General features: G+C 60.9%; 51 protein-coding genes, 1 tRNA gene and 1 pseudogene (1 of these 53 cut by a window edge). 35 read left to right on the forward strand and 18 right to left on the reverse strand.

The annotated features are described in order from the left end of the window. The 4 genes from JQK88_RS07625 to JQK88_RS07640 form a co-directional block, all read left to right on the forward strand. Positions 1–838 (forward strand): AAA family ATPase (locus JQK88_RS07625; protein WP_512699808.1); only part of this gene is annotated, 838 nt, incomplete at its 5' end. A 107-nt stretch (positions 839–945) separates the two neighbouring features. After that, complete coding sequence (locus JQK88_RS07630; RefSeq protein ID WP_192256389.1) at positions 946–1,929, forward strand: NAD-dependent epimerase/dehydratase family protein; 984 nt, start codon at positions 946–948, stop codon at positions 1,927–1,929. Positions 1,930–2,069: 140 nt separating this feature from the next. Continuing rightward, positions 2,070–2,615, forward strand: a complete 546-nt coding sequence (locus JQK88_RS07635) for a hypothetical protein (protein ID WP_203277970.1) — start codon at positions 2,070–2,072, stop codon at positions 2,613–2,615. A 595-nt stretch (positions 2,616–3,210) separates the two neighbouring features. Continuing rightward, complete coding sequence (locus JQK88_RS07640) at positions 3,211–3,444, forward strand: hypothetical protein (protein ID WP_203277971.1); 234 nt, start codon at positions 3,211–3,213, stop codon at positions 3,442–3,444. A 316-nt stretch (positions 3,445–3,760) separates the two neighbouring features. Here the strand turns inward: JQK88_RS07640 and JQK88_RS37130 are convergent, their stop codons facing one another. The 3 genes from JQK88_RS37130 to JQK88_RS07655 all read right to left on the reverse strand — a co-directional run bounded on the left by JQK88_RS37130 (position 3,761) and on the right by JQK88_RS07655 (position 4,721). After that, complete coding sequence (locus JQK88_RS37130) at positions 3,761–4,150, reverse strand: hypothetical protein (RefSeq protein WP_210388259.1); 390 nt, start codon at positions 4,148–4,150, stop codon at positions 3,761–3,763. 42 nt (positions 4,151–4,192) lie between these two features. Next, positions 4,193–4,267: transfer RNA gene (locus JQK88_RS07650), tRNA-Gln, on the reverse strand. A gap of 109 nt (positions 4,268–4,376) precedes the next feature. Next, on the reverse strand, positions 4,377–4,721 hold the full coding sequence (locus JQK88_RS07655; RefSeq protein ID WP_203277972.1) for a VOC family protein: 345 nt from the start codon (positions 4,719–4,721) through the stop codon (positions 4,377–4,379). A 215-nt stretch (positions 4,722–4,936) separates the two neighbouring features. Between JQK88_RS07655 and ppdK the strand changes: the two genes are divergently transcribed. From ppdK to JQK88_RS07670, 3 genes are all read left to right on the forward strand, one after another. Then, on the forward strand, positions 4,937–7,642 hold the full coding sequence (gene ppdK / locus JQK88_RS07660) for a pyruvate, phosphate dikinase (protein ID WP_203277973.1): 2,706 nt from the start codon (positions 4,937–4,939) through the stop codon (positions 7,640–7,642). A 175-nt stretch (positions 7,643–7,817) separates the two neighbouring features. Next, complete coding sequence (locus tag JQK88_RS07665; RefSeq protein WP_192256399.1) at positions 7,818–8,918, forward strand: glycosyltransferase family 9 protein; 1,101 nt, start codon at positions 7,818–7,820, stop codon at positions 8,916–8,918. Between the two features lie 90 nt (positions 8,919–9,008). Next, the gene (locus JQK88_RS07670) at positions 9,009–9,779 is read left to right on the forward strand and encodes a polysaccharide deacetylase family protein (RefSeq protein ID WP_203277974.1); all 771 of its coding nucleotides are present in this window, start codon (positions 9,009–9,011) and stop codon (positions 9,777–9,779) included. Positions 9,780–9,863: 84 nt separating this feature from the next. Here JQK88_RS07670 and JQK88_RS37380 read toward each other — a convergent pair. The 3 genes and pseudogenes from JQK88_RS37380 to JQK88_RS07685 all read right to left on the reverse strand — a co-directional run. After that, positions 9,864–10,277: pseudogene (locus tag JQK88_RS37380) on the reverse strand (transposase); the annotation flags it as partial. Then, on the reverse strand, positions 10,256–10,645 hold the full coding sequence (locus JQK88_RS07680; RefSeq protein ID WP_203277975.1) for a transposase: 390 nt from the start codon (positions 10,643–10,645) through the stop codon (positions 10,256–10,258). The pseudogene JQK88_RS37380 and the gene JQK88_RS07680, both read right to left, overlap by 22 nt. 94 nt (positions 10,646–10,739) lie before the next feature. After that, complete coding sequence (locus JQK88_RS07685; RefSeq protein ID WP_203277976.1) at positions 10,740–11,621, reverse strand: LysR family transcriptional regulator; 882 nt, start codon at positions 11,619–11,621, stop codon at positions 10,740–10,742. A gap of 113 nt (positions 11,622–11,734) precedes the next feature. Here JQK88_RS07685 and JQK88_RS07690 point away from each other — a divergent pair, with 113 nt between their 5' ends. After that, entirely contained in the window at positions 11,735–12,274 is a 540-nt protein-coding gene (locus tag JQK88_RS07690; protein ID WP_203277977.1) for a VOC family protein, read from the forward strand. 361 nt (positions 12,275–12,635) lie between these two features. Here the strand turns inward: JQK88_RS07690 and JQK88_RS07695 are convergent, their stop codons facing one another. Together JQK88_RS07695 and JQK88_RS07700 are read right to left on the reverse strand one after the other, a co-directional pair. Next, entirely contained in the window at positions 12,636–13,025 is a 390-nt protein-coding gene (locus tag JQK88_RS07695; RefSeq protein ID WP_203277978.1) for a DUF427 domain-containing protein, read from the reverse strand. A 143-nt stretch (positions 13,026–13,168) separates the two neighbouring features. Further along, positions 13,169–13,600, reverse strand: a complete 432-nt coding sequence (locus JQK88_RS07700; protein ID WP_246501738.1) for a hypothetical protein — start codon at positions 13,598–13,600, stop codon at positions 13,169–13,171. A gap of 208 nt (positions 13,601–13,808) precedes the next feature. On the opposite strand from JQK88_RS07700, the gene JQK88_RS07705 reads away from it, so the two are divergent. Both JQK88_RS07705 and JQK88_RS07710 read left to right on the forward strand, forming a co-directional pair. Continuing rightward, positions 13,809–15,437 carry a fatty-acid--CoA ligase gene (locus tag JQK88_RS07705; RefSeq protein ID WP_203277979.1) on the forward strand — a complete coding sequence of 543 codons (1,629 nt, stop codon included), beginning with the start codon at positions 13,809–13,811 and terminating at the stop codon, positions 15,435–15,437. Between the two features lie 107 nt (positions 15,438–15,544). Beyond that, positions 15,545–16,327 carry a DUF1499 domain-containing protein gene (locus JQK88_RS07710; RefSeq protein ID WP_192256407.1) on the forward strand — a complete coding sequence of 261 codons (783 nt, stop codon included), beginning with the start codon at positions 15,545–15,547 and terminating at the stop codon, positions 16,325–16,327. 71 nt (positions 16,328–16,398) lie between these two features. Here the strand turns inward: JQK88_RS07710 and JQK88_RS07715 are convergent, their stop codons facing one another. Continuing rightward, entirely contained in the window at positions 16,399–17,397 is a 999-nt protein-coding gene (locus tag JQK88_RS07715) for a LacI family DNA-binding transcriptional regulator (RefSeq protein WP_192256408.1), read from the reverse strand. 211 nt (positions 17,398–17,608) lie between these two features. Here JQK88_RS07715 and JQK88_RS07720 point away from each other — a divergent pair, with 211 nt between their 5' ends. Genes JQK88_RS07720 through JQK88_RS07740 form a run of 5 tightly spaced genes read left to right on the forward strand, consistent with a single transcriptional unit; the run spans position 17,609 to position 22,320 of the window. Continuing rightward, positions 17,609–18,652 carry an ABC transporter substrate-binding protein gene (locus tag JQK88_RS07720; RefSeq protein WP_192256409.1) on the forward strand — a complete coding sequence of 348 codons (1,044 nt, stop codon included), beginning with the start codon at positions 17,609–17,611 and terminating at the stop codon, positions 18,650–18,652. A gap of 27 nt (positions 18,653–18,679) precedes the next feature. After that, positions 18,680–19,717, forward strand: a complete 1,038-nt coding sequence (locus JQK88_RS07725; protein ID WP_203278176.1) for an ABC transporter ATP-binding protein — start codon at positions 18,680–18,682, stop codon at positions 19,715–19,717. After that, the gene (locus JQK88_RS36005) at positions 19,714–20,601 is read left to right on the forward strand and encodes an ABC transporter permease (protein ID WP_203277980.1); all 888 of its coding nucleotides are present in this window, start codon (positions 19,714–19,716) and stop codon (positions 20,599–20,601) included. Before JQK88_RS07725 ends, JQK88_RS36005 begins: the two co-directional genes overlap by 4 nt. Beyond that, positions 20,594–21,385 (forward strand): ABC transporter permease, encoded by a 792-nt coding sequence (locus JQK88_RS07735; protein ID WP_192256411.1) that lies wholly within the window; start codon positions 20,594–20,596, stop codon positions 21,383–21,385. The genes JQK88_RS36005 and JQK88_RS07735 overlap by 8 nt, the downstream gene beginning before the upstream one ends. After that, a complete protein-coding gene (locus JQK88_RS07740; RefSeq protein ID WP_376740384.1) occupies positions 21,328–22,320 on the forward strand; it encodes a phosphorylase family protein in 993 nt (330 codons plus the stop codon). Before JQK88_RS07735 ends, JQK88_RS07740 begins: the two co-directional genes overlap by 58 nt. Here the strand turns inward: JQK88_RS07740 and JQK88_RS07745 are convergent. Further along, positions 22,317–23,225 (reverse strand): MBL fold metallo-hydrolase, encoded by a 909-nt coding sequence (locus tag JQK88_RS07745; protein WP_203277982.1) that lies wholly within the window; start codon positions 23,223–23,225, stop codon positions 22,317–22,319. The genes JQK88_RS07740 and JQK88_RS07745 overlap by 4 nt on opposite strands. Positions 23,226–23,341: 116 nt before the next feature. On the opposite strand from JQK88_RS07745, the gene JQK88_RS07750 reads away from it, so the two are divergent. The 7 genes from JQK88_RS07750 (at position 23,342) to JQK88_RS07780 (ending at position 33,014) form a co-directional block, all read left to right on the forward strand. Further along, entirely contained in the window at positions 23,342–23,935 is a 594-nt protein-coding gene (locus JQK88_RS07750; RefSeq protein WP_112564008.1) for a biotin transporter BioY, read from the forward strand. Between the two features lie 294 nt (positions 23,936–24,229). Continuing rightward, positions 24,230–25,111 carry a glucose-1-phosphate thymidylyltransferase RfbA gene (rfbA, locus tag JQK88_RS07755; RefSeq protein WP_203277983.1) on the forward strand — a complete coding sequence of 294 codons (882 nt, stop codon included), beginning with the start codon at positions 24,230–24,232 and terminating at the stop codon, positions 25,109–25,111. Position 25,112: 1 nt separating this feature from the next. Then, positions 25,113–25,664, forward strand: coding sequence for a dTDP-4-dehydrorhamnose 3,5-epimerase (gene rfbC / locus JQK88_RS07760; RefSeq protein ID WP_203277984.1), 552 nt, complete (start codon positions 25,113–25,115; stop codon positions 25,662–25,664). A gap of 25 nt (positions 25,665–25,689) precedes the next feature. After that, positions 25,690–26,784, forward strand: a complete 1,095-nt coding sequence (rfbB, locus tag JQK88_RS07765) for a dTDP-glucose 4,6-dehydratase (RefSeq protein WP_203277985.1) — start codon at positions 25,690–25,692, stop codon at positions 26,782–26,784. Next, positions 26,781–27,689: a dTDP-4-dehydrorhamnose reductase gene (gene rfbD / locus JQK88_RS07770; RefSeq protein ID WP_203277986.1), complete on the forward strand. Its 909-nt coding sequence runs from the start codon at positions 26,781–26,783 to the stop codon at positions 27,687–27,689. The genes rfbB and rfbD overlap by 4 nt, the downstream gene beginning before the upstream one ends. Further along, entirely contained in the window at positions 27,686–31,987 is a 4,302-nt protein-coding gene (locus tag JQK88_RS07775; protein ID WP_203277987.1) for a glycosyltransferase, read from the forward strand. Before rfbD ends, JQK88_RS07775 begins: the two co-directional genes overlap by 4 nt. Before the next feature lie 103 nt (positions 31,988–32,090). Next, positions 32,091–33,014 (forward strand): NAD-dependent epimerase/dehydratase family protein, encoded by a 924-nt coding sequence (locus tag JQK88_RS07780; RefSeq protein ID WP_203277988.1) that lies wholly within the window; start codon positions 32,091–32,093, stop codon positions 33,012–33,014. A 120-nt stretch (positions 33,015–33,134) separates the two neighbouring features. Here JQK88_RS07780 and JQK88_RS07785 read toward each other — a convergent pair whose 3' ends face one another. Next, a complete protein-coding gene (locus JQK88_RS07785) occupies positions 33,135–33,935 on the reverse strand; it encodes a methyltransferase domain-containing protein (RefSeq protein WP_203277989.1) in 801 nt (266 codons plus the stop codon). Between the two features lie 540 nt (positions 33,936–34,475). Between JQK88_RS07785 and JQK88_RS07790 the strand changes: the two genes are divergently transcribed. The 3 genes from JQK88_RS07790 to JQK88_RS07800 are packed head-to-tail and all read left to right on the forward strand — an operon-like array spanning position 34,476 to position 36,923. Beyond that, the gene (locus JQK88_RS07790) at positions 34,476–34,628 is read left to right on the forward strand and encodes a hypothetical protein (RefSeq protein WP_203277990.1); all 153 of its coding nucleotides are present in this window, start codon (positions 34,476–34,478) and stop codon (positions 34,626–34,628) included. Continuing rightward, positions 34,625–35,413: an ABC transporter permease gene (locus JQK88_RS07795; RefSeq protein ID WP_203277991.1), complete on the forward strand. Its 789-nt coding sequence runs from the start codon at positions 34,625–34,627 to the stop codon at positions 35,411–35,413. The genes JQK88_RS07790 and JQK88_RS07795 overlap by 4 nt, the downstream gene beginning before the upstream one ends. Then, entirely contained in the window at positions 35,403–36,923 is a 1,521-nt protein-coding gene (locus tag JQK88_RS07800) for an ABC transporter ATP-binding protein (protein WP_203277992.1), read from the forward strand. The genes JQK88_RS07795 and JQK88_RS07800 overlap by 11 nt, the downstream gene beginning before the upstream one ends. On the opposite strand, the gene JQK88_RS07805 is transcribed toward JQK88_RS07800, so the two are convergent. Next, a complete protein-coding gene (locus tag JQK88_RS07805) occupies positions 36,820–38,580 on the reverse strand; it encodes a capsular polysaccharide synthesis protein (protein ID WP_203277993.1) in 1,761 nt (586 codons plus the stop codon). The two genes, JQK88_RS07800 and JQK88_RS07805, sit on opposite strands and share 104 nt — an antisense overlap. Before the next feature lie 478 nt (positions 38,581–39,058). Here JQK88_RS07805 and JQK88_RS07810 point away from each other — a divergent pair, with 478 nt between their 5' ends. From JQK88_RS07810 to JQK88_RS07820, 3 genes are all read left to right on the forward strand, one after another. Beyond that, positions 39,059–41,047 carry a nucleoside-diphosphate sugar epimerase/dehydratase gene (locus JQK88_RS07810; RefSeq protein WP_203277994.1) on the forward strand — a complete coding sequence of 663 codons (1,989 nt, stop codon included), beginning with the start codon at positions 39,059–39,061 and terminating at the stop codon, positions 41,045–41,047. Positions 41,048–41,207: 160 nt separating this feature from the next. Beyond that, a complete protein-coding gene (locus JQK88_RS07815) occupies positions 41,208–42,140 on the forward strand; it encodes a glycosyltransferase family 2 protein (protein ID WP_203277995.1) in 933 nt (310 codons plus the stop codon). Positions 42,141–42,157: 17 nt separating this feature from the next. Then, positions 42,158–42,700: a sugar transferase gene (locus tag JQK88_RS07820; RefSeq protein WP_203277996.1), complete on the forward strand. Its 543-nt coding sequence runs from the start codon at positions 42,158–42,160 to the stop codon at positions 42,698–42,700. On the opposite strand, the gene JQK88_RS07825 is transcribed toward JQK88_RS07820, so the two are convergent. Both JQK88_RS07825 and JQK88_RS07830 read right to left on the reverse strand, forming a co-directional pair. Further along, positions 42,688–43,641, reverse strand: a complete 954-nt coding sequence (locus tag JQK88_RS07825; RefSeq protein WP_203277997.1) for an NAD-dependent epimerase/dehydratase family protein — start codon at positions 43,639–43,641, stop codon at positions 42,688–42,690. The two genes, JQK88_RS07820 and JQK88_RS07825, sit on opposite strands and share 13 nt — an antisense overlap. Continuing rightward, positions 43,638–44,915: an O-antigen ligase family protein gene (locus JQK88_RS07830; protein ID WP_203277998.1), complete on the reverse strand. Its 1,278-nt coding sequence runs from the start codon at positions 44,913–44,915 to the stop codon at positions 43,638–43,640. Before JQK88_RS07830 ends, JQK88_RS07825 begins: the two co-directional genes overlap by 4 nt. Positions 44,916–45,390: 475 nt before the next feature. On the opposite strand from JQK88_RS07830, the gene cysD reads away from it, so the two are divergent. From cysD to cysQ, 3 genes are read left to right on the forward strand one after another with little or no spacing between them, the layout of a single operon-like run. Further along, positions 45,391–46,296 (forward strand): sulfate adenylyltransferase subunit CysD, encoded by a 906-nt coding sequence (cysD, locus tag JQK88_RS07835; protein ID WP_192256445.1) that lies wholly within the window; start codon positions 45,391–45,393, stop codon positions 46,294–46,296. 2 nt (positions 46,297–46,298) lie between these two features. Continuing rightward, positions 46,299–48,236, forward strand: a complete 1,938-nt coding sequence (cysN, locus tag JQK88_RS07840) for a sulfate adenylyltransferase subunit CysN (RefSeq protein ID WP_203277999.1) — start codon at positions 46,299–46,301, stop codon at positions 48,234–48,236. 10 nt (positions 48,237–48,246) lie between these two features. Next, positions 48,247–49,038 (forward strand): 3'(2'),5'-bisphosphate nucleotidase CysQ, encoded by a 792-nt coding sequence (gene cysQ, locus JQK88_RS07845; protein WP_203278177.1) that lies wholly within the window; start codon positions 48,247–48,249, stop codon positions 49,036–49,038. A gap of 158 nt (positions 49,039–49,196) precedes the next feature. Here the strand turns inward: cysQ and JQK88_RS07850 are convergent, their stop codons facing one another. The 4 genes from JQK88_RS07850 to JQK88_RS07865 all read right to left on the reverse strand — a co-directional run bounded on the left by JQK88_RS07850 (position 49,197) and on the right by JQK88_RS07865 (position 53,228). After that, positions 49,197–50,339: a DegT/DnrJ/EryC1/StrS family aminotransferase gene (locus tag JQK88_RS07850; protein WP_203278000.1), complete on the reverse strand. Its 1,143-nt coding sequence runs from the start codon at positions 50,337–50,339 to the stop codon at positions 49,197–49,199. A 295-nt stretch (positions 50,340–50,634) separates the two neighbouring features. Then, positions 50,635–51,558, reverse strand: a complete 924-nt coding sequence (locus JQK88_RS07855) for a carbohydrate kinase family protein (protein ID WP_203278001.1) — start codon at positions 51,556–51,558, stop codon at positions 50,635–50,637. After that, positions 51,555–52,001, reverse strand: coding sequence for an RbsD/FucU family protein (locus JQK88_RS07860; protein ID WP_192256452.1), 447 nt, complete (start codon positions 51,999–52,001; stop codon positions 51,555–51,557). Before JQK88_RS07860 ends, JQK88_RS07855 begins: the two co-directional genes overlap by 4 nt. Beyond that, positions 52,002–53,228, reverse strand: a complete 1,227-nt coding sequence (locus JQK88_RS07865) for an ROK family transcriptional regulator (protein WP_203278002.1) — start codon at positions 53,226–53,228, stop codon at positions 52,002–52,004. It abuts the gene before it with no gap. A 265-nt stretch (positions 53,229–53,493) separates the two neighbouring features. On the opposite strand from JQK88_RS07865, the gene JQK88_RS07870 reads away from it, so the two are divergent. The 4 genes from JQK88_RS07870 to JQK88_RS07885 form a co-directional block, all read left to right on the forward strand. Next, positions 53,494–54,471, forward strand: coding sequence for a sugar ABC transporter substrate-binding protein (locus tag JQK88_RS07870; protein WP_246501755.1), 978 nt, complete (start codon positions 53,494–53,496; stop codon positions 54,469–54,471). Between the two features lie 96 nt (positions 54,472–54,567). Continuing rightward, positions 54,568–55,650 carry an ABC transporter permease gene (locus JQK88_RS07875; protein WP_192256457.1) on the forward strand — a complete coding sequence of 361 codons (1,083 nt, stop codon included), beginning with the start codon at positions 54,568–54,570 and terminating at the stop codon, positions 55,648–55,650. Continuing rightward, positions 55,647–56,435 carry an ATP-binding cassette domain-containing protein gene (locus JQK88_RS07880; protein WP_192256459.1) on the forward strand — a complete coding sequence of 263 codons (789 nt, stop codon included), beginning with the start codon at positions 55,647–55,649 and terminating at the stop codon, positions 56,433–56,435. The genes JQK88_RS07875 and JQK88_RS07880 overlap by 4 nt, the downstream gene beginning before the upstream one ends. Before the next feature lie 141 nt (positions 56,436–56,576). Then, positions 56,577–57,508: the 5' end (the start) of a glycogen/starch/alpha-glucan phosphorylase gene (locus tag JQK88_RS07885; RefSeq protein WP_192256461.1), read on the forward strand. The gene runs 1,531 nt beyond the window's last position; 932 of the gene's 2,463 nt are visible here — the first part of the coding sequence; the start codon lies at positions 56,577–56,579; its stop codon lies beyond the right edge, outside the window.

Consider the following 57,508-nt stretch of genomic DNA (forward strand, 5'->3'; position numbering starts at 1 on the left):
GGCCGACGCCCGCGAAACTCGCGTCCGCGCCGAGGAGCGGCTGACCGCTGCCGACGTACGCCGGCTCGAGGTCGAGGCGCGCATCCAGGAAACGCTGAACACGCCGCCGCATCTGGTCATCCGCCACACCGGTCTGGAAGCCGATAGCCCGATGCCAGAAATGGCCGAGATCGAGCGCCAACTCGACCGGCTGAAGGTCGAGCGCGAGCGGCTTGGCGCTGTCAATCTGCGCGCCGAGGAAGAGCAAAAGGAACTCTCGGACCGGCTGGAGACCATCGTTTCCGAGCGCGAGGACATCATCGAGGCGATCCGCAAGCTGAGGCAAGCGATCCAGAGCCTGAACCGCGAGGGCCGCGAGCGGCTGCTCGCCGCCTTCGACGTCGTCAACGGTCATTTCCAGCGGCTGTTCTCGCATCTGTTCGGCGGCGGTACGGCGGAACTGCAGCTGATCGAATCCGACGATCCGCTCGAAGCCGGGCTCGAAATCCTGGCACGTCCGCCCGGCAAGAAGCCGCAAACGATGACGCTGCTCTCCGGCGGCGAGCAGGCGCTGACAGCGATGTCGCTGATCTTTGCCGTCTTCCTGACCAATCCGGCGCCGATCTGCGTGCTCGACGAAGTCGACGCGCCGCTCGACGATCACAATGTCGAGCGTTTCTGCAATCTCATGGATGAAATGGCGGCGACCACCGAGACGCGCTTCGTCATCATCACCCACAATCCGATCACCATGGCGCGCATGAACCGCCTGTTCGGCGTGACCATGGCCGAGCAGGGCGTCAGCCAACTGGTGTCGGTCGATCTGCAGGCCGCCGAGGCGATGCGCGAAGCGAGCTGACGCGTCGGCTTGGCCAGTGGCCTCAACCCCGGCTTTCGACTATAGCACCAATGGAATGCAGCCAATCGCCCTGATGGCTGGCTTGGTCATGTGTCTGGAGAACGTTGTTGCCTGTACTCGTCACCGGAGCCGCGGGATTCATCGGAAGCCATGTCTGCCATCATCTGCTGAACCGCGGCGAAGCCGTCGTCGGCGTCGACAATATGAACGACTATTACGACCTGGCGCTGAAGGAAGGCCGGCTCGCCCGCCTCAAGCCACACAACGGCTTTTCCTTTCACCAGCTCGACATCGCCGAACCCGGCGCTCTCGCCGATGCGCTGGCCGGACAAGGCATCGTCAAGGTCGTGCATCTGGCAGCACAGGCGGGCGTGCGCCATTCGCTGGATAATCCCAGGCTCTATGTCCGTTCCAACGTGGTCGGCCATCTCGAAGTGCTCGAATTCTGCCGCGCAACGGTCGGCTTCGAGCATCTGGTCTATGCCTCGTCGAGTTCGGTCTATGGCGGCAACCGCAAGGTGCCGTTTGCCGAGACCGACCAGGTCGACAGGCCGGTCTCGCTCTACGCGGCCACCAAGAAGGCCGACGAGCTGATGAGCCACACCTATGCCCATCTCTTCGGCCTGCCGCAGACCGGCCTGCGCTTCTTCACCGTCTACGGTCCGTGGGGCCGGCCCGACATGGCCTATTGGCTGTTCACCCAGGCGATGCTCGAGGGCAAGCCGATCCGCGTCTTCAACGATGGCGAGATGTGGCGCGATTTCACCTATATCGACGATGTCGTGCGCGCCATCGTCGCCGTGCTCGACAAGCCGCCGGCGGAAGTGCCGCCATGCCGGATCTACAATGTCGGCAACAACCGGCCCGAGCGGCTGGACGATTTCATCGCCACGCTGGAGCGGCTGCTCGGCGTAACCGCGATGCGCAACAACGAGCCGATGCAGACCAGCGACGTCGAGCAGACCTATGCCGACATGACGTTGCTGGAACGCGATTTCGGCTTTCGGCCGAGCGTCTCGATAGAGGACGGGCTGAAGAAATTCGTCGACTGGTACCGGTCGGAATGGATGGCAAAGTCGACAAAGAGCTGATTGCCGGGAATGACAGGTCGCGGGAACATCAAGTTGCCCGCCGCCCGTTCGATGGGATTTTCGCGGCTGAAGGGATGGAAATTTAAGCGCAAGCTGCGAGACTGACGCGACGTCAAAGGCGACAGCGCGGGAGGCTTGCGGTGGACCTGAACTACGATTTTGAGATGCAGTCGATCTTTCCGAAGGCCGTCTGGCTTGTCCCGGAATGCAAGGGGTTACTGGAAGGGCAGAAGATCGCCCACAATATGAAAGGCAACTACGTCACGGCCTTTGTCGATGCGGCAACCGCCGTTGCGCTTTGGCGCGAGAGCCCGGAACTGAGATCGACGATCATAAAGGCGGGCTGGAGCACGCTGCCTTACGAAGGCGAAGCGGATGCAGGCAAGGCTCAATTTCTGATCCCCAAATTGATGGAAATCCATACCAAAGCCGCCAGTGGCGCCTATGGTGCGGAAGCCGTCCGCAACGCCGTGCATCACCTTCATCTCTTTACCAGGAAGCTGACCATAGGCGAGATTCTCGATGCGAACGGCAAGCCGACATGCTCGGATCTGACCCGGCAGAGAATGAGCAACGCCCGGCCGGCGTCGAAATTCGACGCCAACAAGGCGGTGATGGCAATGGTCTCCGACCCCAAAAATCGTCCCGCGCGCGAGACGACGATGCACGCCAGCCAAACCGACTGAAGCGGGTCCCGGCCTGTTCGGCCGCGCAGCACGCATCTTTGGCCGCAAGACGAACTGATTGTCTTGTCGGATCAACGCGCAACTTCGGTCGCTTGAAAACGATGGGACGCGTGGCGTCCTCAACTCAACTCATTCTCCCAAAAAAGTTGCGCGAACGAGTTCGTGTTGGTCGCCAATTCGGCAGGCGCCCGTTTATCGGAGGCCAAAGAAGCTCAGTATCGCAATCACGATGACCACTGCTCCGACGACCCAAATTATGTTGTTCACAATATCTCTCCCGAAAATTTGTTGCTGAGAGTGAACTCGTCAGAGCCTACTAATGTTCCCGCATTTTTCTGCGTCGAAACGAATGGCCGCCATCCGTATCGTCTGCCGTCAGACTAAGGTCCGAACTGGGTATGACTGAAGTCCTGGCGTCAAAGCCATAGGTCGAAGGTGAGCAACCTATGCCCTCCCAATACATTGCAACCAGGCTGCCGAGTATGAGTCCCTTCATCGGCGGTCAATCGGGTGCCCGCCATTCTCCAGAGACTAGCGGGCACCCGATTGTCGTGGGACCGCCAATCGGCGTGACGTTTCAATAACGAGGCTAATAGTGACCTTTGTCCAGAGATCCGTGCGTGAACGCGCAACCACCCGACCCGCAAACGACAACGACAGTCCTACGGAAGTTTCTTCGGTCCTTGACCTCATACCGGTGGCTGACGACGACAAGGTCGCTGACCTTGTCAGGCGAACAGAGCGCCTGGCAATCGCCGTGCTTATCGCGATGGCGATTTTGCTGATCTTGGCACCGGTGGCTTACTTTGCACTTTCTTACGGAATCTGAGGCGGCCTGCTTGGTCGTCTTCTCGGAAATCGTGAAAGGCCGAGGGTCTTCCTCGCAAGACAGATGCTTCACATCACAAATCAGGTGATCGAACGCGAGGGCATTCGAGGGGACGTGCACAACGCTGCCTTGTGGAAGTTGCGCAACTCCTTGTGGTCAGCTTTGAAGAAGCGTCCTGCCAACAAGACCTGGTGTCGAAATTCCCTTTGGACATGCCGTATTGCGCGGGAGCGTCGATCACTGATCGCGCCGCGAGAACCGACGACGCCACTCGGAACCAAAGGGATGGGAGGTGGTTATCCCCGCGAAGGGATGATTAGTAGATGGATATATTGCAATGAAAACAATGCTCGTGAGCGCTTTGGCGCTGTTCATCGCGATGCCGGCGATAGCTTCGGCAGCCGAAGCTGACGTAATCATCGCGACCCACCATCGACATCACCACAAGACCGTCAAGATCATCAATGACCAGGGTCAACGCCTTCATCACCGTAAACACGGCACGGTTGCCTTTTACGACCACGGCCGCAGACATCATCGTCCGGATACTGTTGTCGTGACCGGCTCGATCGAGCGTCGCCACCATCGGCATCATCATCCCGTCATCATCCAGGACGACAGCGACTACTGATCCTCTTCGCACGGCCCGGCTCTGTGGATGGAGTCGGGTCGCGTAGGGAGCCAGATAGCCGCTGACGACAGCCATTCATGGCATCTGTAAATCATTGATTTCAAAAGGCATGTGAATTGGCTGGGGCGCCAGGATTCGAACCTGGGGATGTCGGTACCAAAAACCGATGCCTTACCACTTGGCGACGCCCCAGCAGGCGGGCTTTGCCCGCTGCGCGCGGCCTTATAGGACGAGCGGCACGAAAGCTCAATGCCGAGTTGGCCCTGTGCAAAACTGATCCACCGCCTGGCACGGGCGCCCGCTATTCGCCCCAGACCGCCAGCTCATTGCCAGCCGGATCGTTGAAGTGGAACCGCCTGCCGCCCGGAAACGAGAAGATCGGCTTGACGATCGTGCCGCCGGCATTCTCCACAGCGTCGAGGGTTGCTTCCAGGTCTTGCGAATAAAGCACCGGCAGCGGTTTGGCCGGCGCCTCCGCGCCCTCGGCCTGGAAACCGCCGTCGAGCCCTTCGCCAAAGGCTGAATAGGTCGGCCCGTAATCGGTGAACGACCATGAGAAGGCCGCGCTGTAGAACGCCTTGACGCTGTCCAGCGTTCCGCCGGTCGCAGGCAATTCCAGATAGTCGAGTTTTCCGTTGAGTTTCATCACGCTACTCCCAACTTGTTCATGATATGTTCTATATCGCGGGCAGCTGGTCGGCAAGTCTTTTTGACGCAGCTTTTGCTTAATCGATTGTAGTGGCCAGGCTTGGCTGACCACGCCTTGCCTTTCGCACTGCAGCATAATAACGCTCGGGTCGGACGCGGGGGAACCGGGCTTTGGCTCCGGTGTTGTTTCTTCCAAGGACTTGGAGGGCGAGCATGACCAAATGGGTCTACACCTTCGGCGATGGCGCCGCGGAGGGACGTGCGGGTGACCGCAATCTTCTCGGCGGCAAGGGCGCCAATCTGGCCGAGATGTGCAGCCTTGGCCTGCCGGTACCGCCGGGTTTCACCCTCACCACCGAGGTCTGCAACGCCTATTACGCCAACGGCAACACCTATCCGCTCCAGCTGAAAGCCGATGTCACAAAAGCGCTGGACCATATAGGCACGCTGACCGGGCGCCGTTTCGGCGATCCGTCGAAATTGCTGCTGGTCTCGGTCCGCTCCGGCGCTCGGGCGTCGATGCCGGGCATGATGGACACCGTGCTCAATCTCGGCCTAAACGACGAGACGGTCGAGGCGCTGGCCACCGATTCCGGCGATGCACGCTTTGCCTATGACAGCTACCGCCGCTTCATCCAGATGTATTCCGATGTCGTCATGGGTCTCGACCACGAAGTGTTCGAGGAAATCCTCGAGGACCAGAAGGCGAGCCTCGGCCATGAGCTCGACACCGAACTGACCGCTGAGGAATGGCAGGGCGTCATTGCGCTCTACAAGGCCAAGGTCGAGGAAGAGCTGGACAAGCCGTTCCCGCAGGATCCGCACGAGCAGCTCTGGGGCGCCATCGGCGCCGTGTTTTCGAGCTGGATGAACAACCGCGCCATCACCTACCGGCGCCTGCATGACATCCCTGAAAGCTGGGGCACGGCGGTCAATGTCCAGGCCATGGTGTTCGGCAACATGGGCGACACGTCAGCCACCGGCGTCGCCTTCACCCGCAATCCCTCGACCGGTGAAAAGATGCTCTATGGCGAGTTCCTGGTGAACGCGCAGGGCGAGGATGTCGTTGCCGGCATCCGCACGCCGCAGAACATCACCGAGGCGGCGCGCATTGCCGCCGGCTCCGACAAGCCGTCGCTGCAGAAGCTGATGCCGGACGCGTTCCGCTCTTTCGTCGACATCTCCGACCGCCTCGAACAGCACTACCGCGACATGCAGGATCTCGAATTCACCATCGAACGTGGCAAATTGTGGATGCTGCAGACGCGCTCCGGCAAGCGCACCGCCAAGGCGGCGCTCAAGATCGCTGTCGAAATGGCGCGCGACAGGCTGATCACCACCGAAGAGGCGGTCGCCCGCATCGATCCGGCCTCGCTCGACCAGCTGTTGCATCCGACCATCGATCCGAAGGCGCCGCGCGATGTCATCGGCGTCGGCCTGCCGGCTTCTCCGGGCGCGGCGACCGGCGAGATCGTTTTCTCGTCCGCCGATGCAGAAGAACTGAACACGCAAGGGCGCAAGGCGATCCTGGTGCGCATCGAAACCAGCCCCGAAGACATTCACGGCATGCATGCTTCGGAAGGCATCCTGACCACGCGCGGCGGCATGACCAGCCACGCCGCCGTGGTGGCGCGCGGCATGGGCAAGCCTTGCGTGTCGGGCGCCGGCTCGTTGCGCGTCGACTACAAGGCCGGCACGCTGATGTCGATGGGCCAGACCTTCCGCAAGGGCGACATTATCACCATCGACGGCAGCAACGGCCAGGTGCTGAAGGGCGCCGTGTCGATGCTGCAGCCGGAACTCTCCGGCGATTTCGCCGCCATCATGGAATGGGCCGATGCGACGCGCCGCATGAAGGTGCGCACCAACGCCGAGACGCCGCTCGATGCGCGCATGGCGCGCTCCTTCGGCGCCGAAGGCATTGGTCTGTGCCGCACCGAGCACATGTTCTTCGACGGCGAGCGCATCGTCGCCATGCGCGAGATGATCCTGGCCGATACCGAGAAGGACCGCCGCACCGCCTTGGCCAAACTTTTGCCGATGCAGCGCTCGGATTTCCTCGAACTGTTCGAGATCATGGCCGGCCTGCCGGTGACGATCCGATTGCTCGATCCGCCGCTGCATGAATTCCTGCCAAAGACTGAAGCCGAAGTGGCCGAAGTCGCCGCTGCCATGAATGTCTCGCCGGACAAGCTCAGGCAGCGCACCGAGGCCTTGCATGAGTTCAACCCGATGCTCGGCCATCGCGGCTGCCGTCTCGCTGTCTCCTATCCCGAGATCGCCGAGATGCAGGCGCGCGCCATTTTCGAGGCCGCCGTCGAGGCCGGCAGGAGAGCCGGCGCGCTGGTCGTTCCCGAGATCATGGTGCCGCTGGTCGGCCTGGCGAAGGAGCTCGATTACGTCAAGGCGCGCATCGACGCCGTCGCCAAAAGCGTGATGGAAGAGACCGGCGTCAAGATCGACTATCTGACCGGCACGATGATCGAGCTTCCGCGCGCGGCGATCCGCGCCCATGTCATTGCTGAGTCGGCCGAGTTCTTCTCCTTCGGCACCAACGATCTCACCCAGACCACCTTCGGCATCTCGCGCGACGATGCGGCCTCCTTCCTCGAGACCTACCGCCGGAAGGGCATCATCGAGCAGGATCCATTCGTCTCGCTCGACATCGAGGGTGTCGGCGAACTGGTGCGCATGGCGGCCGAAAAGGGCAGGGCGACGCGGCCTGACATCAAGCTCGGCATTTGCGGCGAGCATGGCGGCGATCCGGCCTCGATCCGCTTTTGCGAAGAGGTCGGCCTCGACTATGTCTCGTGCTCGCCCTACCGCGTGCCGATTGCGAGATTGGCCGCCGCGCAGGCCGCGGTGCAGATTGCCAAGATGGTCGCGCCGCGCCCCAAAAAGAGCGCTGCGGCATCCTGATTTCGACATAGTTCTTTCCGCGTCGCGCAAATGGCCACCCCAGGGGTGGCCATTTGGCGCTAAGCTTACGATTTTGTAAGCAAATTCACGCTGATGTGCGCGGCTCAGCACGCAATCCCGACATCGTTTCTGCCCAATTTCACGGTCCCCCAACCCGCCCGGTGCCGAGAAACAGATGTTGCAGATTTCGCCCAAACCCTTCCGCTCGATCCTGATCCTCCAGACCAAGTTCATCGGCGATATTGTTCTCTCCTCCACGCTCGCCAGGAACCTGCAGCTCGAATATCCCGGCGTCAGGATCGTTTTTCTCTGTGAGGCCCGCCTCGCCAGCTTCGTGACCGCGCACGGCATCGCCTCGGAGGTCGTGACCTTCCGCCGCGCGGCCATGCGCGGCACCCCGCTGGAGCGGGGGCGCGAACTCTATTCGATGATCAGCAAGCTGCGCCAATTTCGCTTCGACCTGACCATCGATCTCACCGATTCAAAGACCTCGCGCATCATCGTCAGGTTCCTCAATGCCAGGACCCGCATCGGCTACAATCCCTCGGAAAGGCCGCTGCGTTGGCACGAGCGTCAGCCGGCCAACCTGTTTGCCAGGCCGTTCGGCTTTGGCGAGCAGCACTATCTCTACCGCTATCTCTCGCCGCTCGAGCCGCTTGGCGTGGCTCTGCGCGTGCGTGCGCCGTCGATCCGGCCATTGCCGCTGGAGACGGCGAGGGCCCAGGCATTGCTGGATAGACATCGCCTGCGCCCGAACGGTTTCATCGCCGTGCATGCCGGCGCGAGCTTTCACGGCCGGCGCTGGCAGCATGAACGCTTCGCCGCTGTGATCGACACGATTGCGCGCGAAACCGGACTGGACTTTGTGCTGGTCGGCGGTCCGGACGAGCGCAAGCCGGCCGAGCAGATCCTCGCCAGTGGCGCGCCGATCGTCAACCTCGTCGGCGCTCTGTCGCTGGAAACGCTGCTGGCGGTGTTGCAGCAGGCGCGACTGTTTGTCGGCAATGAGAGCGGCCCCATGCACATGGCAGCCGCCGCCGGAACACCGGTTGTCGGCCTGTATGGCCTGACCAGCCCGGCCGTTTGGGGGCCGGTCGGCGTGCCCAGCCTCGCTTTGCAGCCGTCCATGCCGTGCAATTGCGTCGCGGGCAGCCTGTGCAATCCGCTCGATCCCAGCAAGGCGTGCTGCGTCTGGCGCCTGGAGGTCGAACCGGTCGTCGCCGCGGTGCGCCAAGTCCTGTCGCGGACGCAAGTGGAGCTGGAACACGCCGTCTGATGGTGCGCGGCGGTCACATTGTCGGGATATCGGCTTTCTGCATGGCCGATATCCCGATTTCCGCCTTGTTGCAGGTCTTGGGATGCGGCTATGACAGCGCCGATTCTGAAACAAAACAGGCATCCCTTGCAAAAGCTGCTTTGCGCCATCGCTCTATCGGTCTGGGCCGCGTCGGCGGCCCACGCGGCGCCGCTTGTCGAGCCGACGCTGCGCCTCAAGGCGGACGCGAGCGGCAATGTGGGCCGCGTCGCGCTCACGCTCGACGCCTGCGGCGGGCAGACCGATACGAGGATACTTTCGGCCCTGGTGGAGAACCGGATTCCGGCGACGATCTTCGTCACCGGCATCTGGCTGAAGCGCAATGCCGCCGCCGTCGAGATCATGCGCGCGCATCCCGAGCTGTTCGAACTGGAAAACCATGGCGGCCGCCACATCCCGGCCGTCGACACGCCGCAAAAAATCTACGGCATCCGCAGCGCCGGCAGCCCTGAAGCGGTGCGGGCCGAAGTCGAGTCGGGCGCGGCCGCTCTCGCGCGAACCGGCGAGCCGGCGCCGAAATGGTTTCGCGGCGCGACCGCCGAATACAGCCCGTCGGCCATCGCCATGATCCGCAAGCTCGGCTTCAAGATCGCCGGCTTTTCGATAAACGGCGATGGCGGCTCGTTGCTCGGCGCTAAGGAAACCGCCCGCCGCATCGGCGCCGCCAGGGATGGCGATGTCATCATCGCCCACATCAACCAGCCGACCCACGCGGCCGGCGAGGGCGTGGTGCAAGGTCTGCTGGCGTTGAAGGCCAAGGGCCTCACCTTCGTCCGCCTCGACGAAGCCGATGGCGTCGGCAATGACGGCACGACGGATTAGGTTGCGGTGCTGGCTGTGTTCATCGCAGTCTGACAGCGCATCTCCGACATTCGAGATTAGCCGAGGCCGCGCAACTTCGTCCTCCTAGGTCATGTGGACGGATTTGAGCAAGATGAAGCCTGCGGCGAGAGCGACAAAGGATGCGAAGTTTCGCTTCGTCTTCGCGCAGCGTAGCGCCACGCGTTTGAAGCGCTTGAGCTTTCCGACTGCTTGCTCGATTCGTGCGCGGCCTTTGTAGAGGGCCTTGGCGAAGAAGCCGAGCCTTTGCCTCTCGTTGGCTTTGTGAGGGATGACGGGAATGATGCCGCGTTCCCGCGCCGCTAGCCGATTAGCCTTGCTGGCATATCCCTTGTCACCGAGGGCAGCACGAGGAACGACATCAGAACCAAGCCCAAGCAGGATGGGAAAGTGGGGTGCGTCGCCATTCTCACCACCAGTTACATTGAATGCGATGGGATGGCCGTCGAAATCGGTTTTCAGATGGATTTTGGTCGAGAAGCCGCCGCGTGAGCGACCGAGTGCCTGATTTTCCTGCCCCCTTTTACCCCTGCCGCCGAGATATGGGCGCGAACCACGGTGCTATCGACCATCTGCACCAGATGCGCTGACGACGAGAGCGAAGCGGGGAGATCGAAGAAGGTCTCGAAAACGCCAGCCTTGCTCAGCCGGTCGAAGCGTTTCCAAACGCTGTTCCATTTGGCGAACCGCTCCGGCAGCGCCCGCCAGGTGATGTTGTGCACTGAGAAATAGTGCAGCGCCTCCAGGAAAAGCCGGTCGTCTCGGCCTTTCGCCCCGCGCCGCGGCAGCGAAGCGCGGAAGACCTCCATCGCGTTCGCCCAATCCGTATCCGTCATCTTCGTGGACATTGCCGACCTCCAGAATCAGTCGGCAATCCATGAATCACACTGGATCCTTGGTGGAACCCTCAAAGATATACCGGTGTCATTTTGCCCACGCAGCCTAGGGATGAAGCCCCAGGCGCTTGACGGTAGAAACGGCGAAACCCATGAACTCCCTGACCCGTGCGGGCACGAATTTCTGTGCCGGGTAAGCAAAGTAGAGGCCGGTGAACGGCGAGCGCAGATCGGGGAGCACCCGCACCAGATCGAGCTGATGGGCGAGATAGCCGGGAAGGAAGCTGATCCCCAGCCCCATCGCCACGAGGGCCCTGACCGTCAGCAGATCGTCGCAGGCGAGTCCACCCGATAGGTCGATGCCGATCTTCCGGTCGCCCATCAGCATCGGCAGCGGTCGCGCCCATGGCTTGCTAATGGCGATGAGATCATGATGTTCGAGTTCGTCCAGCGAGGCGGGCGTGCCCCGGCGGTTGAGGTAGGACTGGCAGGCAAATAGTCCCGACGGACCTGTCACGAACGCTCGCGAGATCAAGCTTGAATCGTGCAGGGGGCCGACGCGCACGGCGAGGTCGATGCCCTCGGCGACGAGATCGGCAACGCGGTCGGTGACGACGAGATCAACGGCAACCGCCGGATAAGCCTCACGGAACGCGGCAATGACAGGCGGTAGAAGCGTCTGCGCGATGTCCACCGACGCCGTCAACCGAAGCTGTCCACCGATCCCCGCCGACTCTGCGCGAAGCTCCGCTTCGACGGTCTCGATTTCACGCAGCGCGGCGCGACATCGCTCGAAATAGGCCTGGCCCTCGCGCGTAGCGCGCAGCTTTCTGGTCGTACGCTGGATCAACGTGAACCCGAGCCGTCGCTCCAGGGCCGCGACCTTGGCGCTCACCGTCGTTGCAGGCATGCCAAGACGCCGCGCCGCGCCGGCAAAGCTCCCCGCCTCGAGGACGTTGATGAAGACGCTGATCTCATCGATGCGCATTCCCGGGATTATGCAGAAAACGGGATTATCATTCCAGTCATCTCGCATTTTCCGCGCAATGAGTTTGCGCGATACTTTCGCTTGCGGAAATCGCATGCAAAGGAGCTGACGCCATGAATAGCCATCCGATCAATGCTAATGACGCCGCCAGTGTCGTCGACGACTATAGCATCGACCCGCGCGTTCGGGTCGGTCACGTCCATCTCAAGGTCGCCGACATCGGGCGATCGCTGGCCTTCTATTGCGGCGTCCTCGGTTTCGGCGTCAACATTTCGCTGGGTGAGGAGGCCGTCTTTCTCGCGGCGGGCGGTTATCACCATCATCTGGCGCTCAACACTTGGGAAAGCCGTGGCGCTGCCGCGCCCCCTTTGGGCACAACGGGCCTACACCATGTCGCCTTTCTCTATCCAACACGAGCTGCGCTGGCGGCTGCGTTGCACCGCCTGCGAGCGGCGGGGGTGGCGCTCACGGGCGCGAGCGACCATGGTGGCTCGGAGGCGATATATGTGCGCGATCCTGACGGCAACGGGGTAGAACTCTATTGGGACCGCCCGGAAACGGAATGGCCGCGCAACCCGGACGGCAAGCTGAGGCTGGTCAGCAAGCCGCTCGACGTGGACAATCTGGCCCGCGAGGGGGCGTCCGACAGCTGAGCCTGCCGCCGCCATGGCGGGCTCGCGTTCGGAAGACTCGCGGCGACAGCGGAAGCTTCGTATACTTTGGCCGTTACCCCCGGCTTCATCTTGCGCAAATCCGTCCACACGGCCTAGGGCGAAGCTCCGTCGCGAAGACCCTGGGATCCATTCCGTGACCTTGATCGAGGATGCAGCGGCGTAGAATTCTGCACCGTTTTCAACGCCTTAACGTCACGGCATGGATCCTAGGGTCTGCGCTGCGTCGCTTCGCTCCTTGCTTCGCCATAGGATGACGACGCGACGGGCGTTTCGGCTAACCTTCAGCGATGCGGCTGGTCAACAGAGTCCAGTTCCGCCCATGCCGGGCCGCGTCCGGCCCTCAACCGGGCGTGGCTTCGATCGTCACCCTGTTCGGGTAGAAGGCGCCGTGATCGCGAATCTTGACCATTTCGTCGAAAGGTCGCTCATAGGCCCACATCGCGTCCTTGCCGGTTTCGCCGGCCGGCAGCACGCTCCAGTAGCTGGCGTCGCCCTTGTAGGGACAATGCGTCGACAGGGCGGTTTTGCCGAGCTGGGTGAAATCGATGTCTTCGAACGGGATGTAGAAATGCTGGGGGTAGGGTGGTTCGGACAGAAGCTTCGCCCGCGTCGATGAGGCAATCACCGTATTGCCGGCACGCACGACCACGGTGCCGCGATAGGGTTCGACGGTGATGACCTTGCCGGGATTGCTCTGGAAGCCGGGGGCGGGGTTGGCGATCTGGTCCATGCGGGGGTTCTCCTTGTCCGATTGGGAGCACGGGGGATTGCTTCCCACGTTCTTAAGTGTGTTCGGAGAACCAGTTGCGCAAGGCCATCGTGACTGGCCAGGCGTGCCCGGTCGGTCGTTGAACGATCACGTATGCGAGAACGTCAGGCCGCGGTCTTGAACACGTCCATGAGGCCGGCATAGGCAGCGGCAATGCCGGCCACCGGATTGGTGCTTCTTGACGTGGTCTCGACCTTCAGCGCGCCGCCGCCGGTCGGCAAAGTGAGCAGCAGGAACTGGCGATTGCCGCCATCGCCGATCGATGCGGCAGCGACATGCTGGCCTTCGCCTTCGTTCTGGACGCACATTTTGAACAGCAGCGTGCCGCCGACCGCCTCAAGGGCGCCGCCGACCACCTCGACAAATTCGTCTTCGGAAACCTTTTTGGCCTCCGGCACCAGATCGGCCAGACTTGCAGCCAGCGTATCTTCAAGCTCTTTGTCGTCGAGCTGAATGTCGTCCAACTGCACGTCGTCCAACTGCACGTCTTCGGCCTGGCTCTCGTCCAACGGCCTGTCGTCGAGCTGCGCGTCCATGCGAACCTCTTTCAGTCGCCTATCGCACCCCTTGCCCCGTTAACGAACGTTAACACCGACGATGGCCGGATTGTGGCGGTTTCCCCAGGGATTCGATCACTGCTTGCTTCAGCCGTTAACGGTTGGAGACTTGATGACTGGACAATCTGTCCGTTCGTCTCACAATGGAACAAAAACGGAAGAACGAGGAACCAATGGGAGGAACCAGATGCTCGGACTGATGCAGGAATGGCCGCTGCTCTGCCACAAGCTGATCGACAACGCCGAGCGGCAACACGGGACGCGAGAGATCGTGTCGCGCTCGATCGAAGGTCCGGTCGTTCGCACTACCTATACCGAGATCCATCGCCGCGCGCTGAAGGTTGCCCAAAGGCTCGAACGCGACGGCTTTGTGCTCGGCGACCGCATCGCGACCCTGGCCTGGAACACGGCGCGCCACATCGAGGCCTGGTACGGCATCATGGGCATTGGCGCCATCTATCACACACTGAACCCGCGGCTGTTTCCCGAGCAAATCGTCTGGATCATGAACAATGCCGAGGACAGAGCCATCTTCATCGACCTGACCTTCGTGCCGCTGCTTGAAAAGATCGCCGGCGCCGTCAAGTCGCTGAAAAAGGTGATCGTGCTGACCGACAAGGCGCATCTGCCTGAGACGACGCTGCCGAATGTGGTCGCCTATGAGGACTGGCTGAACGAGGCCGATGGCGACTTCGCCTGGAAGACGTTCCCTGAAAACACCGCCGCCGGCATGTGTTACACCTCCGGCACGACGGGCGATCCCAAGGGCGTGCTTTACAGCCACCGTTCGAACGTGTTGCACGCCATGATCGCCGCCATGCCCGATGCCATGGGCATCTCCGCGCGGGACACGATTCTCCCCGTCGTGCCGATGTTCCATGCCAATGCCTGGGGCCTTGGCCAGAGCGCGCCGATGATCGGCGCCAAGCTGGTCATGCCCGGCTGCAAGATGGACGGCGCCTCGATCTGCGAGCTGCTCGACACCGAGAAGGTGACTTTCAGCGCCGCCGTGCCGACCGTGTGGATGATGCTGCTGCAGCATCTGGAGGAGACCGGCAAGAAGCTTCCCCATCTCAAGAAGGTCGTCATCGGCGGCTCGTCCTGTCCGCGCGCCATCACCAGGAAATTCCAGGACAATTACGGCGTCGAGGTCATCCATGCCTGGGGCATGACCGAAATGTCGCCGCTCGGTACGCTGTGCACCATGAAGCCGCAATATCAGCAGCTCGAGGGCGAGGCCCGGCTCGATGTCCAGTGCAAGCAAGGCTACCCGCCCTTCGGCGTCGAGATGAAGGTGACGGACGATGACGACAAGGAACTGCCCTGGGACGGCAAGACCTTCGGCCGGCTGAAGGTGCGCGGCCCGGCCATCGCCAGCGCCTATTATGGCGGCGTCGGCGCCGAGCAGTTCGACAAGGACGGCTGGTTCGACACCGGCGACGTCGCCCATATCGATCCGGGCGGCTATATGCAGATCACCGATCGCGCCAAGGACGTGATCAAGTCGGGCGGCGAGTGGATATCGACCATCGACCTGGAAAACCTCGCCGTCGGCCATCCCGATGTCGCCGAGGCAGCCGCTATCGGCGTCCATCATTCGAAATGGGGCGAACGGCCCTTGCTGGTCGTGGTCGCCAAGCCGGGCAAGGAGCCGAGCAAGGCCGACATCCTGGCTTTCATGACCGGCAAGGTGGCGAAGTGGTGGATGCCCGACGACGTCGCCTTTGTCGGCGAAATCCCGCACACCGCCACCGGCAAGATACAGAAGATCACCTTGCGCAAGCAGTTCAGCGACTACCGCCTGCCGACGGATTGATCGAGACCGTGCGATTCCTTGACCTTCAAAAACGTTAGAGCAGGGATGTTCAATTTGCGGCTGCTTTGCTCTAAGCGTCTGTGCGGGTTGGGGCGGTGCTGAAGACAATGCAAATCGACGAGCGGCAGACATCGAAGGCGGCCGGCTGGTCGCGGCGCACGGGCGCTTTTGCCCTGGTGCTGTTGCTGACCGTGCTGGCCGGCCATCATTTCGAACTGGTCGAAACGCCGGCCTTCCTGTGGGTGCTGGCGATCGTCGCCCTGCTTGCCGCGTTCGCTTTGCTGTTTGCCGGCCTCGCTTTGTCCAGGTTGTGGCATTTCGGCGGCCGTGGCGGGCGCGACCTCTCGGTCGGCGCCTTGCTGGCGCTGCTGGTGCTGACGCCCTACGGCATCGCTGCCTATTGGGCGGCAACCACGCCGCCGCTCAGGGACATCTCGACCGATCTCGACAACCCGCCGGTGCTGGATACCAGCGACCGCACCAAGGATATGAACCTGCTCGCGCCGCCAACGCCGGGCGAGGCGCGCCTGCAGACCGACGCCTATCCGCTGGTCACCGGGCGCAGCTACGATCTGCCATTCGAAACCGTCGTCGACGCCGTCGAAACCGTGCTCGACCGCCGCGACTGGCAGCTTACCGCACCTTATCCGGTGACAGACGGTCAGGACGAGGTAACGATATCGGCCGTGGCCCGGAGCTTCGTGGTCGGCCTGCCCGCCGACGTCGCGATCCGGGTGAGCAATGACGGCGACACCATCGTCGTCGACATGCGCTCGGCCTCCCGCTACGGCCGCTACGACCTCGGCGACAATGCCGCGCGTATTGTCGGATTCCTCGCCGAGCTCGACCAGGAGGTTGCGGGGCAGGTGGGGGCGGCACCGGCTGAGTGACATCCAGAGCACCTGACGGCCAATCGGAATCGCTTGGCGCCGCAAAAATGCGGATTGAGACCGCGGGCAGACTACTCGGCCGGGTCGAATTTGCCTTGCAACAAGACTGTCACGACCGGCCCAAGCGGATTGGCGATCCGGCTTTCCAGGACTTCGATGAGTTTGTGCCCGACGTCTGCCATGTCTACGGAATGAACGCCGATCTTCGCCGGCAGGAAGCGCGCCAGACGCGTGTTGTCCCGGGTGACGATGTGGACGTCGCGGCCGGGCTCAAGACCCCGCCTGCCGAGAGCGTGCAACGCTCCCAGAAGGCCCAGTTCGTTGGCGCATGCCAGGCCCGTCGGCGGATCTGATGACGCCAGCAGGCGATCGAACCAGGCTACGCTCGATTCCATCGTGAACGTGCCGTGACCGATCAGCGATTGGTCGATCGGAATACCGGCCTCGGCCATCGCCCTGCCATAGCCGGCAAGACGCATGGCGCTCGCCTGATCCTTCGCCACGAGGAGTTGCAGGGCAATACGCCGGCAGCCCTTGTCCATGAGCCGTTGCGTCGCATCATAGGCAATCTGCTCATTGTCGATATCGACATAGGGATACGCGACGTCCAGGTCGGTTCTTCCAAACGCCACGAACGGGATGCGTTGATCCAGCAGCAGCTTGACGCGCGGATCACCCGAGACCATGCGCGTGATGATCAGGCCGTCCGCGCTGCGCGCGTCGAGCAGGCGCTGTACGCTTTCGACGGGATCGTCATCGGGCGTGGTCGAATAGATGGACAGACTGTAGCCTGCTTGCCGCGCCGCCAGCGTCATGCCTTCGATCAAGGGAAGCTTCGCCAGATCGGACAGGTAGTCGCGTGTCTCCATCGGCAGCACTGCCGTCAGCATCAGGGTTCGTCCGGTTTTGAGCGCGCGACCGTGATGATTGGGAACATACCCGACCCGCTTCGCCACTTCCTTGACGCGGGCTATGGTCGACGGCTGCACTTCCGGCCCATCCTTCAGAGCGCGGGACACCGTGGTCACCGAAAGGGAAAGTTCTGCCGCGATCTGTTTCAAATTGGCCATATCGCCCGACTTCATTTGCCAAAGCGCCGGCTGATCCTGCTGGGCATCGCAACGTTACCGGATTCGACCTGAGGGTCAAATCCAGGCCTCCAGCCTGAACGGACCTGCTGGCGTCAGCTTGACTATAGGGCGATTTTCGGCAATCGTAACGTTACGATTATAAAAAAGCCTATCTTGTCGGCATTTTGATAAATCCGGAGGAGGAGAAATCATGTCCCGGTTACTACGCATTTCCCTGGCAGCGATCGCAGTCTCGGCGGCCTTGCCCGTCTATGCCCAAACAGTCACCATCACCACGGCGGGCGGCGACTATGGCAACGCCATAAAGGAGGCCATGTGGGCTCCCGCTGCAAAAGAGCTCGGCTATGATGTCCGCGAGGAGACGCAAAGCGACGGCTTGGCTGCCCTCAAGATGCAGGTAACCTCGGGTGCGGTTACGACCGACATCATCCACCTCGGCTCACCGGAAGGCGCGCAGGCGGCCGCACAGTCGCTGCTGGAGCCGCTCGACTACAAGATCATCGATCCCAACTCCGTGCCGGCCGGCGCAAAGTCCGACTACTGCTATCCGTTCGACTCCTATGGCACCGTCATGTCGTGGAACACCAAGACCTATGGCGACAATCCACCAAAGACCTGGGCGGAGTTCTGGGACGTCGCCAAATTCCCGGGCCGTCGCGCGCTGCGCGCCAATGCGCAGGACTTGATCGAGATCGCGCTGCTCTCGGACGGCCTGGCACCGGCGGACGTCTATCCTGTGCTCAGCACGCCGGAGGGTTTGGAGCGCGCCATCAAGCGGCTTGACGCGATCAAACCAAATGTCTCGGTGTGGTGGACCTCCGGAGCGCAGTCGGCGCAATTGCTGAAAGACGGCGAGGCGGATCTGGTCGTCACCTGGAATGGGCGAGCCCAGACGGTGAAGACGGATGGCGGCGCGATCGACTATACGTTCAAGGGTTCCGTCATCGGCACGGACTGCCTTGCGGTGCCGAAGGGGGCGCCGAACAAGGAAGCTGCCATGAAGCTCATCGCGGCGATGACGCAGCCCGCACGGGTGGCGAAGCTGACCGACTTCATCGCCTATGGTCCGGTCAATCCTGCCGGCTATGAGGGTGATCTTATTCCCAAAGATCGCCTCAAGACCCTGGCGACGGCGCCTGAAAATGCCGGCACTTCGGTGTTTTCGAATGCCGACTGGTGGGTCAAGAACGGCGAGGCTGCCCAAAAAGCCTTCGATGAGATGATGGCCCGCTGAGTCTCAGCTCTCAGGCTGAAGCACATGATGAAGTCGCTCCCGATCACCATCGACAGCGTGCGCAAGACCTATGGATCTTACGTCGCGCTGGACGATGTCTCGCTCGACATTCAGGCTGGCGAATTCCTCACGCTGCTCGGGCCCTCCGGGTCGGGCAAGACCACGCTGCTCATGGCTCTGGCCGGTTTTGTCCGGCCCGATTCCGGTAAACTCCTGTTGGATGATCGCGACATTACCCGCCTGGCCCCCAACAAGCGGGACATCGGCATCGTGTTCCAGAACTACGCCCTGTTTCCCCACATGAACGTTCTGGCAAATGTCGAATATCCGTTGGTGCTGCGCAAGACGCCGAGAGCGCAGGCGCGTCAGCGGGCGCTTGACACCTTGGCCCGCGTGAAGCTGGAGGGTTTGGCGGAGCGCAACATTGCGGCATTGTCCGGCGGCCAGCGCCAGCGCGTAGCGCTGGCACGGGCAATCGTCTTCGAGCCACGCGTGATGCTGATGGACGAGCCGTTGTCGGCGCTCGACAAGAACCTGCGCGAGACCATGCAGTACGAGATCCGGCGTCTGCACGACGATCTGGGGATCACCACGATCTATGTGACGCATGACCAGCGCGAAGCACTGATCATGTCAGACCGGGTTGCAGTGATGAATTCCGGCCGCATTCAGCAGATCGACACGCCACAGCGGATCTATGATCGTCCGTCAACCCGCTTCGTCGCGGAGTTCATGGGTGAGGCCAACATTGTGGCTCCGGGCGCGGTGCGCAGAATAGACGGCACCGATGCGTCAAGCGGAGCTTTGATGATCCGCGCGGAAAGCTTCCATCTTGATGCGAAGCTCGTTGGGCGGGACGGGGTGGCGCTTGAGGGAACGCTGCGCGCCAAGGCGTTTCGCGGCGAGAACTGGCTTTTGACGCTGGCGATTGACGGCGGGCAAGAGATTCTTGTCTGCATTCCGGCGGCGCTGGCCAGTGGCTGCGCCGAGCTTGCCACCGGTCAGCGGGTGACCGCCTATGCACCGGCGGCGAAAGTTCACGCGATACCGGGATCGAGAGCGTGACCGTCATCGCCGATCCTGCGCTCGCGGCAGACGCTCGACGCGAGCGGCGGTTCTTCCTCTCGCTTTCGCTGCCGGCGCTTTTCATCGTTGGACTGGCGGCGATACTGCCCATCCTCTGGATCATTCGGCAATCCTTCCTGACCACGGGGGGCGAATACACCGTCGGCAATTACGAGAAGGTGCTGTCGAGCGGACTGACATGGTCGGCGCTCGTCACAACCCTTGAGCTATCCCTGGGCACGCTGGCGATCTGCATTCTTCTCGGCACCCCCCTGGCGCTCGCCCTGGCCAGCGCCAGACCGAAGGTGGCCAATTTGCTGATGGCCTTCGTCATGCTGCCGTTGTGGACCTCCATTCTGGTGCGGACCTATGGTTGGCTCGTGCTCTTGCGGCGCGATGGCCTGATCAACGCGGCATTGACCGGTTCAGGCCTGACAGCGGAGCCATTGCCGCTGGCCTACAACTTCACGGGAACGCTCATCGGCATGGTTCACTACATGCTGCCGCTCTTCCTGCTGCCCGTTTATGCAGCGATGCGCGATATCGACGCAAACCTCATTCGCGCGTCGGCGAGCATGGGCGCTACCCTCGGGCAAGCGATCCGCATGGTCATTCTGCCGCTTTCTGCCGGCGGCATCTTCTCGGGTTCGATGATGGTCTTCATCTACACCATAGGTTTCTTCATAACACCGGCGGTGCTTGGCGGCGGCAAGGTAAATCCGCTCTCCATCCGGATCGAGCGCACGCTATCGACCTTTCAGGATTGGGGGTCGGCGAGCGTCTTGGGTATTCTGTTGCTCGTTCTCATGGCGCTGATCGGCATGATGTTCCTGGCGGCGCGGCGACTGATGGCGCGCAACAATGTCGACGCGACCGATGCTTGAAGCCTATCCGGACAATAGGCTGGCCCGTATCCTTCTGTGGAGCTTCTGCGCGCTCGTAATGATTTTCCTGATGCTGCCGACGCTCGTCGTCGTCCCGCTCTCCTTTTCGGCATCCAATCTTCTCGAGTTCCCGCCGCACGCATACTCGTTGCGCTGGTACGAGACGTTCTTCGGCTCGGCGACATGGATGGCCGCGCTCAGGACGAGCCTGATCCTGGGGACATTGACGGCGACGGTCGCGGTGCCGCTGGGGCTGCTGGCCTGCATCTCGATGAACAGGCTCGGCGGAAAGGCCGCCCTGACCATTCAGGGCGTTCTGCTCACCCCGTCCATTGTGCCGGGCATCCTGCTGGCGATCGGTCTGTTCTTTGTTCTGGCGGCGCAACGTCTGGTCGGAACGCTGTTCGGCGTGCTGGTTGGACACGTGGTGCTGGCTATCCCGGTCGCGTGCATTGTGTTGCTGCCGGCACTGATCCGCTTTGACTGGAACCAGGTTCAGGCGGCGCGCAGCCTGGGCGCAAACTGGGCAAAAGCCATTGGCGGCATAATTGTCCCGCAACTCCGGATCAGTCTGTTGTCGGCCACGCTGATGGCCTTCCTGACCTCGCTCGACGAGTCAGTCATTTCGATCTTCGTCGCCAGCGGTCAAAACAGCACGCTGCCGAAGCTCATGTTCCTGTCGCTGCGCGATCAGATCGATCCAACGATTGCGGCGATCTCGACATTGTGGACCGTCATCGTCGTGGTCGCCGTCCTGATCGTGACCCTTCGCCAAAAATCCTGACCGAGACTGGAAACATGCCTACCAATCAGCACGCAGCCGACGATCCAGCTTATCATTCAACGGACATACCCCAAGTGGGGTTGGCGATCATCACCGGGTCGGCAAACTGGGGGCTTGCCTTCCCGGAAGATGTCGAATTCGAGGGCGTGCGGACCTTGCGGCGGGACATGAGTTTTGAAACGCCTTTCGGTCGCACCGACAACTGGAAGCTGCTCGAGTTCGATGCGTCGATTACCACTGAAGGCAAAGCGAAACGTGCCTTGTGCATGTATTCGCACGGCAATCCCCGCGACCATGTCGACCATTCCTGTCATCGCCGCGCGTTCTGGGTATTGATGAACGCGGGTGTACGGCAAGTGCTGTCCTGCTCGACCATCGGCGCCGTCAACAAGGCGATCAAGCCCGGCGACATGGTGGTGAATGCCGATATCATCGAACTGACGCAGACCCCGTTTTCACTGCTTCCCGGCCGCCAGAGCTTCGATTGCTCGGGCAAGCAGATTGTCTGCCCAAGAGGTGCGGCAGTGCTGGTCGAAACCGCCCGCCGTCATTGGCCGGCCGAATGCCGCGTTCATGGCATCGAACAGCAGCTGGTCGCTGCCCACTGTTACGGGCCGCGGCTGACCACACCGGCCGAAGCCCTGGCGTTTCGAAACATGGGGGCGGATGTGCTCAACCATTCGATCGCCCCCGAAGCTACCTTGTCACGCGAGATCGGAGCATGTTTCGTGCCCTGCGCGTTCGTAACGGCTGGTTTCAACGATTATATGGACCGCAATCGCCAGAAATTGCTGCAGGAGGACGTGTTGCCAAACCTCTCCATGACGGCCTCGCGGGTCGCGCTGGAGACCGCGGCGCGACTTCCGGCCAATCCGGAATGCTCTTGCCATGGTCTGAAGTCGCCTCAACCGGAAGAACGTTCCAGCCGGTTTTAGCCAACCGGCGTAAAAATACCATCGATGGCCGCATCACCCTCCGTGCTGACCAAGCCGCGCGCCACCAGATCCTCGAGATGGGCAAGCACCGACAGGCCGGCGGCGCCGTGCAGGCGCGGGTCAGTGTCCCTGTAGATCGCCTTGACCATGTCCGGAATCGTTCGGTCACCGCCCCGGATCCGCTCCAGGATCGCCCGTTCGCGCATCTTGCGGTGGGTTTTGAGTCCGCGCATGAAGCTGCGCGGCGCGATCACCGGGCCGCCATGGCCGGGCAGCAGCAGGCGGTCGCCGCGCGCGATCAATTTGTCGAGCGAAGCCATGTAGTCGGCCATGGCGCCGTCGGGCGGCGCCACGATCGAGGTCGCCCACGCCATCACATGGTCGGCTGGAAACAGGATGCCGGTGCTTTCCAACGCAAACGCCGCGTGATTGGCGGTATGGCCCGGCGTCAGCACGGTCCGGATCGCCCAGCCGTCACCCTCGACCAGCGTATCGTCGGGCAGTGTGATATCCGGGACGAAAGCCGTGTCGGCGCTGGCGTCAAGCGGGTTGGTCTCGCCGATCCGCAGTGGCCGCGCCGGGCGGTGCGGGCCTTCGGCCAGCACCGGTGCACCAGTGTGCGCTTTCAGCCGCGCGGCCAGCGGAGAATGGTCGCGATGCGTGTGGCTGACGAGAATGTGGCTGACCGGCCGGTTTGCGATCACCTCGAGCAGCGTCCGGAAATGCGCCTCGTCATCCGGACCCGGGTCGATCACCGCCAGCGTGTCGCGGCCGATGACGTAGCTGTTGGTGCCGTGAAAGGTGAACGGACCGGGGTTTTTGGCGGTGACGCGCAAGACGTCCGGCGCAACAGTGACCCCCTGGCCGTAGGCCGGATCGAAGCTGGTGTCGAATTTGAGCGCCATGGCGGTGTCGTTGAGCTCCGGTCAAGGGGACGGCAAAAGCGATTGCCGCATAGCACGGAAGCCAATATAGGAAAAAGCGAGGCCGCCATCTGCGGCAATCCGGATTGGGGAAGACCATGGCACTTGCAACGACGATGCGCCCGCTTGTTTCTCTCGCTTTGCCTCAGGAGGGGGCGCTGCGCCTGGCAACCCAGCTTCTGCTGGCGATCGCCGGAACGCTGCTTTTGACCCTGTCGGCCAAGACGAAAGTCGTGCTCGGGCCGGTCGATATTTCGATGCAGACGCTGGCCGTCCTGCTGATCGCCACCGCATTTGGCCTGCGGCTTGGCGTCGCTACCCTGCTTCTCTACATGGCCGAGGGCGCCATGGGCCTCCCGGTCTTCCAGAGCACGCCTGAAAAGGGCATCGGCATCGCCTACATGATTGGCGGCACCGGTGGTTATCTCGCCGGCTTCGTCGTCATGGCTGCGATTGTCGGCTGGGCCGCCGATCGCGGCTGGGATCGCCACCCGATCAAGCTGTTCAACGCCATGCTGGTCGCCGAAATCGTCATGATGGCCATGGGCTTTGCCTGGCTGGCCACCCTCATCGGTGTGGAAAAGTCGTGGCAGTTCGGCGTCGTGCCGTTCATCGTCGGCGACCTGATCAAGGTTGCGCTGGCCGCCAGCCTGGTGCCGGCGGTATGGTCGCTGCTGCCCAAGCAACCCTGAAATCGCTTAAACGCAATGAGCCGGCGGGTGCGAGCCCGCCGGCTTTTTGTTGTCATGCGTCCACCAGTCGGTGGCGGGAAGCCGGCTGCCAAATCGCCGTGCCGATTGCATCGCCAGCCTGTGGCCGGTCGGTCAACAGCTTGTGGTCAGTCGCTCAAATTACCACGAGGCGGCAGATGTAGGTCAATTCTGGTGCTGATCCACGGCCGAGTTTGAATTGACAAGCCTCCGCACGAAACCTAAGCACGGTCAACTTGATTTCGGGCGGGGGCCTGGCAATTCAAGGAGAGCTTGTTGAAAGGAATCATCCTTGCAGGAGGCAGCGGGACGCGTCTTTATCCCTTAACATTAGCGATCTCTAAGCAAATCCTGCCGATATACGACAAGCCGATGATTTTTTACCCGCTGAGCGTGTTGATGCTCGCGGGGATCCGAGAGATTCTGATCATTTCGACACCACGCGACTTGCCGATCTTTCGCGAGTTGCTGGGTGACGGTTCGGAATTCGGGCTCGAATTGTCCTATGCCGAACAGCCGCAGCCCAACGGCCTTGCCGAAGCCTTCATCATCGGCCGCGACTTCATCGGCAAGGACAATGTTTCGATGATCCTCGGCGACAACATCTATTTCGGCGAGGGCCTGTCGCAGCTCTGCCGTGCGGCTGCGCAGCGGGAAAGCGGCGCTTCGGTGTTCGCCTACCATGTCGAGGATCCGCAGCGTTATGGCGTGGTGTCGTTCGACAAGCTCACCGGCACCGCTTTGACGATCGAGGAAAAGCCGGCGAAGCCGAAGTCCAACTGGGCGGTCACCGGCCTCTATTTCTACGACAACGAGGTCGTTGACATCGCTTCGACAATCAAGCCCTCGGCGCGCGGCGAGCTCGAGATCACGGCGGTCAACAACGTCTATCTCGAGCGCGGGCAGCTGCATGTGCATCAGCTCGGCCGCGGCTATGCCTGGCTCGACACCGGCACGCATGACAGCCTGCATGAGGCCTCTTCCTTCGTGCGCACCATCGAGCACCGCCAGGGCATCAAGGTTGCCTGTCCTGAAGAAATCGCTTTCGAGCAGGGCTGGCTGACCGCCGACAAGGTGCTTGAGCGCGCCACGCGCCTGGGCAAGAATGAATACGCCGCCTATCTGCGCCGGCGTGTCACCGAGCTGACGGAGAACTAGAGTGGACGTCAGGCAGCTTGGTCTTGATGGCGTGCTCGAGATCGTGCCGAAGCGGCACGGCGATGCGCGCGGCTATTTCATCGAGACCTGGAATGCCGAGCGCTTTTTTGAAGCCGGTATCGATTTGCGTTTCGTCCAGGACAACCACTCCTATTCGGCGGCGGCAGGTGTCGTGCGGGGACTTCACTATCAGCTTCCTCCACGCGCGCAGGACAAGTTGCTGCGTGTGATCAGAGGCAAGATCCTCGACGTCGCGGTCGACATTCGCCGCAGCTCGAAAACCTTCGGAAAATGGGTCGCGCTCGAAATATCGGCCGAGAAAGGCAACCAGATCCTGGTGCCGAAGGGCTTCGCGCACGGCTTCGTCACGCTCGTGCCGGACACCGAGGTCCTGTATAAGGTCACCGACACCTATTCGCCGGCGCACGACCGATCGATCCGTTTCGACGACCCCGACATCGGCATCGATTGGCCATCGCCAGCCGGCGGCTTCGAGCTCTCGGCCAAGGACCTCAAGGCGCCAACGCTCGCCAATGCCGAGGTGTTCGCATGACGCGCGACGATGTGAGGAGAGCGCCATGAATTTTCTGGTGACAGGGGGTGCCGGCTTCATCGGCTCGGCGGTGTGCCGGCATTTGTGCGCCAATCCGGCCTACCATGTGACCAATCTCGACAAACTTACCTATGCCGGCAATCTCGCCTCGCTGCGCACGATCGAGAATGCGCACAACTACAAATTTGCGCAGGCCGACATTTGTGACGAGCGGGCGGTCCTCGACATCCTCCACCGCGACGAGATCGACGTCGTCATGAATCTCGCCGCCGAAAGCCATGTCGACCGCTCGATCGACGGACCCGGCGCCTTCATCGAGACCAACATCGTCGGCACCTACCGGGTGCTGAATTCGGCGCTCGAATATTGGCGCGGCCTTGGCGAGGACAGGAAAGCCCGCTTCCGCTTCCACCATGTCTCGACCGACGAGGTGTTCGGCGATCTGCCCTTCGATGGCGGCATGTTCGTCGAGGAAACGCCTTACGCGCCGTCCTCGCCCTATTCCGCCTCGAAGGCGGCGTCCGACCATCTGGTGCGGGCCTGGCACGAGACGTATGGCCTGCCGGTCGTGCTCTCCAACTGCTCGAACAATTACGGACCCTATCACTTTCCCGAGAAGCTGATCCCGCTGGTGATCCTCAACGCGCTCGACGAAAGGCCGCTGCCGGTCTACGGCGCCGGCGCCAATGTGCGCGACTGGCTGTTCGTCGAGGATCATGCCCGCGCCCTGGAACTGGTCGCCACCAAGGGTCAGCCGGGCGAGAGCTACAATGTCGGCGGCAATTCCGAGCGGACCAATCTGAGCGTCGTCGAGACGATCTGCGATCTGCTAGACACCAGGCGTCCGCGGGCCGGCGGCAAGAGCTATCGCGACCTGATCAGCTTCGTCACCGATCGCCCGGGTCACGACCGCCGCTACGCCATCGACGCCTCTAAGATCGGCAGGGATCTCGGCTGGGCGCCGTCGGAGAGTTTCGACAGCGGCCTGGCAAGGACGGTCGACTGGTTCCTCGACAACAAATGGTGGTGGGGGCCGATCCGCGAGCAGCGCTATGCCGGCGAGCGGCTCGGGCAAGTCCAGTCCCGCGGCCAGATTGAAGGCAGGAAGGGCGCGGCGTGAGGCTGGTTGTCACTGGACGCGACGGTCAGGTCGCCACCAGCCTGCTGGAGGCCGGGCAGGGGCGCGATGGCGTTGAGGTCGTCGCGGTCGGCCGGCCGACGCTCGATCTGGCGCAGCCCGACACGGTGTTCGATGCTCTCGCAGCAGTGCGGCCGGACATCGTGGTGTCGGCTGCCGCCTACACTGCGGTCGACCAGGCCGAGGACGAGCCCGACCTTGCCTTTGCGGTAAACGCCGTCGGCGCCGGCAAGGTCGCCGAGGCGGCCGCGAAGCTCGGCGTGCCCGTAATCCATCTGTCGACCGACTACGTCTTCGACGGTTCCAAGGACGGCGCCTATGTCGAGACCGACGCCACCGCGCCGCTCGGCGTCTACGGCGCCTCCAAGCTCGCCGGCGAACAGGCGGTGGCGGCCGCCAATCCGCGCCATCTGATCCTGCGCACCGCCTGGGTCTACAGCCCGTTCGGCAGGAATTTCGTCAAGACCATGCTGAGGCTGGCCGGCGATCGCGACGAGATCGCTGTCGTCGCCGACCAATGGGGAAATCCGACCTCCGCATTTGATATTGCCGATGCGATCCTGCATGCGGCGGGGATGTTGCGCCACGACGAGGCGTTTGACGGTTACGGCATCTATCATCTGGCCGGCACCGGCGAGACCAGCTGGAGCGGTTTTGCCCGCCACATACTCGACACAAGCGCGCGCTACGGCGGGCCCACTGCGCGGGTGCGCGAAATCGCCACCAGCGACTATCCGACCAAGGCAAAGCGGCCCGCCAATTCACGGCTGTCGACGGCGAGATTCGCAGCCGCATGCGGTTGGGTCGCGCCCGACTGGCGACAATCGGCGCAGGCGGTGGTGTACCGGCTACTGACCGGCGAGACGAGACAGGCACTGAGCGCATGAATAAGCACCCGTCCTCAGAACAATTGCGCGATGCGGCGCCCGAGCATCCCGCCGCGGCCGAAGTGACTTCGACGAAGCGTGCCAAGGCGAAGGCCAAACCTGCGAAGCGCACCTGCATCATGGTCCTCGGCATGCATCGTTCGGGCACGAGCGCGCTGACCAGGGCAATCAGCCTACTTGGCGCGGAGCTGCCGAAGGATTTGCTCGGCGCCAATCCGACCAATCCGACGGGCCACTGGGAGCCCTTGAAGCTAATCGAGCTGCACGACCAGATGCTCGCCGAGGCGGGCAGCAGGTGGGACGATTGGCGCAGGTTCGATCTTGGCGATTTGTCGAAGGCGCGCGCTCAATTCTACAGGGTGGAAATCGCTCGCCTCATTGACGAGGAGTACGGCGACGCCAGTCTGCTGGTGCTCAAGGAGCCGCGCATCTCGCGTTTTGTGCCGCTCTACGCGAGCATCTTCAAGTCTATGAACATCGACCTGCAATACGTTCTGGCAAGTCGCAATCCGCTTGCGGTCGTTGCGTCGCTCGGCAAACGAGATCGTTCGACCCCGGGCTTCGGTGCCTTGCTTTGGCTTCGTCATGAATTGGAGGCCGAGGGCTCGACACGCGGCGCACCACGTGTGTTCGTCTCGTATGAGGCGATGATGCGGAGCTGGCGGCCGACGCTGGACAAGATCACGGCCGCGCTTTCGGCTGCCTGGCCTCGCGCGGTCGAAGAGGCTGCATCCGAGATTGATGCCTATATTTCGAGTGACTATCAACACCACACGGCAAGTGATGGCGCACTCTTCGCCGACGAGCGAATCGCCGGATGGGTGAAAGATACCTATTCGGCACTCAAGGCTCTGGAAACAGATGCCGGCCAGGCTGAGGCCATGGCGGTTCTCGACCGTGTCAAAACTGAGTTCGACGCCGTCGCTCCAATCTTCGGCGAAGCATTTTTCCCCGAGCTGCAGGTTCGAGCGCAGATTTTTTCCGAATTGGCAGGGCACTGGCAGCGAGCTGCGGAAGAGCAGGTGAACAAGGCTGCCCAGCTTGCAAGTGAGCTTCAGCAGAAAGATGCAGATATAGCCGGATATCGTCATAGCGTTGCGGAAGCGAACCTCGCTGCAGAAAAGGCCAGATCCGAAATATCGATCGCGGTTGAGGAAAATATCAGGTTGACGGAAATTCTCGGCAAGACAAAACTGGAGTTGAGCGAGGCAAAAGAGAAAGAGTTGGCGAGAGGGCAGCAGGAAATAGTACATCTCTACGCTGCTCGATCAGGCCTCTCGGATAATTCACTTCTTGATACCCAAAATGAGGCGATTGAACCCGCAAGAATAGCCTGGGTCGATCGATTGAAAGCCACGAAGCTTGTTCAACGTCTTCGGCTGGCCCGTATCCATCGCGGCGGCTGGCGAAACGTGGCGAAAGCCATCTATGTTCGTGTGGCCTCGAAAGGGGTGAGGCAGGCGACGCTTGATGGGCTTTCATTTCTCAAGGTTCCGGATGCTCGGATCGCGGAAAACCTGCTCAGGGAAAAGGAGGAAGTGTCGTCTCGCTTTGCGCTGTCCAATGTTTCCACATCCAGTTTTGCCGGCCCGACCATATCCGTTCTGATGCCTGTCTACAGACCGCCGATTCATTTTCTGGAGCGGGCGATTCTGTCCCTGGTGGCTCAAGAGTACAAAAATTGGGAACTTGTCATTGTCGATGACTGTTCGCAGGATGATGAAATTACAGAGCTTCTGGATAGGTTTGCATCTCTCGACAGGCGGGTGAAAGCCCATAGGCTTGGGGAAAACGGGGGAATCTCGAAGGCAACCAATCATGCCCTGGATCAATCCTCCGGGACGTATATTGCCCTTTTGGATCACGACGACATTTTGACAAAAGATGCCCTTCTCAGGGTTGCTGAGGTGCTTGTCGCGGATTCTGCTGTAGATTTTATCTACTCTGACGAATGCAAAGTCGACGTAAACGATCGTCCCGTGGAAATTTTCCGCAAGCCCGATTGGAGTCCTCATCTCCTATTCAATTGCATGTATACCGCCCACCTGACGGTTTACGAAAAAAGCCTTGTTCAGCAAGTCGGCGCCTTTCGCAGTGAGTACGACTTTTCGCAAGACTATGATCTTGCGCTTCGCATTTCGGAGCAGGCCAGGAAAATTGTCCATATCGAGCGTGTGCTTTATGGCTGGCGGATGATCCAAGGATCTGCATCCTTGGGTGGCAAGGACTATGCTCGAATTTCAAATATAGCAGCTCTTGAAGACACGATTCAACGCCGAAACTATGGCGGTCGAGCAGTCGCTCTACCTTATGCCAACAGGGTGCACAGGGATCCAAACTTACTTTCTGGAAATTTGGTGTCGATCGTAATTCCGTCGGACGATGCGGAAAACATACGATCGTCGATTAATTCGATATTGAATGGAACGGATACGGACCTATTCGAAATAATCGTGGTGACGAATAGCCGTATAGCGCGAAATTTGGCGGAGATTTCGGGCAAGGTTAAATTTTCTATCTATGACAAGAAGTTTAACTTTTCAGATAAATGTAATCAGGGGGCCCATGAGTCAAGAGGGAAATACATCGTTTTCTTCAATGATGATGTTCGGGTAATTTCGCGAGACTGGATTTCCAGTCTGTTGGAGGCAGCCACATTGGAAAATGTAGGCATTGTTGGCCCAAAGCTGCTCTATGAGAACAACTTGATTCAGCATGCTGGCATGGTTACCGGTGTGCGTGGACTCGTGGGCACTGCGTTCCACTCTCTCCCCGATATGACGACGGACCATTATAACTTCGCGCAGTCCATTCGAGATGTTTCATTGATTTGCGGCGCGTGTTTGATGATAGACCGTGACGTATTTATGGAAGTAGGGGGGTTTGACGCGGAGCGTTTTCCAATCGCTCATTCTGACGTCGATTTGTGTCTGAAGGTACGTGCCAAGGGATACAGCTGTGTGTATTCTCCATATCCGCGTTTATACCACATAGGTCATGTTTCTATTGGGAAGAATGAGAAGGATGAAGCCAATAACGCCGTCTCAAAAAAAGATAAATCCGATATTAATCTTCTGAAGAGATGGCCGAACTCGATTTGTCGAGATCCTTTTTACACCAAGACGATGAAAGATCTGCTATACCGAGATTCTCAGGAGGAATTTCAGGTATATCCCGGTCACGGCGTTCTTGATTCTTCGGATTGTTGGCGTGATGCCGGCCGGGAAGTATTGATCATATCTCACGAGATGACCGAAAGCGGCGCGCCGCGCGTTGTTCTCGATCTGGCCAGGACGCTGTCAGAAGCCGGCAATTTTGTTGTTGTGGCAACGCCAACCGATGGCCCGATGCGGACCCATATCAATGATCTGGGCATAACGGTCATTGTTGATGAGCTCGTTCTCACGAGGCACGAAACCGTTCTCAAACTAGGCAGGAATTTCGACGCGATAATCGTTAACACCGTGGTTGGATGGCCGGTGGTGTGTCAGCTTGCCGAACTGGTCCCCACCTTTTGGTATCTCCACGAAAGCGAATTTGCGAAAGAACTTTTCTCGTCGAATTCCGAGGCAAGACAGGCTCTGAACAAGGCCGCTGGTGTTTGGGTTGGGAGTAAGATTGCCGGACGCGTTGTCGAGCCGTTTTTTGCAGATTATTCCGTTGTTCCGTACAGCGGCGCGACGATGGGCTCGGCTGCCGAGTCCTCGGGGCCAACGGAGGGCGAGGACAACAACATCGTCATCTCGGTGCTTGGCTCATATGAGCCGCGCAAGGGCCAGGATCTGGCGATCTTGGCGGTGGACAAATTGGACAAAAGCACTCGGCGTATGTGCGAGTTGCGATTGGCCGGGCGGAGCCTCAACGCGGGATACCACGGTCAGATCGTTGAAATGGCGGACATCAGAGTTGGTGTTGCGGCGCAGGGGCCTCTCAGCCACGCGGAGTACGAAAGAGCGCTGCACGAAACTGACATACTTCTCGTCTCTTCGCGCGACGACACACTGCCACTTGTTTCGATCGACGCCCTGGGGTGCGGAAAGATCCTGGTATGCTCGACCGCCGTCGGCACCGCAGAGTATATTGAAGACGGCGTCTCCGGATACATAGCGGAAGATTCCAGCCCCACGAGTCTTGCAGCTGCGCTTGGGCGGGCGATCAGCGACAGAGCTAAATGGCCCGAGATCGGAGATGCCGCCAAGGCAGTTTTCGCGGCCAATTTTTCGCCTGAAGCCTTCGCTGGCGAAATACTGCATCGCGTGGCGTCAAAGCTGGACAGAGATTTGGATCGTACGGCATGAGCCAGGTTGCAATCGCGCATTGCCTAAGGCTAGGTCCAAAGATCGGCCGCCCTTGGCGGGTCCATCGGGACGGTCTCCTAAACTTCGCTCAGGGGGAGCTCGGATGATTGGTATTTTTGGAGCATCCGGGTTCATCGGGCGAAATCTCGTTGATCATTTCAACCAGAAAAATATTCCATTCCGTGGCTTTGTACGGCGAGCAGCTTTTGCTCAAACGGCCAACATGACACTTATTGATTTCGATGACCCGGCGACCTATCGCGACCATCTCAAAGAACTGAGCGCCGTGGTGTTGCTCGTTAGCGCATCTGTGCCGGCCACCTTCGCAAATGATCTCGTATCTGAGGTGAGTCGGAATGTCGTTCCGCATATCAAATTCCTGCAAAGCATCCGTGGGACCTCAATCGAGCATGTGGTCTATCTATCATCTGGCGGAACGATCTACGGAGTGCCCCGGCAGTCGAGCATCACTGAAGAACACCCAACTCTTCCAATAAGCACCTACGGGTGCGGCAAACTGATGATCGAGAGCGCCATAAAGACGCTATCTGCGGGCGCCGGATGGAACTATTCGATTCTTCGTGCTTCGAATCCTATTGGCAAATATCAGTCGCCCGAAAAGGGGCAGGGCCTCGTTGCCGCTGCCGTTCGAGCTGCCTTTCTCGGTGCCCCGATTGACATCTGGGGCGACGGCAAGGCATTGCGCGACTACATCGACGTACGAGATCTTTGTGCTGCCATCGATATCGTACTGAGGCCGCAAGAGCGAAAAAGACAAATTTACAATGTCGGACTGGGCAGATCAGTTAGTGTAAATGAAATCGTCGACCTTTGCTCCTATGCATGCGGAAAACCTATCTTCCGAAATTACATACCGGAGAAGTCGTTTCTTGTGAGGGACGTGGAGTTGAATTGCGACGCCATAACGCGTGATACGGGATGGAAGGCGAAATTTGACATTTCCGATGCGATACAAAATTTTGTATTGGATTACAAAGAGACGACGCAGACTGCGTCATTACCCTGAAATCGCGCTACTGTACGTCTTCAAGGAAATGTTAAAAATAAGAAAACTGACGGCATAGGTTGACGATGAAAAATCATCGATCTTGCTACTTCAGAAACGTCCGGCTGCTTCGAAATAGTGCTACTTGACGTTCTTTTGAAGCACGAACAACGCTTCGTTTCGAATGGCGCTCTCGAAGCATTTCGTAAACCCAAACGGTTCAGCCAAGCGGTCGAGATGGGCGGAGAATGTTTCTTTGGTCCACGCGTGGACGTGGATGTCGACGCGCTTTTTTAGCCCGGCTTCGGCTGCCGACACCAACTCGGTTTCGGTAAACGCAGGCTGGGAAATCGGGTGCACATAACGGCAGTGCTCGATATAGGAGGCCAGTAGCGTCGGTTCTCCGCCCGTACTCAAATCGTCCATGAGATGGTCGAACGGTGTCGGAGGTCGGTCCCGGTCAGTAGTGAATCTCATGTCCGGCACGGCGATGACGTAGACGCCACCTGGCTTCAATCGTGCCAGTCCCTCGCGAATTGAGCCGAACGGGTTGGCCAGGTGTTCGATGACGTGGGCCGAAATGACGAAGTCGAGGCTCGCGTGCCGAGTTCCCGCAAAGGTCTCCGCATCGATGAAGCCGCCCTCCGTGATGTTTTTGTCGGCAAAGTGCGTCTTCAACGTTTCGTTGTCGCGGATGTCGCCGTAGATCACCGTGGCCGTGGGTGGCACAGGAAATGGACGGTTGCCGGCTCCGACTTCAATGCCGATTCCCTTGACAAAGGCGTCTGAAATCACGGTTCTTGCACCGATGACCTCGTGAAGTCCGGCTTTGTCTCCGACCTGGCGGCGGTCGCGATGGAGCGCCGCCGCGACATGGGCGAGTTCGCTGTGCGAGCGTTCCAACCAAAACTCTACCGTTTCGTCTGCGTATATTTCAGTCACGGATAAACGGCTCCTGGCTGCAAGTTCTCTAACCAAGCCGATCGGCCGCTGGAGGAACGGGAATTTCCGTACGATTTCTGCACTGCGCATTTTGGGCCCTACAACAGCTTCCTCGACCTAGCGTGGTTGATCTGCGTCGTCACGCTTTCGATAAGGCTCTCATCGTGGCTTGCCAAAACGCTAGCGTCTGCCCTCGAGCTAGGTCGTCCATGCGGCGTATCGCGTTCTTGGAACGAGGCGCCAGCCCCTTCGGCTGCTCCTGGGCGCCTTGGCCACGCGATGTGTATGTCATATCCGTCGTCTTCGCTCCCCAATTCGTGGCGCACTCTTCGCACCGCTTCTCTCGGTTCGCAAGCCTCTCGATCACAACCCCAAGCCGATGTCGACCGGCAGCTTCGCGCTGGCAAAAAGTTCGTGAATGCGAATATGAAACATCTGGCCATCACCTCAACTCCACGCTATGCGATATGTGGCGGGTAAGTTGAGGATTGGCATTCTGGCTTGGAGGGGAGAGTTGCCCCAAGATATCGAGCAGACGCCATGAACCACGAGAGTGTCATGCAATTGAGCCCACCGCTTTCTAAGTCGGCTGAAACGACGGTCGTCTATTCGACCGCCAGCGTCGGGATCGTCTGGGCTTCCGGCATGCTCGTTGTCGCTGCGGCCAAGAAGACGATTCAAACGGCATCATGAACCTTGCTCAGCTTGTTATTTCCCTGACACATCGGGAGGTGTCTGGCCGCTATCGCGGTTCCACGTTTGGGCTGTTGTGGTCGCTGCTCAATCCCTTGCTCATGCTCGCGGTGTACACGTTCGTGTTCGGTGTTGTGATGAAATCGCGCTGGACAATGCCCGATCAGCAAAGTGCTACCCATTCCACCGGCGAGTTTGCCGTGATCCTGTTTTGCGGATTGATTGTCTTCCAGTTTTTCTCGGAGGTGATTTCGCAGGCGCCTGCGCTGATTGTAGGCAACGCAAACTATGTAAAAAAGATTGTCTTCCCGATCCAGATTCTGCCGATCGTTTCGGCTGGCACCGCGCTGTTTCATGCGGCTGTCAGCCTCTTGGTGCTGCTGGTTTTCGCCTATGTCGTTTTTGGAAATATTCCGCTCACAGTGATTCTGGCGCCTCTGGTTTTCGCGCCGCTGGTTATTCTGGTGCTCGGTATAGCGTGGGCGTTGGCGTCGATCGGCGTCTATTTTCGTGATATGAGCCAGATCGTCGCTCCTCTCGTGACCGCGACCATGTTCCTGTCGCCCGTCTTCTTCCAGAGAGCGTCGCTGCCGACCTGGCTGCAGCCCTGGCTCTCGCTCAACCCGCTCGCGATCCCGGTCGAGAATTTCCGCAACGTGGTCCTCTTCGGCGTACAGCCGAACTGGATGGCGCTCGGCTCCTACTCGATCGTAGCGATTGTGGTGATGTTTTTGGGCTATCAATTTTTCCAGAAGACTCGCAGAGGCTTTGCCGATGTCCTCTGACAAGACCGGAGTTGAGACGGTTGGCCGTGCGTCCGACATTGCAATCCGAGTGCGTGACGTGTCGAAACATTATGTCATGTTCGAGCGGCCGGAAGACCGCTTCAAGCAGATGATTGTGCCTCGGCTCGAGCGTCTGGTGGGGCGCCCACCGCGCCGCTACTTTCGCGACTTCGCGGCCTTGTCCGGCATTTCCTTCGACATTGGCCGCGGCGAAACAGTTGGCATCATCGGCCGCAATGGATCCGGCAAGTCGACGCTCTTGCAGATCATCTGCGGCACGCTGCAGCCGACCGCGGGGTCGGTCGAGGTCAATGGCCGGATCGCCGCGTTGCTTGAGCTTGGCGCCGGCTTCAATCCAGAGTTCACCGGCCGCGAAAACGTCTTCCTCAACGCGTCGATTCTCGGTGTGCCTCGCAAGGAGATGGAGTGGCGTTTCGACGACATTGCGCGTTTCGCCGATATCGGTCCCTTCATCGATCAGCCGGTAAAGACCTATTCGTCGGGCATGCAGGTGCGGCTCGCCTTCGCCACCGCTATCAACGTCGATCCCGACATCCTGGTAGTGGACGAAGCGCTGTCAGTGGGCGACGAGGCGTTTCAACGCAAGTGCTTCGCCCGCATCGAGGACATCAAGGACAAGGGTGGCACCATTCTGTTTGTCAGCCACGGTGCGCAGACCATCGTCCAGCTTTGCACGCGGGCATTGCTCGTGGATGCCGGTGAGCTCATACTTGAAGGCCGGCCAAAAGCGGTGGTGGCGCAATATCAGCGGATGGTCAACGCCAGCGTGGAAACGGCGAAAGAAATCCGCGCCGGGATTCTTGCACCCAGTGCCGTTTCGCCGACTGCCAAGGCAGCAGTCGCTGGCAGTTTCGAAGACAAGCCCGCCGTCCCCAATACTAAGTCGGCAGCGGTTATGAAGTTTCCTGCTGCTGAAGCCTCCGATGCGGTCGTCGCGTCACCTGTCGAGGCCGAATCGAACGACACCGCTGGCCAGTACGCAGACTATTACGACCCTAACCTCAAGTCGAAGTCCGCAGTTTATCTCGAAGAAAGAGGTGCCCGCATCCGGGATCTTCGCGTTCTAACCCTCAGTGGCGAGGAGGTGAATGTGCTGCAAATGGGAAAGCGGTATGTTCTCGAATACACAGTGGACTTTTATTCTCAGGCAAGGGAGGTCGGCTTCGAGTTCCTGTTCAAAACTGTAACAGGCCTGGTTTTGGCAGGATCAGACACGCATAGAGTAAAGGGAGAAAAAACTCAGTTTGTCATTTCCGGTGCGGCGATGAAAATAAGTTTTACCTTTAACTGTATCATGTTGCCGGGCGTCTATCTCGCAAGTGCCGGCGTACGAGGTCTGGTGAACGGCGAATTGTGTATGCTTCACAAGATTATTGAAGGCATTCTCATACGCGTCGCCAGCGAGCCAGACCTTGCAGCAATCGGCTACGCAAACCTAGATGCAACGCCCCAGGTGGCTCTGTCTTCAGCAGAGCTTCCAGAGCATTGAGCGTCTCGGCAGCTCTGGATTTGGTGTCTTCGATAACATCGAGTAATAGATCGCGTTTGCCCCCTTCAACTAGGTCCAGGGCAGCGCGGGTCACTTCATCCTCCTTTGCATGCTCAACCCGATAAACAAATGGCCATCCCGAGGTGGAAAGTAGACTTGTAAGCTTTCCACCTCCGCGAATTTGATCGATCGCGATGAACGGAATCTTGTTGCGCATTGCCAAAACTGCGCCATGAAAGCGAGATGTGAGAACGAGATCGCAAGACGAGTACAGAGCTTCAATTTCGACAGGCGTGCGGCTAGAACGGGTTAAGTGGTGTTCTATCTCAACCGTCTTCACTTGATAATTTGTGGCCAGGCTATCAAGCACATGCGCCGTGAGAGCACTGGTGCGACCATGGAGTGAGCTTTGGGGGCCATACTCGCTCTGCTCACCGCGAAGTACCAATCCGACAACAAGCGGTTCACTTGATTCACGTACGCGCTTTGAATTGACCCGCCAAGGCGCGAGAATGGCAACGTCCTCAAAGCGTTGACCGCCTCCTTCTCGCGCCAATGCAACGTCGAACGGCTGGACGTAGTTGATATGGTTTCGGTCAAACAGACTAATGCTGACCCCGATTTTTCTGGTTGATGGAAATCGACGAACTATCGTCTCTACAATCGGATGATCCTTGATAACCGGACCGCAGACGAAAACCAACGTGCCGTAGTCATTCTCGTCTAGCTCGTCCAACGCCACCCTTTCGCCGGAAATTTCAAACTCCGTGCTTTCTGTTAGATGCCTAAAATTCAACCCCAACGCTTTCATGCGAGCAGCAACACTCTGTACCGCGTATAGATCTCCGATGGTTCCATTGTCTTTCAGCGATCCATACCAACACAAAAGAATCTGGCCCTTGGCAACTGGATGTTGGACGTCTTTGGAAGATAGACGCGTAGCGAAGTTGCAAAGAAATTGATAGGCGCTCCCCTCGCGCACGGCACCATGATCAACCTTGTGCGTGAGTTTTAGAACTGGAAGCTTGGCAAAAGATACGACCTCCCGGTCCTCCTTTGAAATTGCACCAAGCAATCGCGTCTCATAGGGAGCGAACAAATGTGGACCGCTTGCCGATATCTTCGGCACATTGTCCCACGACATGCGAAATTTTCTATCCTTTTGATAGGCTTCGCCGAATAGATGATGGAACCAGAAATAGTCCGGATCGTCTGTTCGGCTCTGCCAGTGTCGGTAGACGTACCGACGCCATTCATGCGCTATATAAGATGACTGGCTGGCTGCCAAAAACCATGAAGATAGCATTCGGGAGGGGGCGGGCCGCTCGAATGCAAAGAAGCCTTCAGACATAACGCCGTCAAGCCACTGATCAAGAGGCTGTAGGCAATAGCAAGTGGCATCGACCCAAACTCCTCCATACCTCGTTAGCAATTCGACGCGAACAATATCGCTATAAGCCGCGTCTGAGAGGGGCATAGAAAGGATCGAACTTGCGTCGCTCACCTCAGGCAGAAAGTCCGCCAAGCTTTCTCTGGTTAGGACATGAATCGTCCAGCTAGGATTGATTCTCTGCCAAGAGCTTACGCAGGCCCTCACGATTTTTGGCGCGGCTTCGATGCCTTGGAGCCACAATATCCAGATGGTTTTAGGAAGCATTGTTCGTCTCGTCGCAAAGCGACGCCCTATGTCTCAACTCCGCGGCGTGCCTAGGCCGCTCCCGCACCTCTTTGACGTGACCGATGACACTGGCATCGTTCACAACCGTGGCCTTCGTCGGAGTGTTGTGATGCGCCCTGCTAGCACCAGTCGATCATTGGCTTCAAGACATCCATGCCGAGATGCTGACTTCTTGAGCCAAGCTCTCACTGAGGAGCGAACAGCGAAATGTGGCAACCACCGATCGCATGCAAGCCTCGAACCTCACAACCCACGAGGCAACACTTCGACGGCAGCTTTACTAGGAGAGTGCGCCTTCCACAAAAAATATCTGGCGATGACCGTGACTCCGCGCTATGCGATACAAAGCGGCGGGGCTGGGGATTGGCACTCTAAACTGGTGATCGGTGACGGGTTTCCGTCGCTCTCGCACTACGTTAGTGTCCAAGTCCTTGCGCCTGGAGTTCAGTACTACCCAATGACATCCTATGTAGAAGCCGTGTCCGGACTTCGGCCGAAGATACGGCGCGCCATTATAATGATCCAGGACCTGGTCATGGTCTTGGTCGCGGTGGCGCTGAGTCTCGGGCTTTCGCAGTCGAGACTTTCATTCGATGCGCTCTCCTGGCCGGGCCTGGCTTGCTGGGTGAGCATTGTTCTTCTCAGCCATCTCTTGTTTCGCTATTGCGGCCTCTACAACACCGTTTGGCGTTTCGCCTCCACGCCGGACTTCTTCAACATCCTGAAGAGCTGCGCGATCCTGACCGTCACGCTCTATGTCGTCTCGCTGGCGGTCCGATGGTTTCAGCCGGTGACCGGCCTCAACGAGCGCCAGTTTATCGTCTTTTTCCTCGTCTCCTTCACCATCATATCGGCGCCGCGGCTTTACTACCGCTTCCTGCGCGACGGGGCGAGCTGGCGAATCCTGAGCCGCAATGCAAACAATGTGGCGATCAAGCAGGCGCTGTTCGTCGGCAGGCTGGGCGAGGCAGACGTCATCATTAGGTTCACGCGCACGGCAGAGCCGGCCGAGTATTCCATCGCCGGCATCATGGCCATCGAGAACGGCGCGCCGCTGGGCACGCAGATCCAGGGCGTCCCGGTGGTGGCAGTGCGGCCCCACCTGGTCGAGGTGCTGGAAGAATATGCAAGAGGTACCAAAAGCCTCGACATGCTGATTTTCGGCAATGGCACCGAACGCGAGATCGAGGAGTATTCGGAGCTGGTCCGTGTCGCCCGTCACAGCGGCATCGCCGTCGTCCAGTTCTCCGGCGTCTCGGAACTCGGGCAGGGCGGAAAGCTGGTCCTCGACGCTGTCGAGATGGAAACCATCCTGCGCCGCTCCACGGTTCCGTCGGACGTTGAGCGCATTGGCGGCTTCGTCGGCGGCAAGCGCGTCCTGGTGACCGGCGGCGCCGGCTCCATCGGCCGCATCCTGGTCAAGCGGGCGCTGGAACTCGGCGCCGAGGCGGTTCTGGTTGCCGATATCTCGGAGTTCGGGATTTTCCAGCTCGACCAGCAGGTCGACGAGAAAGATCATGCCCGGCTCAAGAGCCGCATCGTCGATGTCACCGACCGGCGCCAGATCACCCGCGTCGTCAGCGACTTCAAGCCCGACATCATCTTCCACGCCGCCGCGCTCAAACATGTGCCGCTGCTTGAGGAAAACTGGGAATCGGCGATCCAGACCAACATTTTGGGTACTCTCGTCTGCGCCGAGGTTGCCGCCAAATGCGGCGTGCCGCAGTTCCTGCTGATTTCCAGCGACAAGGCGGTCGATCCGACCTCGGTGCTCGGCATGACAAAACGCGCCGCCGAGCAGATCGTCTCTTCGCTGCACGAAACGCACGCCACCGAACCCAATGGCCGTCGCTCCGGCACCAAGTTCATCGCCGTGCGGTTCGGCAATGTCTTCGGCTCCAACGGTTCGGTCGCGACCATCTTCCAGGCGCAGATCGAGGCCGGCGGTCCGGTCACCATCACCGATCGCCGCATGACCCGCTACTTCATGACGGTGGCCGAAGCCGTCGACCTCGTCATCATGTCGGCAGCCGATGCCGAGCGGCGCCAGGGCAAGGACGATTACGCCATCTACATGCTCGACATGGGCAAGCCGGTGCCGATCCTCGAAGTCGCCGAAACCATGATCCGCATGGCCGGCAAGAGCCCCTACACCGACATTCCGATCCGTTTCACCGGGATCAGGCCGGGCGAGAAGCTTCACGAGGTGCTGCATGGCGGCAACGAGGAGATTGTCGCGCTCGATATCCCCAAGATCTTCGGCCTGCGAACCGATGTCGTGGGGTGGCCCAGGGTCCAGGCAGCGCTGACGTCGCTGCAGGCGGCCATGCGCGACCAGGACAAGGCCGCCGCGCTCGCCGTCATGGCCGGGCTTCATCAGGCCGAACAGCCTCAAGCCGACGCGCGCCGCGAAACCATTGCGAAAACAGTCGGGCAAGCGGGTTAGAGCAATTCCCGGAAAAGTGTGAAGCGGTTTCCCGGAAAATCGCGTAGCGCTTTCCCTGAGGAATTGCGTACAAACAAACATGCTGTCCTGATCGACCGGGATTGGCTATTGAAACCAATCCGATGGCCGTTCCCAGGCGCTTGCAGATGATTCTGAACCCGTGAGCAGACAAGATCAGCGCGTGGCCGTGCTGCTGGGCACGAAAGATGGCGCGGCTTTCCTTGACGAGCAGCTCGCATCGCTGCTTGCGCAGTCGCATCCTCTTGTCGACCTCTGGGTCTCCGACGACGGGTCGACGGATGGCACTTCTGCCATCATCGGCGCCTGGCAGAGCCGCTGGCCCAAGGGCCGGCTGACCCTGTCGAACGGTCCTCGCCAGGGCTTTGCCGCCAACTTCCGCTCGATGATCATTGATCCGCGCATCGATGCCGACTACTACGCCTTCTGCGACCAGGACGACATCTGGGAGCCGGACAGGCTGGAGAGCGCTATTGCCTGGATGCAGGGGCACGATGCCGAAACACCGCTGCTGTTTTGCTCGAGGACCGCGACCATGTCCGAAACCGGAGCAGCGCAAGGCTATTCGCCGCTGTTCCTAAAGCCGCCGTCGTTTCGCAATGCGCTCGTGCAGAGCATTGCCGGCGGCAACACCATGATGATCAACCGCGCGGCGCGAAAGTTGCTGGCAACGGCATCGGCAAGAACCGAGTTCGTCAGCCATGACTGGTGGACCTATCTGATCGTCACTGCTGCCGGCGGCATTGTCCGCTATGATCCGCGGCCGCTGGTGCGCTACCGCCAGCATGAGGCAAACCTGGTCGGCGCCAACGTGTCATGGAAGGCGCGGCTGTCGCGGCTGGGGCGCCTGTTCAAGGGCGAGTTCGCCGTCTGGACCGATCACAATCTGAGCGGTCTGGCGGTCAATCGCGACATCCTCAGCAGGGATGCCGCCGTTTGCCTCGGCCTGTTCATCAGGGCGCGCAAGGGCGGTGTCTTGCGACGCCTGCGTCTTCTCAGAAAAAGCGGCGTCTACCGGCAGACGCTGGCCGGTACGCTTGGGCTCTATCTGGCCTTCATCTGGCGGCGGATCTAGAGCATGCAGGGACGGCCATGAGGGGACCCAAGCGAGCTTTCGACCTCGTCGTGGCGGCGGTTCTCTTGCCGCTGACCTCGCCCGTCATCCTGCTTGCCATGCTGGCAATCAGGCTGTCGTCGCCTGGACCCGCCTTGTTTTCGCAAATCCGGGTCGGACAAAATGGCGTGCCGTTTCGCTGCCATAAGCTGCGGACGATGGTTGTCGGAACGCCGTCTCTGCCCTCGCATCAGGCGCCGGCAAGCTCCATCACTTCCGTCGGCGCGGCGCTGCGAAAATTCAAGATCGACGAACTGCCGCAGCTGTGGAATGTGCTGAAGGGAGAGATGAGCCTGGTCGGGCCGCGTCCTTGCCTGCCCACGCAAACGGAGCTGATCGAACGCCGCAGGCAATTGGGTGTGCTTGCGGCGCTTCCGGGCATTACCGGGCTGGCGCAGATGAAAGGCATCGACATGTCCGACCCGAAACTTTGCGCCGAGATCGATGCCGAATATCTCAGGATGGCCTCGATCGGCCTCGATGTCCGCATTCTCGTCGGTACGATCTTCTACCGCGGTTGAGCAACGCCGGATTTATAGCGGCGCGCAAGCTCGGTCAGTTGTTCGAGCGTGTCGGTCCGCGGCGCCCAGCCTTCGGATACCAGGAGCGACGGATCGCATATCTGCGTCGCTGTCATCGCTTCCCATGCCTTGCCTTTGCCCAACAAGACCAGCACTGCCCGCATCAGCCCGGCAGGCACTCTGGACAGCCGCAATGAGTAGCCAAAACCGTTCCGGAATGCCCCGATGATTGCCGAGACCGGGAGAGGAGGGAGATCGCAGGCGACATAGATGGGGCGAAGCGGCTGCTGACGGCTCAACAGATACACCGCGGTCCGCGCTGCCGCCTCGCATGACATCAGCGATCGTGCGCCGCTGAAGGCCGCCGCCGGCAGCGACAAGGCCATAGGCACGCCGCCCAGGCGCATCAGCGTCGCCAGGTTTCCCTTCATGCCTTCGCCATAGATCGACGGCAGGCGCAGCGCCGTGGCATCGGTAGGTCTGGACGCATAGGCTTCCAGCGTCCTGATCTCGCCTTCGCGTTTCGAGCGGCCATAGGCGCATTGCGGGGCTGGCGGCGTCGCCTCGCTGATCGTTCCGCTGAAGCCGGGACCGGCCACCGCCCGGATCGAAGACAGATAGATGAAGCGCCCGCTGGCCTGCGCGGCGGCCGCGCGCGCTAACTGAGCGGTCAGTGTCGCATTGGCGGCCAGGAAGTCGGCCTCGCTCGCCTTGCGGTCATTGTTGAGAGCCGCACAGTGGACGACATGGGTGATATCTGGCATCAGCGCCTGGAATGCCTGGGCCGGCGCGTCGAACTCCGGCAACTTGACGGCATCGCTCGCGGGGTCGAGCCGCTCCGGGTGACGCGATGCCATGCGCACCTCGAACCCGGCTTCGCCAAGCTGGTTGACGACCTGCCTGCCGATGAAGCCCGTCGCGCCTGTGACCAGCACTTTCACGGCTGGCTTGCCTGCGGCGTCGAGGCCGGCAACGCCTGTTGGCAGCCCGAAGCAAGATAGGTCCCGGATACCAGGAACACCATCAGTGTCGAATCGAGGATGTCGTGGCCGATCAGGATGCCGGTCAGGCCGGCGATGAGATAGGTGATCACGGTAGCGACGATCATCGTGGCACCGAACCGCTCGACGGTGTCGGTGCTGGTGCGCAGAACGATTGCTGCGTTTCTGGCGGCAACGACGAACACAGCCGCAAGCGTGATGGCGCCGACGAGCCCGGCCTCCACCAATGCGGTCAGAAAGCCGTTGTGGAAATGGCTGAAGCCCGTGTATGGCATGTTGAACTGATTGTTGAATCCATCCTTCATCAGCTCGCGGCTTGCAGCAATGCCGTGACCGAAAATCGGCATGTCGTGGAAAGCGCCGAGGCCGATCTGCCAAAGCGCGGCGCGGAAGCCGAGCGCCGTGGCATGGTCACCTTTCGTAGCCAGCGCATCCCAGTCGCTGAACAGGAAAGCTGCGCGCTCGTAAATGATCGGGAATCCGATGGCGGCGATAACCACGCCGATCGCGCCAGCAATCAGCAGCAGACGAATAGCGTTTCGGCTGGTGAGCCTGCGCCGGTTGATCAGCAGGACGGCGATCCCGGCCACCGGCAGTGCCAGCCATATGATCCGCGACCCCGAGTAGAGGATGGCGACCGCCCCGGCCAGCGCTGCGCAGGCAAGCAGGACCTTGTTCTTTTCGACGTTTGAAAGGGCGCCCGCCAGGCACATCAGAACGCTGAGGCAGGCGACCGTCGCGAATACGATTGGATTGCCGGCACCGCCTTCGGCTCGTACGCCCAGCCAGTAATGTTGCACGATCGCCAGCAGCAGGGCCCCAAAACATGCGGCAGCGCTCGCCAGCACGACGATGCGCGCCAGCGTGGTTTTCTCGGTGATGCTCCAGGTTGCGTATGAGACGGGGAAAAACAGGAAGGTGATCAGCCCTGCCAGATGAGGCGCATCCTTGGCGATCGAATTGTTGACGATAGAGGCGAGCACGAAGGCTGCACAATAGGCATAGATGGCCACCGTCATCGCGACCATTGGCCGGTCGGTGTTGAAGCGCCGTCTTTTCAGGGCAAGCAGAAACACCGACCACAGGCCGCCGCCATTGAACACAAAGCTGACCGCCGACCCCAGCACAGGCGGGCAAAAGAAGCAGAGAATGGAGAAGGTGATGTTGATCCGTGACGGCGAGAGGTGCTGCTTGATGGTGGAAATCGGGGTCAATGCTCTGGTTCACAATGCGCTGGGGTCGCTTGGCGACGGACGGTGTTTGGTGGCGACTTTTTTGCAGCATCCCGCCCGGCGCGGGTTCAGGAGCCGGTATAGCGGCTGGGTCCGGTTTTCGATAGTGCGGCGAGGATCTTGCAACCATCGAAATCCGTGGCGTGGCCGCATCGCATAGCGAAAGCATCCACCGGCCCGACCGTTTTCCCGAGGGTTCCGCCAAGATTTTTCACGGCCTTTGAGGGCTATCAATCTGTCGGGCAGAAATTTCCGGATTCCGGGCTTTTCATGGAAAATTCGTTCCTTATCGGCTTGGCCGCCGGCCTTTCCAGCGTTGTTATATCAGGTGGCGATCTGCTAGAACGCCGGCACGAACCGATAGTGTCCAGCAGTGAAGCTTGAACCGGGCGGCTGAAAAGGACGCCCGATCCATCTGATGCAAGGTCTGGATGGCACGAGAGAACGCTCACAGTCCATGAACATCGCGCTTACGCATTTGCAGCGGCTCGAGGCCGAATCCATCCACATCTTCCGTGAGGTTGCTGCCTCCTTCTCCAAGCCGGTGATGCTCTATTCCGTCGGCAAGGATTCCTCCGTGCTGATGCATCTGGCGATGAAGGCCTTCTATCCGGCCAAGCCGCCTTTCCCCTTCCTGCATGTCGACACCACCTGGAAGTTCCGCGAGATGATCGCCTTTCGCGATCAGATGGCGCAGAGGCTCGGCTTCGACCTGCTCGTCCACGTTAATGAAGACGGCGTGCGTGACGGCATCAACCCCTTCGACCACGGCTCGAACACCCACACCCATGTGATGAAGACCGTGGCGTTGCGGCAGGCGCTCGACAAATACGGTTTCGACGCCGCCTTCGGCGGAGCGCGGCGCGACGAGGAAAAGTCGCGCGCCAAGGAGCGCATCTTTTCCTTCCGCAACGCCCAGCATGTCTGGGACCCGAAGAACCAGCGGCCGGAAATGTGGAAGATCTTCAACACTCGCATCGCGCCGGGCGAATCGATCCGCGTCTTTCCGCTGTCGAACTGGACCGAACTCGACATCTGGCAGTACATTCTGCAGGAGAACATTCCGATTGTGCCGCTCTATTTCGCCAAGGAGCGGCCGGTGGTCGAACGCGACGGCATGCTGATCCTCAAGGACGATGACCGCATGGCGCTGCGACCCGGCGAGACGGTCGAGAACCGGCTGGTGCGCTTCCGCACGCTCGGCTGCTATCCGCTGACCGGCGCTATCGAATCCGACGCCGACACGCTGGAAGCCATTGTCGGCGAGATGCTGACGGCACGCACCTCCGAGCGCCAGGGCCGCCTCATCGATCGCGATGAAGCCGGCTCGATGGAAAAGAAGAAGCGCGAGGGGTATTTCTGAGTATGCGCCACATCCTGGCCAAGAGCCTCGCCCCCACCGATGGCATCCGCGAATACATGGCGGCACAAGAGAAGAAGTCGCTGCTGCGCTTCCTCACCTGCGGCTCGGTCGACGACGGCAAGTCGACGCTGATCGGCCGCCTTCTGTCCGACACCAAGCAGATCTTCGAGGATCAGCTCGCAGCACTCGAGCGCGATTCGCGCAAGCATGGCACCACCGGCGACGACGTCGACTTCGCGTTGCTGGTCGACGGCCTCGAGGCCGAGCGCGAGCAAGGCATCACCATCGACGTCGCCTACCGCTTCTTCGCCACGCCCAAGCGCAAGTTCATCGTCGCCGACACGCCTGGCCATGAACAATACACCCGCAACATGGCGACCGGCGCCTCGACCGCCGATCTCGCCATCGTGTTGATCGATGCGCGCCAGGGCGTGCTGCGCCAGACCCGGCGCCACTCGATCATCGCCTCGCTGCTCGGCATCCGCCACATCGTGCTTGCCGTCAACAAGATCGACCTCGTCGGTTTCGACCAGGCGGTGTTCGACCGCATCGTCGAGGATTACCGGCAGTTCTCGCATGAGCTCGGCTTCCAGACGATCGTGCCGATCCCGATGTCGGCCCGCTATGGCGACAATGTCACCAGCCGCTCCGACAAGACGGCGTGGTATTCCGGCCCGTCGCTGATCGAGCATCTCGAAACCGTGTCGGTCGACGATGCCGCCGTCGAATTGCCGTTCCGGTTTCCGGTGCAGTATGTCAACCGACCCAATCTCGACTTCCGCGGCTTTGCCGGCACCATCGCGTCCGGTCAGGTTGCGCAGGGCGACGAGGTGGTCGTCGCAAAATCCGGCAAGGCCTCGCGGGTCAAGCGCATCGTCGCGCACGGCGGCGATCTCGCCCAGGCCGTCGCCGGCCAGGCCATCACCCTTGTGCTCGACGACGAGGTCGAGGTCTCCAGAGGCAACTTGCTGGTGTCGCCCGCGGCACGGCCGCAGGTCGCCGATCAATTCGCCGCCAACATCGTCTGGTTCGACGAGGCAGCGCTGCTGCCGGGCCGCTCCTACATCCTGCGCACCGAGACCGACCAGACCAGCGCCACCGTCACCGACCTAAAATACCGCGTCAACGTCAACGACTTTGCCCGCGAGGCGGCAAAGTCGCTCGACATGAACGAAGTCGGCATCTGCAACATCTCGACCCGCGCGCCGATCGCCTTCGACACCTTCGCCGACAACCGCACCACCGGCGCTTTCATCCTGATCGATCGCATCACCAACGCCACGGTCGGCGCCGGCATGATCCTGCATACGTTGCGCCGCGCCGAAAACATCCACTGGCAGTCGCTCGATGTCGGCAAGCGCGGCCGCTCCGACCTGAAAGGCCAGCGCCCTGCCGTGTTCTGGTTCACCGGGCTTTCCGGCTCGGGCAAGTCGACCATCGCCAATTTGCTCGAGAAGAAGCTGTTCGCCTCGGGACGCCACACCTACATTCTCGACGGCGACAATGTCCGCCACGGCCTCAACCGCGATCTCGGCTTCACCGATGCCGACCGCGTCGAAAACATCCGCCGCGTCGCCGAAGTGGCCAAGCTGATGGCCGATGCCGGGCTGATCGTCATTGTCTCCTTCATCTCGCCCTTCAGCGCCGAGCGCCGCATGGCGCGCGAGCTGATGGCCGACGGCGAATTCGTCGAGGTGTTCGTCGATACGCCGTTCGAGGAATGCGCCCGGCGCGACCCGAAGGGCCTTTACGCGCGGGCGCTGAATGGCGAGATCAAGAACTTCACCGGCGTCGATTCACCGTATGAAGCCCCGGAAAAACCGGAAATCCATCTTAAGACACTCGGCAAGACGGCCGAGGAGATGGTAGAGGCTCTGGAACACTGGCTGAACGAGCGCGACATTGCTGAAGACCAATACGAAGCCGGCGGCGGCATCTGACGACGAGGCGATGCTGGCCGTGTTCGAGCGCCTGGCGCTCGATGCGGGACGCGAGGTGATGCGGGTCTTCAAGGCCGGCTGCGCAGTCGACAGCAAAGCCGACTTCTCGCCGGTGACGGAAGCCGACCGCGAGAGCGAGACGATCATCCTTGCCGGCCTGCGTGCGGCTTATCCCGATATTCCCTGCGTGGCCGAGGAAGAGGTCGCCGCCGGCATCGTGCCGCCTGATCTCGATGGCGCCTTCTTCCTGATCGATCCGCTCGACGGCACCAAGGAATTCGTCAACCGCAGGACCGATTTCACCGTCAACATTGCGCTCATCCGCGACGGGGTGCCGGAAGTCGGCGTCGTCTTCGCGCCCTGTAGCGGGCGGTTCTTCTCCGGACGGCCGGGCAGGGCCGAAGCAATAGAGGTCGATGGCGACTTCCGGATCGTCGGCCGGCGACGGATTTCGGTCAGGACGGCGGTGACGCCGCTCGCCGTCGTGGCCAGCCGCTCGCACAACACACCGGAGACCGAAGCCTTCATTAGGGACCTCGGCGCCGCCGAGATCGTCTCGGTCGGCTCATCGCTGAAATTCTGCCTGCTCGCCGCCGCCGAAGCCGACATCTATCCGCGCTTCGGCCGCACCATGGAATGGGACACCGCGGCCGGCGACGCCGTGCTTCGCGCCGCCGGCGGCATGACGCGCACGCTGGACGGCGCGCCGCTCACCTATGGCAAGCGCGAGCAGAGCGACGACGCGGATTTCGCCAACCCGCACTTTATCGCCAGTGGGAAGGCAGCGGAAGCAAACGCGTAATCTCCCCCCTTGAGGGGGAGATGGCCGGCAGGCCAGAGGAGGTCGCCGCGCGTGAGGCGCCAACCTCTTTCTGTAGTAAGGAGGCCGAGCCCGGTCGAACCGACCCCCTCTGTCGCCTTCGGCGACATCTCCCCCTCAAGGGGGGAGATCATCTAGTCCTACGCCGCCGCTACATGCGCCGAGTTCGACCCAATATAATTGCGGATCGTCTCGATGATGCGGTCCTGATCGGCTTCGCTGAGATAGGGGTGCATCGGCAGGCACAGGATACGCTTCGGCAGGTCCTCCGACACGGCGAGGCCGGTCGGCGTGCGCGGATAATTCTTGTAGGCGATCTGCTGGTGCAGCGGCTTCACATAATAGATCACCGACGGGATGCCCTTGTCGCCGAGATGCGCCCGCAAGCCGTCGCGCTTCGGCGTTTCGATGGCATATTGCGCCCAGGCCGAGCGGCCGCCACCTAGATTGCGTGACGCCTTGACGATGTCGCCGAGACCTTCGGCATAGCGTTTGGCGACCACCTGGCGGGCGACCATCTCGTCTTCGAGGATGGCGAGTTTTTCGATCAGGATCGCCGCCTGGATCGTGTCGAGGCGTGAATTGATGCCGACGCGGACATTGTCGTACTGCGTTTCGCCCTTGCCGTGGAAGGCAAACGATCTGAGCTGGTCGGCCAGCGCATCGTCATTGGTGAACATCGCGCCGCCATCGCCATAGCAGCCGAGCGGCTTTGCCGGATAAAAGCTGGTCGAGCCGACATGGCCGAAGGCACCGCACATCTTGCCATCGGCTGAGCCGCCGATCGACTGCGCCGCATCTTCGATCACCAGCAACCCTTCGCGCTTGGCAATCGCCATGATCGCCTCGTAGTCGGCGGCAAGCCCAAACAGGTCGACCGGAATGATCGCCTTCGGCTTCAGCCGGCCTTCCTTCTTGATCATCATGATCGCCGCCTCGAGGCTGGCGATGTCGATGTTGTAGGTCTCGGCGTCGACATCGACGAACACCGGTTCGGCCTTGGCCAACGCCACCACTTCCGCCGTCGCGGCGAAGGTGAAGCTCGGCACGAACACCGCGTCGCCCGGGCCGATGCCGGCGGCAAACAGCGGCAGCAGCAGCGCGTCGGTGCCGTTGGCGCAGGCCACGACATGCTTGGTGCCGACATAGGCGGCGAGCTTGTTTTCGAATTCGGTGACCTGCGGCCCGAGGATATAGCGGCCTTCCTCGACGACATTGTCGATCGCGGCCTTCAGCCGGTCGCGGATACGTTCGCGCTGCGCGCCAAGATCGATGAACTGCATGTCGGCCTCAAAACGGTAATGCGCGCGGTCCAGGGAACAACGATACGCGCAGAAACAACAACTTAACCGGCCCGCTGGTACCAGAGTTGGGCCGGTCGAGAAAGCCGGACCGGCCAGGCGGCCGGCAGCCGAGGTGTTGCAGCCCGTTACCTCAGGTTTTTGCCGCGCTGCAGCAAGATGCCGGAAATCCGGGCTTTCCAGGACGTGACGTGGCTAATTTATCGCGTCTTTCCGGCTCGCGGAAACATAAAGTGATCGGCTCTCATGGGCGGCTAGCGGCCGGATGAAGCATGGATCAGGCGATTTCATGCCGCCAGGGCGGATTGGCGCCGGCTCGTGACACCGTCACCGCCGCCGCCTTGGAACCGAGCGTCAGCGCCTGGCGGATGGCGTCCTCGGAAAGGCCGCCCATCTCAGCCTTGGTGAGCAGGCCTTGCTCGTGCAGCGAGGCCAGAATGCCGGCATTGAAAGTGTCGCCGGCGCCGACCGTGTCGACCACCTCCACCTTCTGCGGCATCACGGTGACCTTGTGCTCGCGGCTGTAGCCGACGGCGCCTTCGCTGCCGTGGGTGACGACGATCAGCTTCGGCCCCCGGTCCAGCCAGTTGCGGATGACATCTTCATGCGAGCCGGCCTCACCGAACCAGTGCAAATCCTCATCCGACAGTTTCACGATGTCGGCCATTGCCATCATCGAGCGGATGCGGCGGAGATGCCTGGCCTTGTCGGGGATGAAGTTCGGCCGGATGTTGGGATCGAGCATCATGACGCGGCGCTGATGCTCGCGCTTCATGAATTCCTCGTAGGCAGCACCCGCCGGATCCGAGATCAGGCTGATGGCGCCAAACAGCATGGCTTCGATCTCGGCGCCGAGTTCCGGCAGATCCTCTGTCGTCAGCATGCGCCCGGCGGTGTTCTCGTCGTAGAAAGTGTAGGTCGCCTGGCCGTTGGTGAGCCGCACGAAGGCAAGCGTGGTGGGGCGAGGGGAGGTGTGCGCATAGGTGGAGCTGACCTTGCTTGCCCCCAGCGCCTCGCGGAACTGGCCGCCGAACAGATCCGACGACAGGCCGGAAAAGAAGCCGGCGGGCGCGCCGAGGCGGCCAAGCGCGATCGCCGTGTTGAACACCGCGCCGCCGACATAGGGCGCAAAGGCCGGCTCGCCCAGCGTCGTGGTGCGCGGCAGCATGTCGATCAGGGCTTCGCCGCAGCAGAGGATCATGTCTCAGGACTTTCCGGCGGATAGATCACGCCTTTGCGGATGATGATGTTGGCGTAGAGCCTGGGTTCACCGGTCGCGACGATCGCATACGCCGACCGGACGCGTGCATAGAAGTCAGCGCCGGCCAGCGCAACCACTTTGCGGCCCGGAGCACGCTTGGTGCAGATCGCCTCGATCTCGCGGTGGACCGGATCGGCAACCGAGGGATCGCCTTTGACCGAGGCGCGAAAAAGCGCTTCCGGCACGAAGTCGTCCACCGGCAGCACGCTCAATATGGCGTCGAGCACCGGTATCAGGTGATGACCGTCGGCTCGTACCAGCCGGTTTGCCTGTTCTTCCGCCGGGTAGTTGCCGTCGACGAGCGCGATTTCGTCGCCATGGCCCATGGCGCGCAAGGTCGCCAGAAGCTCCGGACCGAGCAGCGACGGAATACCGATCAGCATTCAGGTGCTCCTGGAAATCGTAGTCGAACCGATGAGGAAGCGTTCGGACAGCGGCAGGCTGGCGCCACCCAGCGCGCGGGCATGGATGCCGACGGTGCCTTCGCGCACGTCCGGCAGCTTCAGGCCTTCGCCGTCGATCGTGCCGATCGTCTGCCTGACGGCATCGACGAGGCGACGCCGTACTGCGAGCGGCATCCAACCATCGATCACCGCGGCCTCGAAATCGATCACCGAGGACGCTGCGACAATGGCGTAGGCAAGCGCTCGCGAGGCGCTGGCGATCCAGTCGTCCAAATCGGCGCCGATGTCGCCCCATTCCTGCGGTGAGGTCCAGAGATAGGAGCCGTCGATGCCGCGCGCGCTGAGCGCCTTTTCCAGCATGGCGATCGAGGCGACGTCGATGAGCTGTGTCGGCTTGCCGTCCGGCCCCGGCACCGGCATCGAGCCCAGCGCCCCGGCATTGCCGGTCGGTCCGCCAAAAAGCCGGCCGTTGAGCACGATGCCGCCGCCGGCAAAGGCGCCGATGTAGAAATAGACGAAGTCGCGCACGCCGCCGGTCTGGCCGAACACCAGTTCGGCGCCGCAGGCTGATGTGGCGTCGTTCTGCAGATAGACCGGGAATTCGCATTGCGACTGGATGTCGGCGCGGATGTCGCGATGGCGCCATTCGTCCATGATGTCGCGTGGCGCACCCGCCGTATCGGCCCAGTTCCACAGTTCGAACGGCATGGCGATGCCGAGCCCGGCAATGCGCTTATCCTGCGCCGGTGTCAGTTCGGCGCGCATCGTCTTCATGCCCGATGTAACGAACTCCACCGTCTCGCGTGGCGCTGGATAGCGGTAGGAGTGCTGCAGCATCGAGCGCACATGCCCAAGGAAATCGATCAGCACCAGTTCGGCGCTGCGGCGGCCGATTTTGAGGCCGATGAAGAATGCGCCTTCGGGGTTCAGCGCCATCGGGATGGAAGGCTGGCCTATCTTGCCGCGCAACGGCGCCTGGCGCACCAGCAGGCTGTCTTCCTCCAGCTCGCGCATGATCACCGACACGGTCTGCGCCGAAAGCCCGGTCATGCGCGCAATGTCTGATTTGGCCAGGCTGCCATGCTGGCGCACCAGCGACAGCACCAGCCGCTCATTGTGGTCGCGCATGCCGCTCTGGTTGGTGCCACGGTGGAGACGGCTGGCGGCCGCCTCGGGCGAACCGTGCCTCGCAATGCCGGTCTCCACCCTTGTTCCTTCCCTTGGTTTATTCTCACTGCTTTTACGGGCAGAATGAGTGAACCGTGCAATGCTGTCAATAATAAATAAGAGTGATTTAATTATTGACAGCCCCGGCCGACTGGTGTCTTTTGAGGGCGCGTCCACACTGGGAGAACTTCAGTGGATGCGCCCGAGATGCCGGTTGGCGGCATCCGCATGGTTCCATGGGAGGAAGATCGTGACCAAAGCATTATTGAAGTCCACCGTGTTCGCCGCGGCGGGCCTCGGCCTGATGGCCTTTGCCTCTACGGCATCTGCCGCCGGCGTCGGCGCTTGCCTGATTACCAAGACCGACACCAACCCCTTCTTCGTCAAGATGAAGGAGGGCGCGACCGCTAAAGCCAAGGAGATCGGCGTCGACCTCAAGTCCTATGCCGGCAAAGCGGAAGGCGACAACGAAGGCCAGGTTGCGGCAATCGAATCCTGCATCGCCGATGGCGCCAAGGGCATTCTGATCACCGCGACCGATACGGCGGCTATCGTGCCGGCGGTGAAGAAGGCACGTGACGCAGGAGTGCTTGTGATTGCTCTGGATACGCAGCTTGAGCCTGCCGACGCCGCCGATGCGACCTTTGCCACCGACAATTTCAAGGCCGGCGAGCTTATCGGCTCTTGGGCCAAAGCGACGCTGGGCGACAAGGCCAAGGATGCCCATATCGCCTATATGGATCTGATCGCCAGCCAGCCCTCAGTCGACGTGCAACGCGATCAGGGCTTCATGAAGGGCTTCGGCATCGACCTTGGCGACCCCAAGAAAATCGGCGACGAAACGGATGCACGCAATGTCTGCCACGATCTGTCGAGCGGCAACGAGGATGGCGGCCACACCGCCATGGAGAACTGCCTGCAGAAGGATCCGGACATCAACGTGGTCTACACCATCAATGAACCGGCGGCCGCCGGTGCCTATCAGGCGCTGAAGGCAGTCGGCAAGGAGAAGGACGTGCTGATCGTCTCGGTCGACGGCGGCTGCCCCGGCGTCAAGAACGTTGCCGAGGGTGTGATCGGAGCCACCTCCCAGCAATATCCGCTGCTGATGGCCTCCCTCGGCATTGAGGCGATCAAAGCATTTGCCGATAGTGGCAAAAAGCCCGAACCGTCGCCGGGCCTGAATTTCTACAACACCGGCGTGACGCTGATCACCGACAAGCCTGCAGCCGGTATCGAGTCCATCGACACCAAGGCAGGGCTCGCCAAGTGCTGGGGTTGATTTGAACCTCCGATCGGCTCAATCTTGAGACAACGATAAGAAGAGAATTGCGCGAGGTGGCCACAGCCGCCTCGCGCAAAAGGAGGGGAGGCCGTTTTGAGCGTTGAAACCACCAAGGCCAGCGGACCACAGGAGTTCGAAAAGACTTTGGCCGCAAGCGACACCAGCGTCGCTTCCTTCGACACCCATTCGCGCACGCCGCTGGAGAGTATCCAGCACCGGCTGCACAAAAGCCCGGCCATGGTGCCGTTGATCATCCTGTTGCTTTCGGTGATCCTGTTTGCCATCGTCGTCGGCGGACGCTTCTTTTCGCCGTTCACGCTGACGCTGATCCTGCAGCAGGTGGCGATCACCGGCATGGTGGGCATCGCCCAGACTCTCGTGGTGCTGACCGCGGGCATCGACTTGTCCGTCGGCGCCATCATGGTGCTGAGTTCGGTCGTCATGGGTCAGTTCGCCATGCATTACGGCGTCCCGGCCCCGGTTGCCGTTGCCGTCGGGCTTCTGGTCGGGGCGCTGTGCGGCTTTATCAACGGCATCCTCATCGCCAGGGTGAAGTTGCCGCCCTTCATCGTGACGCTCGGCACATGGTCGATCTATGCGGCCATCAATTTCATCTACTCCGGAAACGAGACCATCCGCAGCCAGGATCTCGAAACGACTGCGCCGCTCCTGCAGTTCTTCGGCGGCTCGTTCAAGGTCGGCGGCGCGGTGTTCACCTATGGCGTGCTGCTGATGCTGATCATGGCGGCGATCGCCTGGTACGTGCTCAACCATACCGCCTGGGGACGGCATGTCTATGCAGTAGGCGACGATCCGGAGGCGGCCGAACTGTCGGGTGTTCGGGTCGACCGGATGCTGCTCGCGGTCTATACGCTCACGGGCATCATCTGCGCCATTGCCGGCTGGGCCTTGATTGGGCGCATCGGATCGGTTTCGCCACAAGCAGGTCAGTTCGAGAACATCAACTCGATCACCGCCGTGGTGATCGGCGGCACCTCGCTATTCGGTGGGCGCGGTTCCATTCTCGGGACCATCTTCGGCGCACTTATCGTCGGCGTGTTTGCGCTCGGCCTGAGGCTCTGGGGCACGGATCCGCAATGGACGCAATTGTCCGTCGGCGCCCTTATCATCGTGGCGGTTGGCATCGACCAGTGGATCAGGAAGATATCGGCATGACCCAGGCTCAGGACCCTATTCTCACCGCCCGCGGGCTCGTCAAACGCTATGGCCGCGTCACCGCCTTGGACAACGCCGACTTCGACCTCTATCCGGGCGAAATCCTTGCCGTCATCGGCGACAACGGCGCCGGCAAGTCGTCGCTGATCAAGGCGATTTCCGGTGCGGTCACGCCCGACGAGGGCGAGATCCGCCTCGATGGCAAACCTATCGCTTTTAAGTCGCCGATGGAGGCTCGCGAAGCAGGCATCGAGACCGTCTATCAGAATCTGGCGCTTTCGCCGGCGCTGTCCATCGCCGACAACATGTTCCTCGGCCGCGAAATCCGCAAACAGGGCTTCCTGGGACAATGGATGCGCATGCTGGACCGTCCGGCAATGGAAAAGCGCGCCCGCGACAAGCTCACCGAACTGGGCCTGATGACCATCCAGAACATCAGCCAGGCGGTGGAGACGCTCTCGGGCGGTCAGCGCCAGGGCGTGGCGGTGGCACGCGCCGCCGCCTTCGGCTCGAAGATGGTGATCATGGACGAGCCGACCGCAGCCCTTGGCGTCAAGGAGAGCCGCCGCGTGCTCGAACTGATCCTCGACGTCAAGAAACGCGGTCTGCCGATCGTGCTGATCTCGCACAACATGCCGCATGTCTTCGAAGTCGCCGATCGCATCCATATCCATCGGCTGGGACGTCGCCTCTGCGTCATCGATCCCAAGCAATATACGATGTCGGATGCTGTGGCTTTCATGACGGGAGCCAAGGTTCCGCCGGAGGCGGCGCTCGCGGCCTGATCCGCTCGACGGATAAATTGCCGCAGGGGCAACCGGCGGCTTATCGATCTAAATCGATTGAATGTATGTTGCAATGCACTAGGATGGGCTGGGACTGACAGCGAAAGCCGGTATGATCGCAGCACGATCACGAGAGGCAGTATGACGCGAACAATGACAGCCAAAGCTCCTGTTCTCGAAATTCCCGATCCCAAGACGCTCGCCGACGAGGTGCTGTCGGCACTCAAATACCGGGTCGGCAAGGGCACCTCCGTCGCCACCCAATATGACTGGCTGACAGCCTCGATCAAGGTCGTGCGCGACCGCATCGTCGATCACTGGATGCAGGCGACGCAGGAGGCCTACGCCCAGCAGGAAAAGCGCGTCTACTATCTGTCGCTCGAATTCCTCATCGGCCGGCTGATGCGCGATGCCTTCTCCAATCTCGGCCTGATGGACAATATGCGCGAAGCGCTGAAGTCGCTGGGCGTCGACCTCGACCTCATCGCCGGGCTCGAGCCGGACGCCGCGCTCGGCAATGGCGGTCTCGGCCGGCTCGCCGCCTGCTTCATGGAAAGCATGGCCACCGTTGACATTCCCGCCCATGGTTACGGCATTCGCTACGCCAACGGCATGTTCCGGCAGGAAATCCATGACGGCTGGCAGGTCGAACTGCCCGAGACCTGGCTCGACCACGGCAACCCCTGGGAGTTCGAACGCCGCGAGCGCGCCTTCGAGGTCGGCTTCGGCGGTTCGGTGGAATCGATCACCTCCAAGGACGGAAGGCTCGAACGCCACGTCTGGAAGCCGACCGAACATGTCCAGGCTGTCGCTTACGACACGCCGGTGGTCGGCTGGCGCGCCAACCGGGTCAACACGCTGCGGCTGTGGTCCGGCATGCCGATCGATCCGATCCTGCTCGACAAGTTCAACGCCGGTGACCACATCGGCGCGCTTGCCGAAAGCAACAAGGCCGACGCGCTGTCGCGCGTGCTCTACCCCGCAGACTCCCACAAGGCCGGCCAGGAACTCAGGCTCCGCCAGGAATACTTCTTCTCCACCGCCTCTCTGCAAGACATCGTCCAGCGCCATCT

The organism is Mesorhizobium caraganae, assembly GCF_016836705.1.
Lineage (GTDB): Bacteria > Pseudomonadota > Alphaproteobacteria > Rhizobiales > Rhizobiaceae > Mesorhizobium > Mesorhizobium caraganae.

Excerpts from the sequence above, each read along its gene's own strand:
- JQK88_RS37130 (WP_210388259.1), bottom strand. The coding sequence starts at position 4,150 with ATGGCTGTCGTCAGCGGCTATCTGGCTCCCTACGCGACCCGACTCCAT.
- JQK88_RS07655 (WP_203277972.1), bottom strand. The coding sequence starts at position 4,721 with ATGAAACTCAACGGAAAACTCGACTATCTGGAATTGCCTGCGACCGGC.
- ppdK (WP_203277973.1), top strand. The coding sequence starts at position 4,937 with ATGACCAAATGGGTCTACACCTTCGGCGATGGCGCCGCGGAGGGACGT.
- JQK88_RS07665 (WP_192256399.1), top strand. The coding sequence starts at position 7,818 with ATGTTGCAGATTTCGCCCAAACCCTTCCGCTCGATCCTGATCCTCCAG.
- JQK88_RS07670 (WP_203277974.1), top strand. The coding sequence starts at position 9,009 with ATGACAGCGCCGATTCTGAAACAAAACAGGCATCCCTTGCAAAAGCTG.
- JQK88_RS07680 (WP_203277975.1), bottom strand. The coding sequence starts at position 10,645 with ATGTCCACGAAGATGACGGATACGGATTGGGCGAACGCGATGGAGGTC.
- JQK88_RS07685 (WP_203277976.1), bottom strand. The coding sequence starts at position 11,621 with ATGCGCATCGATGAGATCAGCGTCTTCATCAACGTCCTCGAGGCGGGG.
- JQK88_RS07690 (WP_203277977.1), top strand. The coding sequence starts at position 11,735 with ATGAATAGCCATCCGATCAATGCTAATGACGCCGCCAGTGTCGTCGAC.
- JQK88_RS07695 (WP_203277978.1), bottom strand. The coding sequence starts at position 13,025 with ATGGACCAGATCGCCAACCCCGCCCCCGGCTTCCAGAGCAATCCCGGC.
- JQK88_RS07700 (WP_246501738.1), bottom strand. The coding sequence starts at position 13,600 with ATGGACGCGCAGCTCGACGACAGGCCGTTGGACGAGAGCCAGGCCGAA.
- JQK88_RS07705 (WP_203277979.1), top strand. The coding sequence starts at position 13,809 with ATGCTCGGACTGATGCAGGAATGGCCGCTGCTCTGCCACAAGCTGATC.
- JQK88_RS07710 (WP_192256407.1), top strand. The coding sequence starts at position 15,545 with ATGCAAATCGACGAGCGGCAGACATCGAAGGCGGCCGGCTGGTCGCGG.
- JQK88_RS07715 (WP_192256408.1), bottom strand. The coding sequence starts at position 17,397 with ATGGCCAATTTGAAACAGATCGCGGCAGAACTTTCCCTTTCGGTGACC.
- JQK88_RS07720 (WP_192256409.1), top strand. The coding sequence starts at position 17,609 with ATGTCCCGGTTACTACGCATTTCCCTGGCAGCGATCGCAGTCTCGGCG.
- JQK88_RS07725 (WP_203278176.1), top strand. The coding sequence starts at position 18,680 with ATGAAGTCGCTCCCGATCACCATCGACAGCGTGCGCAAGACCTATGGA.
- JQK88_RS07735 (WP_192256411.1), top strand. The coding sequence starts at position 20,594 with ATGCTTGAAGCCTATCCGGACAATAGGCTGGCCCGTATCCTTCTGTGG.
- JQK88_RS07745 (WP_203277982.1), bottom strand. The coding sequence starts at position 23,225 with ATGGCGCTCAAATTCGACACCAGCTTCGATCCGGCCTACGGCCAGGGG.
- JQK88_RS07750 (WP_112564008.1), top strand. The coding sequence starts at position 23,342 with ATGGCACTTGCAACGACGATGCGCCCGCTTGTTTCTCTCGCTTTGCCT.
- rfbB (WP_203277985.1), top strand. The coding sequence starts at position 25,690 with ATGAATTTTCTGGTGACAGGGGGTGCCGGCTTCATCGGCTCGGCGGTG.
- JQK88_RS07775 (WP_203277987.1), top strand. The coding sequence starts at position 27,686 with ATGAATAAGCACCCGTCCTCAGAACAATTGCGCGATGCGGCGCCCGAG.
- JQK88_RS07780 (WP_203277988.1), top strand. The coding sequence starts at position 32,091 with ATGATTGGTATTTTTGGAGCATCCGGGTTCATCGGGCGAAATCTCGTT.
- JQK88_RS07790 (WP_203277990.1), top strand. The coding sequence starts at position 34,476 with ATGAACCACGAGAGTGTCATGCAATTGAGCCCACCGCTTTCTAAGTCG.
- JQK88_RS07795 (WP_203277991.1), top strand. The coding sequence starts at position 34,625 with ATGAACCTTGCTCAGCTTGTTATTTCCCTGACACATCGGGAGGTGTCT.
- JQK88_RS07800 (WP_203277992.1), top strand. The coding sequence starts at position 35,403 with ATGTCCTCTGACAAGACCGGAGTTGAGACGGTTGGCCGTGCGTCCGAC.
- JQK88_RS07805 (WP_203277993.1), bottom strand. The coding sequence starts at position 38,580 with ATGCTTCCTAAAACCATCTGGATATTGTGGCTCCAAGGCATCGAAGCC.
- JQK88_RS07810 (WP_203277994.1), top strand. The coding sequence starts at position 39,059 with ATGACATCCTATGTAGAAGCCGTGTCCGGACTTCGGCCGAAGATACGG.
- JQK88_RS07820 (WP_203277996.1), top strand. The coding sequence starts at position 42,158 with ATGAGGGGACCCAAGCGAGCTTTCGACCTCGTCGTGGCGGCGGTTCTC.
- cysD (WP_192256445.1), top strand. The coding sequence starts at position 45,391 with ATGAACATCGCGCTTACGCATTTGCAGCGGCTCGAGGCCGAATCCATC.
- cysN (WP_203277999.1), top strand. The coding sequence starts at position 46,299 with ATGCGCCACATCCTGGCCAAGAGCCTCGCCCCCACCGATGGCATCCGC.
- cysQ (WP_203278177.1), top strand. The coding sequence starts at position 48,247 with ATGCTGGCCGTGTTCGAGCGCCTGGCGCTCGATGCGGGACGCGAGGTG.
- JQK88_RS07850 (WP_203278000.1), bottom strand. The coding sequence starts at position 50,339 with ATGCAGTTCATCGATCTTGGCGCGCAGCGCGAACGTATCCGCGACCGG.
- JQK88_RS07855 (WP_203278001.1), bottom strand. The coding sequence starts at position 51,558 with ATGATCCTCTGCTGCGGCGAAGCCCTGATCGACATGCTGCCGCGCACC.
- JQK88_RS07860 (WP_192256452.1), bottom strand. The coding sequence starts at position 52,001 with ATGCTGATCGGTATTCCGTCGCTGCTCGGTCCGGAGCTTCTGGCGACC.
- JQK88_RS07870 (WP_246501755.1), top strand. The coding sequence starts at position 53,494 with ATGGCCTTTGCCTCTACGGCATCTGCCGCCGGCGTCGGCGCTTGCCTG.
- JQK88_RS07880 (WP_192256459.1), top strand. The coding sequence starts at position 55,647 with ATGACCCAGGCTCAGGACCCTATTCTCACCGCCCGCGGGCTCGTCAAA.